The sequence below is a fragment of the Lentzea alba genome (assembly GCF_047445655.1).
GTDB classification, from domain to species: domain Bacteria; phylum Actinomycetota; class Actinomycetes; order Mycobacteriales; family Pseudonocardiaceae; genus Lentzea; species Lentzea alba_A.
Genome location: NZ_JAJAEG010000007.1, coordinates 99,772 through 155,255, shown reverse-complemented (window position 1 = coordinate 155,255; position 55,484 = coordinate 99,772). Strand labels below are relative to the sequence as shown.

General features: G+C 68.6%; 57 protein-coding genes and 3 tRNA genes (1 of these 60 running past the window's edge). 36 read left to right on the top strand and 24 right to left on the bottom strand.

Features of this window, described 5'->3' with window-relative positions:
* The 3 genes from LFM09_RS13495 to LFM09_RS13485 form a co-directional block, all read left to right on the top strand.
* On the top strand, positions 1 to 1,721 hold the 3' portion of the coding sequence (locus LFM09_RS13495; protein ID WP_414096742.1) for a flotillin family protein. 205 nt of this gene lie to the left of the window's left edge; only the last 1,721 of its 1,926 coding nucleotides appear in the window; its start codon lies beyond the left edge, outside the window; the stop codon is at positions 1,719 to 1,721.
* Positions 1,718 to 6,139: a DNA repair ATPase gene (locus LFM09_RS13490; protein WP_414096741.1), complete on the top strand. Its 4,422-nt coding sequence runs from the start codon at positions 1,718 to 1,720 to the stop codon at positions 6,137 to 6,139. Before LFM09_RS13495 ends, LFM09_RS13490 begins: the two co-directional genes overlap by 4 nt.
* A gap of 78 nt (positions 6,140 to 6,217) precedes the next feature.
* A complete protein-coding gene (locus tag LFM09_RS13485) occupies positions 6,218 to 6,565 on the top strand; it encodes a hypothetical protein (protein WP_414096740.1) in 348 nt (115 codons plus the stop codon).
* Here LFM09_RS13485 and LFM09_RS13480 read toward each other — a convergent pair.
* Both LFM09_RS13480 and LFM09_RS13475 read right to left on the bottom strand, forming a co-directional pair.
* The gene (locus tag LFM09_RS13480; RefSeq protein WP_414096739.1) at positions 6,562 to 7,032 is read right to left on the bottom strand and encodes a hypothetical protein; all 471 of its coding nucleotides are present in this window, start codon (positions 7,030 to 7,032) and stop codon (positions 6,562 to 6,564) included. The two genes, LFM09_RS13485 and LFM09_RS13480, sit on opposite strands and share 4 nt — an antisense overlap.
* A gap of 75 nt (positions 7,033 to 7,107) precedes the next feature.
* Complete coding sequence (locus LFM09_RS13475; RefSeq protein ID WP_414096738.1) at positions 7,108 to 7,554, bottom strand: PPOX class F420-dependent oxidoreductase; 447 nt, start codon at positions 7,552 to 7,554, stop codon at positions 7,108 to 7,110.
* On the opposite strand from LFM09_RS13475, the gene LFM09_RS13470 reads away from it, so the two are divergent.
* Together LFM09_RS13470 and LFM09_RS13465 are read left to right on the top strand one after the other, a co-directional pair.
* Positions 7,553 to 8,374, top strand: a complete 822-nt coding sequence (locus LFM09_RS13470; protein WP_414096737.1) for an oxygenase MpaB family protein — start codon at positions 7,553 to 7,555, stop codon at positions 8,372 to 8,374. The genes LFM09_RS13475 and LFM09_RS13470 overlap by 2 nt on opposite strands.
* An 84-nt stretch (positions 8,375 to 8,458) precedes the next feature.
* Positions 8,459 to 9,274 (top strand): glutamate ABC transporter substrate-binding protein, encoded by an 816-nt coding sequence (locus LFM09_RS13465; protein ID WP_414096934.1) that lies wholly within the window; start codon positions 8,459 to 8,461, stop codon positions 9,272 to 9,274.
* On the opposite strand, the gene LFM09_RS13460 is transcribed toward LFM09_RS13465, so the two are convergent.
* The gene (locus LFM09_RS13460; RefSeq protein WP_414096736.1) at positions 9,271 to 10,383 is read right to left on the bottom strand and encodes a L,D-transpeptidase; all 1,113 of its coding nucleotides are present in this window, start codon (positions 10,381 to 10,383) and stop codon (positions 9,271 to 9,273) included. The genes LFM09_RS13465 and LFM09_RS13460 overlap by 4 nt on opposite strands.
* A 359-nt stretch (positions 10,384 to 10,742) precedes the next feature.
* Here LFM09_RS13460 and LFM09_RS13455 point away from each other — a divergent pair, with 359 nt between their 5' ends.
* Positions 10,743 to 10,946 carry a cold-shock protein gene (locus LFM09_RS13455; protein ID WP_030477903.1) on the top strand — a complete coding sequence of 68 codons (204 nt, stop codon included), beginning with the start codon at positions 10,743 to 10,745 and terminating at the stop codon, positions 10,944 to 10,946.
* A gap of 78 nt (positions 10,947 to 11,024) precedes the next feature.
* Here the strand turns inward: LFM09_RS13455 and LFM09_RS13450 are convergent, their stop codons facing one another.
* From LFM09_RS13450 to LFM09_RS13435, 4 genes are all read right to left on the bottom strand, one after another.
* The gene (locus tag LFM09_RS13450) at positions 11,025 to 11,324 is read right to left on the bottom strand and encodes a hypothetical protein (protein WP_189253511.1); all 300 of its coding nucleotides are present in this window, start codon (positions 11,322 to 11,324) and stop codon (positions 11,025 to 11,027) included.
* Positions 11,325 to 11,556: 232 nt separating this feature from the next.
* Positions 11,557 to 13,734, bottom strand: coding sequence for a heavy metal translocating P-type ATPase (locus tag LFM09_RS13445; protein ID WP_414096735.1), 2,178 nt, complete (start codon positions 13,732 to 13,734; stop codon positions 11,557 to 11,559).
* Positions 13,734 to 13,940 carry a heavy-metal-associated domain-containing protein gene (locus LFM09_RS13440; RefSeq protein ID WP_414096734.1) on the bottom strand — a complete coding sequence of 69 codons (207 nt, stop codon included), beginning with the start codon at positions 13,938 to 13,940 and terminating at the stop codon, positions 13,734 to 13,736. The genes LFM09_RS13445 and LFM09_RS13440 overlap by 1 nt, the downstream gene beginning before the upstream one ends.
* A gap of 54 nt (positions 13,941 to 13,994) precedes the next feature.
* Positions 13,995 to 14,300, bottom strand: a complete 306-nt coding sequence (locus tag LFM09_RS13435) for a hypothetical protein (RefSeq protein WP_414096733.1) — start codon at positions 14,298 to 14,300, stop codon at positions 13,995 to 13,997.
* 154 nt (positions 14,301 to 14,454) lie between these two features.
* Here LFM09_RS13435 and LFM09_RS13430 point away from each other — a divergent pair, with 154 nt between their 5' ends.
* The 5 genes from LFM09_RS13430 (at position 14,455) to LFM09_RS13410 (ending at position 15,866) form a co-directional block, all read left to right on the top strand.
* The gene (locus tag LFM09_RS13430; RefSeq protein ID WP_414096732.1) at positions 14,455 to 14,700 is read left to right on the top strand and encodes a hypothetical protein; all 246 of its coding nucleotides are present in this window, start codon (positions 14,455 to 14,457) and stop codon (positions 14,698 to 14,700) included.
* Between the two features lie 124 nt (positions 14,701 to 14,824).
* Positions 14,825 to 15,463, top strand: a complete 639-nt coding sequence (locus tag LFM09_RS13425) for a ScbR family autoregulator-binding transcription factor (RefSeq protein ID WP_414096731.1) — start codon at positions 14,825 to 14,827, stop codon at positions 15,461 to 15,463.
* A 130-nt stretch (positions 15,464 to 15,593) separates the two neighbouring features.
* Positions 15,594 to 15,666 (top strand) — tRNA-Glu (locus tag LFM09_RS13420).
* Positions 15,667 to 15,703: 37 nt separating this feature from the next.
* A tRNA-Asp gene (locus LFM09_RS13415) sits at positions 15,704 to 15,777 on the top strand.
* Positions 15,778 to 15,792: 15 nt separating this feature from the next.
* Positions 15,793 to 15,866 (top strand) — tRNA-Phe (locus tag LFM09_RS13410).
* Positions 15,867 to 15,911: 45 nt separating this feature from the next.
* Here LFM09_RS13410 and LFM09_RS13405 read toward each other — a convergent pair.
* The gene (locus tag LFM09_RS13405; protein WP_414096730.1) at positions 15,912 to 16,616 is read right to left on the bottom strand and encodes a protein phosphatase 2C domain-containing protein; all 705 of its coding nucleotides are present in this window, start codon (positions 16,614 to 16,616) and stop codon (positions 15,912 to 15,914) included.
* 61 nt (positions 16,617 to 16,677) lie between these two features.
* Here LFM09_RS13405 and LFM09_RS13400 point away from each other — a divergent pair, with 61 nt between their 5' ends.
* Positions 16,678 to 16,887 carry a helix-turn-helix domain-containing protein gene (locus tag LFM09_RS13400; RefSeq protein WP_086665473.1) on the top strand — a complete coding sequence of 70 codons (210 nt, stop codon included), beginning with the start codon at positions 16,678 to 16,680 and terminating at the stop codon, positions 16,885 to 16,887.
* Complete coding sequence (locus LFM09_RS13395; RefSeq protein ID WP_414096729.1) at positions 16,884 to 17,411, top strand: Clp protease N-terminal domain-containing protein; 528 nt, start codon at positions 16,884 to 16,886, stop codon at positions 17,409 to 17,411. The genes LFM09_RS13400 and LFM09_RS13395 overlap by 4 nt, the downstream gene beginning before the upstream one ends.
* Here the strand turns inward: LFM09_RS13395 and LFM09_RS13390 are convergent.
* A complete protein-coding gene (locus LFM09_RS13390) occupies positions 17,377 to 18,015 on the bottom strand; it encodes a YczE/YyaS/YitT family protein (protein WP_414096728.1) in 639 nt (212 codons plus the stop codon). The two genes, LFM09_RS13395 and LFM09_RS13390, sit on opposite strands and share 35 nt — an antisense overlap.
* 61 nt (positions 18,016 to 18,076) lie before the next feature.
* Between LFM09_RS13390 and LFM09_RS13385 the strand changes: the two genes are divergently transcribed.
* A complete protein-coding gene (locus LFM09_RS13385) occupies positions 18,077 to 19,513 on the top strand; it encodes a PLP-dependent aminotransferase family protein (RefSeq protein WP_414096727.1) in 1,437 nt (478 codons plus the stop codon).
* 295 nt (positions 19,514 to 19,808) lie between these two features.
* On the opposite strand, the gene LFM09_RS13380 is transcribed toward LFM09_RS13385, so the two are convergent.
* From LFM09_RS13380 to LFM09_RS13360, 5 genes are all read right to left on the bottom strand, one after another.
* On the bottom strand, positions 19,809 to 20,606 hold the full coding sequence (locus LFM09_RS13380; protein WP_414096726.1) for a hypothetical protein: 798 nt from the start codon (positions 20,604 to 20,606) through the stop codon (positions 19,809 to 19,811).
* Positions 20,607 to 21,414: 808 nt separating this feature from the next.
* A complete protein-coding gene (locus tag LFM09_RS13375; RefSeq protein WP_414096725.1) occupies positions 21,415 to 23,658 on the bottom strand; it encodes a CHAT domain-containing protein in 2,244 nt (747 codons plus the stop codon).
* Complete coding sequence (locus LFM09_RS13370) at positions 23,655 to 24,104, bottom strand: hypothetical protein (protein WP_414096724.1); 450 nt, start codon at positions 24,102 to 24,104, stop codon at positions 23,655 to 23,657. Before LFM09_RS13370 ends, LFM09_RS13375 begins: the two co-directional genes overlap by 4 nt.
* A complete protein-coding gene (locus LFM09_RS13365; protein WP_414096723.1) occupies positions 24,101 to 24,631 on the bottom strand; it encodes an RNA polymerase sigma factor in 531 nt (176 codons plus the stop codon). Before LFM09_RS13365 ends, LFM09_RS13370 begins: the two co-directional genes overlap by 4 nt.
* A gap of 96 nt (positions 24,632 to 24,727) precedes the next feature.
* Positions 24,728 to 25,891 (bottom strand): pyridoxal phosphate-dependent aminotransferase, encoded by a 1,164-nt coding sequence (locus LFM09_RS13360; protein WP_414096722.1) that lies wholly within the window; start codon positions 25,889 to 25,891, stop codon positions 24,728 to 24,730.
* Positions 25,892 to 25,971: 80 nt separating this feature from the next.
* Between LFM09_RS13360 and LFM09_RS13355 the strand changes: the two genes are divergently transcribed.
* Positions 25,972 to 27,168, top strand: coding sequence for a DUF445 domain-containing protein (locus tag LFM09_RS13355; protein WP_414096933.1), 1,197 nt, complete (start codon positions 25,972 to 25,974; stop codon positions 27,166 to 27,168).
* Here the strand turns inward: LFM09_RS13355 and LFM09_RS13350 are convergent.
* Positions 27,141 to 27,626: a CGNR zinc finger domain-containing protein gene (locus tag LFM09_RS13350; RefSeq protein WP_414096721.1), complete on the bottom strand. Its 486-nt coding sequence runs from the start codon at positions 27,624 to 27,626 to the stop codon at positions 27,141 to 27,143. The two genes, LFM09_RS13355 and LFM09_RS13350, sit on opposite strands and share 28 nt — an antisense overlap.
* Before the next feature lie 86 nt (positions 27,627 to 27,712).
* Here LFM09_RS13350 and LFM09_RS13345 point away from each other — a divergent pair, with 86 nt between their 5' ends.
* Genes LFM09_RS13345 through LFM09_RS13335 form a run of 3 tightly spaced genes read left to right on the top strand, consistent with a single transcriptional unit; the run spans position 27,713 to position 31,169 of the window.
* The gene (locus tag LFM09_RS13345) at positions 27,713 to 28,237 is read left to right on the top strand and encodes a PadR family transcriptional regulator (RefSeq protein ID WP_414096720.1); all 525 of its coding nucleotides are present in this window, start codon (positions 27,713 to 27,715) and stop codon (positions 28,235 to 28,237) included.
* Positions 28,234 to 28,908, top strand: a complete 675-nt coding sequence (locus LFM09_RS13340) for an ABC transporter ATP-binding protein (protein ID WP_414096719.1) — start codon at positions 28,234 to 28,236, stop codon at positions 28,906 to 28,908. Before LFM09_RS13345 ends, LFM09_RS13340 begins: the two co-directional genes overlap by 4 nt.
* A gap of 5 nt (positions 28,909 to 28,913) precedes the next feature.
* Positions 28,914 to 31,169 carry an FtsX-like permease family protein gene (locus LFM09_RS13335; protein WP_414096932.1) on the top strand — a complete coding sequence of 752 codons (2,256 nt, stop codon included), beginning with the start codon at positions 28,914 to 28,916 and terminating at the stop codon, positions 31,167 to 31,169.
* Here LFM09_RS13335 and LFM09_RS13330 read toward each other — a convergent pair.
* Positions 31,105 to 33,123 carry an NACHT domain-containing protein gene (locus tag LFM09_RS13330; protein WP_414096718.1) on the bottom strand — a complete coding sequence of 673 codons (2,019 nt, stop codon included), beginning with the start codon at positions 33,121 to 33,123 and terminating at the stop codon, positions 31,105 to 31,107. The two genes, LFM09_RS13335 and LFM09_RS13330, sit on opposite strands and share 65 nt — an antisense overlap.
* A gap of 70 nt (positions 33,124 to 33,193) precedes the next feature.
* Positions 33,194 to 34,261: a methyltransferase domain-containing protein gene (locus LFM09_RS13325; RefSeq protein WP_414096717.1), complete on the bottom strand. Its 1,068-nt coding sequence runs from the start codon at positions 34,259 to 34,261 to the stop codon at positions 33,194 to 33,196.
* 118 nt (positions 34,262 to 34,379) lie between these two features.
* Here LFM09_RS13325 and LFM09_RS13320 point away from each other — a divergent pair, with 118 nt between their 5' ends.
* From LFM09_RS13320 to LFM09_RS13300, 5 genes are all read left to right on the top strand, one after another.
* Positions 34,380 to 34,757, top strand: coding sequence for a helix-turn-helix domain-containing protein (locus tag LFM09_RS13320; RefSeq protein WP_414096716.1), 378 nt, complete (start codon positions 34,380 to 34,382; stop codon positions 34,755 to 34,757).
* A 5-nt stretch (positions 34,758 to 34,762) separates the two neighbouring features.
* A complete protein-coding gene (locus LFM09_RS13315; RefSeq protein WP_414096715.1) occupies positions 34,763 to 35,431 on the top strand; it encodes a hypothetical protein in 669 nt (222 codons plus the stop codon).
* Between the two features lie 130 nt (positions 35,432 to 35,561).
* On the top strand, positions 35,562 to 35,837 hold the full coding sequence (locus tag LFM09_RS13310) for a DUF2516 family protein (protein WP_414096931.1): 276 nt from the start codon (positions 35,562 to 35,564) through the stop codon (positions 35,835 to 35,837).
* Between the two features lie 29 nt (positions 35,838 to 35,866).
* Positions 35,867 to 36,490, top strand: coding sequence for an alpha/beta fold hydrolase (locus LFM09_RS13305; RefSeq protein ID WP_414096714.1), 624 nt, complete (start codon positions 35,867 to 35,869; stop codon positions 36,488 to 36,490).
* An 8-nt stretch (positions 36,491 to 36,498) separates the two neighbouring features.
* Positions 36,499 to 37,047 (top strand): type 1 glutamine amidotransferase domain-containing protein, encoded by a 549-nt coding sequence (locus LFM09_RS13300; protein WP_414096930.1) that lies wholly within the window; start codon positions 36,499 to 36,501, stop codon positions 37,045 to 37,047.
* Positions 37,048 to 37,074: 27 nt separating this feature from the next.
* Here LFM09_RS13300 and LFM09_RS13295 read toward each other — a convergent pair whose 3' ends face one another.
* Positions 37,075 to 37,833: a MerR family transcriptional regulator gene (locus tag LFM09_RS13295; protein ID WP_414096713.1), complete on the bottom strand. Its 759-nt coding sequence runs from the start codon at positions 37,831 to 37,833 to the stop codon at positions 37,075 to 37,077.
* Positions 37,834 to 37,971: 138 nt separating this feature from the next.
* On the opposite strand from LFM09_RS13295, the gene LFM09_RS13290 reads away from it, so the two are divergent.
* Positions 37,972 to 38,520 (top strand): YbaK/EbsC family protein, encoded by a 549-nt coding sequence (locus LFM09_RS13290; protein ID WP_414096712.1) that lies wholly within the window; start codon positions 37,972 to 37,974, stop codon positions 38,518 to 38,520.
* Here the strand turns inward: LFM09_RS13290 and LFM09_RS13285 are convergent.
* Positions 38,498 to 41,953 (bottom strand): hypothetical protein, encoded by a 3,456-nt coding sequence (locus LFM09_RS13285; RefSeq protein ID WP_414096711.1) that lies wholly within the window; start codon positions 41,951 to 41,953, stop codon positions 38,498 to 38,500. The two genes, LFM09_RS13290 and LFM09_RS13285, sit on opposite strands and share 23 nt — an antisense overlap.
* Positions 41,954 to 42,065: 112 nt before the next feature.
* Between LFM09_RS13285 and LFM09_RS13280 the strand changes: the two genes are divergently transcribed.
* Together LFM09_RS13280 and LFM09_RS13275 are read left to right on the top strand one after the other, a co-directional pair.
* Positions 42,066 to 43,334 (top strand): hypothetical protein, encoded by a 1,269-nt coding sequence (locus tag LFM09_RS13280; RefSeq protein ID WP_414096710.1) that lies wholly within the window; start codon positions 42,066 to 42,068, stop codon positions 43,332 to 43,334.
* Between the two features lie 58 nt (positions 43,335 to 43,392).
* Positions 43,393 to 43,818 (top strand): hypothetical protein, encoded by a 426-nt coding sequence (locus LFM09_RS13275; protein ID WP_414096709.1) that lies wholly within the window; start codon positions 43,393 to 43,395, stop codon positions 43,816 to 43,818.
* 1 nt (position 43,819) lies between these two features.
* Here the strand turns inward: LFM09_RS13275 and LFM09_RS13270 are convergent, their stop codons facing one another.
* Positions 43,820 to 44,887 (bottom strand): LOG family protein, encoded by a 1,068-nt coding sequence (locus tag LFM09_RS13270; RefSeq protein ID WP_414096708.1) that lies wholly within the window; start codon positions 44,885 to 44,887, stop codon positions 43,820 to 43,822.
* 127 nt (positions 44,888 to 45,014) lie between these two features.
* Between LFM09_RS13270 and LFM09_RS13265 the strand changes: the two genes are divergently transcribed.
* The 8 genes from LFM09_RS13265 (at position 45,015) to LFM09_RS13230 (ending at position 50,467) form a co-directional block, all read left to right on the top strand.
* Complete coding sequence (locus LFM09_RS13265) at positions 45,015 to 45,989, top strand: aminotransferase class III-fold pyridoxal phosphate-dependent enzyme (RefSeq protein WP_414096707.1); 975 nt, start codon at positions 45,015 to 45,017, stop codon at positions 45,987 to 45,989.
* Between the two features lie 57 nt (positions 45,990 to 46,046).
* Positions 46,047 to 46,475: a hypothetical protein gene (locus LFM09_RS13260; RefSeq protein ID WP_414096706.1), complete on the top strand. Its 429-nt coding sequence runs from the start codon at positions 46,047 to 46,049 to the stop codon at positions 46,473 to 46,475.
* Complete coding sequence (locus LFM09_RS13255; protein WP_414096705.1) at positions 46,472 to 46,876, top strand: hypothetical protein; 405 nt, start codon at positions 46,472 to 46,474, stop codon at positions 46,874 to 46,876. Before LFM09_RS13260 ends, LFM09_RS13255 begins: the two co-directional genes overlap by 4 nt.
* 83 nt (positions 46,877 to 46,959) lie before the next feature.
* Complete coding sequence (locus tag LFM09_RS13250; RefSeq protein WP_414096704.1) at positions 46,960 to 47,478, top strand: WXG100 family type VII secretion target; 519 nt, start codon at positions 46,960 to 46,962, stop codon at positions 47,476 to 47,478.
* Positions 47,475 to 48,275 (top strand): ESX secretion-associated protein EspG, encoded by an 801-nt coding sequence (locus tag LFM09_RS13245; RefSeq protein ID WP_414096703.1) that lies wholly within the window; start codon positions 47,475 to 47,477, stop codon positions 48,273 to 48,275. The genes LFM09_RS13250 and LFM09_RS13245 overlap by 4 nt, the downstream gene beginning before the upstream one ends.
* Positions 48,272 to 49,630, top strand: coding sequence for a lipase family protein (locus LFM09_RS13240; RefSeq protein WP_414096702.1), 1,359 nt, complete (start codon positions 48,272 to 48,274; stop codon positions 49,628 to 49,630). The genes LFM09_RS13245 and LFM09_RS13240 overlap by 4 nt, the downstream gene beginning before the upstream one ends.
* Positions 49,617 to 50,054: a hypothetical protein gene (locus LFM09_RS13235; RefSeq protein WP_414096701.1), complete on the top strand. Its 438-nt coding sequence runs from the start codon at positions 49,617 to 49,619 to the stop codon at positions 50,052 to 50,054. Before LFM09_RS13240 ends, LFM09_RS13235 begins: the two co-directional genes overlap by 14 nt.
* Positions 50,055 to 50,062: 8 nt before the next feature.
* Entirely contained in the window at positions 50,063 to 50,467 is a 405-nt protein-coding gene (locus tag LFM09_RS13230; RefSeq protein WP_414096700.1) for a YbaB/EbfC family nucleoid-associated protein, read from the top strand.
* 1 nt (position 50,468) lies between these two features.
* Here LFM09_RS13230 and purU read toward each other — a convergent pair whose 3' ends face one another.
* From purU to LFM09_RS13210, 4 genes are read right to left on the bottom strand one after another with little or no spacing between them, the layout of a single operon-like run.
* On the bottom strand, positions 50,469 to 51,344 hold the full coding sequence (purU, locus tag LFM09_RS13225) for a formyltetrahydrofolate deformylase (RefSeq protein ID WP_414096699.1): 876 nt from the start codon (positions 51,342 to 51,344) through the stop codon (positions 50,469 to 50,471).
* Between the two features lie 25 nt (positions 51,345 to 51,369).
* Positions 51,370 to 52,095, bottom strand: coding sequence for a maleylpyruvate isomerase N-terminal domain-containing protein (locus LFM09_RS13220; RefSeq protein WP_414096698.1), 726 nt, complete (start codon positions 52,093 to 52,095; stop codon positions 51,370 to 51,372).
* Between the two features lie 9 nt (positions 52,096 to 52,104).
* Positions 52,105 to 52,911 carry a class I SAM-dependent methyltransferase gene (locus LFM09_RS13215; protein WP_414096697.1) on the bottom strand — a complete coding sequence of 269 codons (807 nt, stop codon included), beginning with the start codon at positions 52,909 to 52,911 and terminating at the stop codon, positions 52,105 to 52,107.
* Positions 52,890 to 53,378: a DUF2505 domain-containing protein gene (locus LFM09_RS13210; RefSeq protein WP_414096696.1), complete on the bottom strand. Its 489-nt coding sequence runs from the start codon at positions 53,376 to 53,378 to the stop codon at positions 52,890 to 52,892. Before LFM09_RS13210 ends, LFM09_RS13215 begins: the two co-directional genes overlap by 22 nt.
* Between LFM09_RS13210 and LFM09_RS13205 the strand changes: the two genes are divergently transcribed.
* Both LFM09_RS13205 and LFM09_RS13200 read left to right on the top strand, forming a co-directional pair.
* Positions 53,377 to 54,477: a UDP-N-acetylmuramate dehydrogenase gene (locus tag LFM09_RS13205; RefSeq protein ID WP_414096695.1), complete on the top strand. Its 1,101-nt coding sequence runs from the start codon at positions 53,377 to 53,379 to the stop codon at positions 54,475 to 54,477. The two genes, LFM09_RS13210 and LFM09_RS13205, sit on opposite strands and share 2 nt — an antisense overlap.
* A 76-nt stretch (positions 54,478 to 54,553) precedes the next feature.
* Positions 54,554 to 55,484 (top strand): hypothetical protein (locus tag LFM09_RS13200; RefSeq protein ID WP_414096694.1); only part of this gene is annotated, 931 nt, incomplete at its 3' end.

Below are 55,484 nucleotides of genomic sequence, written 5' to 3'. Positions count from 1 at the left end.
CGGTGAAGACCATCGAGATCCGCCGGGCCGGCAACGAAGGCCTGATCTGCAAGGACAACATCCGCGCGGACATCCGCATCACGTTCTTCGTGCGGGTCAACAAGACCGTCGAGGACGTCATCAAGGTGGCGCAGGCGATCGGCACCGAGCGCGCGAGCCACGAGGCCACGCTGCAGGAGCTGTTCAACGCCAAGTTCTCCGAGGCGCTCAAGACCGTCGGCAAGCAGCTCGACTTCGTGGACCTCTACACCCACCGCGACGAGTTCCGCGACCGGATCGTGCAGGTCATCGGCACCGACCTCAACGGCTACAGCCTCGAGGACGCGGCCATCGACTACCTGGAGCAGACGCCGCTCAAGCAGCTCGACCCGGCGAACATCCTGGACGCGCAGGGCATCCGCAAGATCACCGAGCTGACCGCGATCGAGCACGTCAAGACGAACGAGTTCACCCGCAACGAGGAGAAGGAGATCACGCGCCAGAACGTCAGCGCGCGTGAGGCGATCCTCGAGCTCGAACGGCGCCAGGCGGACGCGGAGATCAGGCAGAAGCGCGAGATCGAGACCGCCCGCGCGCAGCAGGAGGCGGAGACGCAGAAGGTCCAGGCCGAGGAACGGCTCAAGGCCAACACCGCGTTCATCCGCACCGAGGAGCAGCTCGGCATCCAGACCGAGAACAAGGCCCGTGAGATCGCCGTGGCCGAGAAGAACCGCGAGCGCGTGATCGCGGTCGAGACCGAGCGCATCGAGAAGGACCGCCTGCTGGAGGTCATCGCGCGCGAACGGGAGACGTCGCTGCGCATGATCGAGAAGGACAAGGAGCTCGAGCACGAGCGCCGCGCCATCGCGGACCTGGTGCGCGAGCGGGTCGCGGTCGAGAAGACCGTGGCCGAGCAGGAGGAGAACATCAAGCGCCTGCGTGCGGTCGAGGAGGCCGAGCGCGAGCGCCAGCAGATCGTGATCATGGCCGAGGCCGAGGCGCAGCAGTCGCTGGTCAAGGACATCAAGGCCGCCGAGGCCGCGGAACAGGCCGCGCAGCACAAGGCTCGCGAGGAGGTCGTGCTCGCCGAGGCGCGCAACCAGGCCGCCGAGCTGGACACCCGCGCCAAGATCCGCCTCGCGGAGGGCACGCAGGCAGAGGCCGCCGCGAAGGGGTTGGCGGACGCGCAGGTCAAGGAACGCGACGCTGCCGCGTCCGAGGCGCTCGGTCGCGCCGAGGCCGTCGTGGACCGCGAGAAGGCGCTCGCCGACGCCGAGGGCATCAAGGAACGCCTCAAGGGCGAGGCGGAAGGCTTGTCGCACAAGGCTGAAGCGATGGCCGCGCTCGACTCCGCGACCCGCGAACACGAGGAGTACCGGCTGCGCCTGGAGGCGGAGAAGGAGATCCGGCTCAAGGGCATCGACGTGCAGCGCCAGGTCGCCGAGGCCCAGGCCATGGTCCTCGCGGCCGGGCTGGAGAAGGCCGACATCGACATCATCGGTGGCGACACGATGTTCTTCGACAAGATCGCGAACGCCATCACCGCGGGCAAGCAGGTCGACGGCTTCGTCGGCAGCTCCGACGTGGTGCAGGCGTTGGGCGCCAAGTGGATGGACGGGACAGCGAACTTCCCCGAGGACCTGACCAAGATCCTCAGCTCGTTCACCACCGGTGACGCGCAGAACCTGGCCGCCGCGCTGGCCCTGACCCAGATGGCGAAGAACAACGGCCAGAACGCATGACGCAACTCGACGCCGGCACTTATGAGGTGCTGAGAGCCCGGCTGGCCGAACAGGCCGCCGGGCTCGCCCGGAGCACCGAGGCGCTGAACGCCCAGCGCGTCGAGACGTTCGGCAGCACCGCGCTCGAACTCGTCGCCACCGAACGGATCCGCACCGAGAACAACTGCGTGCCGCGTGACATCGTGCCGCTCGGCGACCTGATGTTGTTCGGCTACAACGTGTTCATGGGCCTCAAGCCCGAGACGACCGTCAACGACGTCTTCGCGGTGCACTCCAGGGACTTCAGCACGGTCGAGGCGCCGTTCCTGCAGGACCCGAGGTTCCGCAACGACTTCGCCGAGCTCTACCGGTACTACCGGGAGACCCGGCTGCTGCAGCTGCGGATCGTCGAGTCACGCCTGCTCGCGGTGTTCCAGACGGGTGCGCGGATCGAGGACATCCGCGTCCTGCGCTGGGACATCGCGGTCGACGGCACGGTCACCTACGTCGACAACCGCGGCGACCGCGACCACGTGTTCCCGCCCTCGCACGACGTCACGTGGGTCGAGACGACCCGTGAGCAGCACGTGCTGGGCCGGCACCCGCACATCGCGATCGAGAACGAGGTCTTCGTCGAGACGGTCGGCGGCACGCTGACGGTCAAGGTGGAGAACAACACCGAGGTCGGCCAGGGCATCTACGAGGAGCCCGTCGACGAGCCGTTGCAGAGCCTCGCGGACGCCGACGTGCACTACGCCCGCGTCGGCCCGTTGATCCTGCTCAGGATCCGCCCGTACAACGAGACGGCGTGGCGGCACCTGGTGTTCAACACCCGCACCAAGGCCGTGGCCAGGCTCGACGGCATCGGCCAGGCCTGCCAGCGACTCCCGGAGGATCAAGGGATCATCTTCCCCGGCGGGTACTACCTGGTCACGGGTGCGGACAAGACCTTCGACGTCGACACCGACGACCTGGAGTTCGAACGGGTCATCCGGTCGGCGAACGGCGAGGACGTGCTGTTCGTCTACCACGCCCGCCGCGAGGGCCGCAGCTTGCTGCTGCCCTACAACGTGATCCGCAAGGAGGTCGCGACACCGATCACCTGCCACGGCTACTCGCTCTTCGCCGACGGCACCCTGGTGATCTTCCGCGAGACCGGCAGCGAACCCGTGCGCGTGCACCCGATGCAGGTCTGGCGCACGCCGTTCCTGGCAGACGAGGAGCTCCCGGAGGAGACCGGTCCGCTGGCCAGGATCGGCAACGCCGAGCTGGTTCGCGGCATCTCCGACTGTCTCTCCGTCACGCGCATGGCCGCCGAGATGACCCCGAGCGCCCCGGTGTTCGAGGGCCTGATCGCGCTGTGCACCAGGGTGATCGACAGCGTCCACTGGCTCGCCGAGTTGGGCCTGCGCAACGACGTCCTCGCGGTCCGCGCCACCGCTGAGCAGGTGCTGGACGAGTTCGAGGCCGTCCGCACGCTCACGGAACACGCCGCCCAGCAGCTCGCCGGCGCCGCCGAAAAGCTCGCCTCACTGATCCGGCTCGCCCGATCGGCCGCGCCACGCAGTGCCGACGAGTGGGTGCGACTCCTGGCGGATCTGCGGTCGGCTCAGGGCCGCCTGATCACCCTCAAAGACCTGAAGTACGTCGACCTGGCAGAGGTCGACCGGCGCGAGGCCGAACTCGTCGAGGAACTGGGCGCGTCAGCAAGAAGAGCCGTCGAATTCCTCAACGGTGAGGGCGCGTTCGCCCAGTACCACGAGGAGATCGACCGGATCGCGGCCACGGAACTGAAGACCGCCGCCGAGGCCAAGCCGCTGCACGAACGGCTGGCGCAACAGCAGACCGGCCTGGAGGTGCTGACCGAGGTCGTCAGCACCCTCGACGCCGCCGACACGACCACCCGCACGGCGATCCTGGCCAGCATCGGTGAGGTCCTGGCCGCGGTCAACCGCGCACGGGCCACTGTGGAGGGTCGCCGGACGCAGCTCGCGAACTCCGAGGGCCGCGCCGAGTTCGCCGCGGAGTTCGCGCTGCTCGGCCAGGCCATCACCGGCGCGCTGGCGGTCGCCGAAACCCCGCAGAGCTGCGACGACCAGCTCGGCAGGCTCCTGCTGCAGCTGGAGAACCTGGAGTCGCGGTTCGGCGAGTTCGACGACTTCCTGGCCCAGATCGGTGCCAAGCGCACGGACGTGTACGAGGCGTTCTCCGCGCGCAAGCAGACGTTGCTCGACGAACGTGCGCGGAAAGCCGACCGGCTCGTCCAGTCCGCGGAACGGGTGCTCGGTACGATCCGCCGTCGCCTCGGGAAGCTCACCTCGACCGACGAGATCAACACGTACTTCGCCGGCGACCCGATGGTCGCCAAGGTTCGCACTGTGGCCGAGGAGCTCAGAGACCTCGGCGACGTGCGGGCGGACGAGCTCGACGCGAGTCTGCGCGATGCCCGGCAAGAGGGAGGCCGGGCACTGCGCGACCGGGCCGATCTGTACGACGGCGCGTCGATCGTGCTCGGTCGTCACCGCTTCCCGGTGACGACCGAGCCGATGAACCTCACCCTGGTGCCGCGCGACGGCCGGCTGTTCTACGCCGTCACCGGCACCGACTACCGCAGCGAGGTCACCGACCCGGAGTTCGCGACGACGCAACGGTTCTGGGACCAGCTGCTGGTCTCGGAGACGCCGGACGTCTACCGCTCCGAGCACCTCGCCGCGTGCCTGCTGAACGAAGGCCGCACGGACGTCGCCAACGCCGCCGCGGAACGCTATGACGAGGGCTACGAGAAGGGCGTCCACGACCACGACGCCGCCAAGATCCTCGCTGTCCTGCAACGACTGCACGCCGGCGCCGGTCTGCTGAGGTACCCGCCGGACGCTCGCGCGCGAGCTCAGATCTTCTGGTCCGAACAGCCCGAAGATCAGCGAAATGTGTGGCAGCGCAAGGCGGAGTCACTGGCCCGTGCCCGCACGATCTTCGGCGGCACGCACGGAATCCCGGAGCTCACCAAGCAGTTCGGCCTCGACGACCTGGCCGCCGAGTACCTGTTCGAGGAACTGGCTTGCGAGCCGAGGGGGTTCGTCACCAGCAAGGCCGCCCGCGCGGTGATCGACAGGTTCCGCGCGGTGGTGACCGAGGAGCTCCACGACCGCGACCTCATCGAGGCGTGGCTGCAGGGGTTCCTCAAGAACGAGGACTGCCCGGAGTTCCCCGAGGTGGTCGCGGTGCTCCTCACCGACCTGCCGCGCTACGACTCCAGTGCTGCGCTGACCGAGACCGTCACCGGCCTGCTCGGCACGCACCCGCGCCTGACCAACCAGTCGATGGACCTGCGTCTGGACGAATCCCTGACCAGGCTCAGGAAGTTCCACGCGGAGCAGGTGCCGGCCTTCCGCGCCTACCAGCGGCAACGGGACGAGCTGCTCAGCGAGGAACGCAGCAGGCTCAAGCTCGACGACTACCGCCCCGCGGTGCTGAACACGTTCGTGCGCAACAGGTTGCTGAACGAGGTCTACCTGCCGTTGATCGGCGACAACCTCTCCAAGCAGCTCAACGACGGCACGGGTCTGCTGATGCTGATCTCCCCGCCCGGCTACGGCAAGACGACGTTGATGGAGTACGTCGCGAACCGGCTTGGCATGGTGTTCGTCAAGGTCAACGGCCCGGCGCTGGGCAGCGGCGTCACCTCACTCGACCCGGAGGACGCACCGAATGCCACGGCACGGCAAGAGGTCGAGCGGATCAACTTCGCGTTCGCCCTGGGCAGCAACGTTCTGCTGCACCTCGACGACATCCAGCACACATCACCTGAGCTGCTGCAGAAGTTCATCTCGCTGTGCGACGCACAACGACGCGTTGACGGCGTCTGGAACGGCGAGGCACGCACGTTCGACCTGCGCGGCAAGCGGTTCGCGGTGTCGATGGCAGGAAACCCGTACACCGAAACAGGTCGTGCGTTCCGCGTCCCGGACATGCTCGCGAACCGCGCGGACGTGTGGAACCTCGGTGACGTGCTCTCCGGTCGCGACGCCCTCTTTGCGTTGAGCTACCTGGAAAACGCGAGTGCCTCGAACCCGACGCTCAACGGCGTCGACGTGGAACCGCTGGTACGCCTGGCGAACGGCGAGAACGTCCGGCACGACCACGACACCGTCGAGCTGGACCGGATGCTCTCGGTGGTCCGCAAGCTGCAACGGATCCAGGAGGTCGTGCTCGCGGTCAACCGGGAGTACATCGCCTCGGCCGCGAGCGGTGGCGACTTCCTGTTGCAGGGCAGCTACCGCAACATGAACCGGATGGCGGCCAGGATCGTGCCGGCGATGAACGACGACGAGGTCGAGGCGTTGATCGACGATCACTACCGCGGTGAGGCGCAGCTGCTCGGTGCTCGTGCTGAGACGAACATGAGCAAGTTGACAGCGCTGCGGACAGTCGGGCGATAGGGGTTTCTCAGACGTTTCACACGTTGTTCGCCCACGGTTGATCCAGCCGCCGCGATCACCCGATCAAGGGAGCCATCCATGAAACGCCTGGGAATCGCCGTGCTCGCCGCCGCGGCCGCGATGGCGGTCGTCACGCCCGCACAGGCCGCACCCACCGCGACGCTGGAGCTGTGGGCCAACTGGCAGGCCGCGAACTTCCTCGTCAACGGCAAGACCGTGGTGGTCAACGACGGCTACAACTCCACGCCCGTGCAGGTGCCGCAGGGCAGCGTGAAGCTGGTCGCACCGGCCAAGGTCGACATCGGGGCCAGCCGCTGCGGCAACTTCGACTCGTGGGCGGACGGCTCGCGGACACGCAGCCGCACGGTCGAGGTCGGCGCCGGTGGGGCGAGCTTCATCGCCTACTACGGCAGCGGTCCCTGCTAGTCGCAGTCGAAGTCAAGTTCGTCGTCGAGTGCGCGGCCGTCCGGGCCGCGCACCTCGATCAACGGGTGATCCTTCACGTACTGGCACAGCTCTTTCGGCGTGAGCGGCCACGGCAGGCACCGCTCGAGGTGCTTGTCGAAGTACTTGTAGTCGCAGCGCAGGAAGTCGAAGAAGTCACGCGGCTTCGAGGACGAGGCGGACGTCGGTGCGGGCTTCTGCCGCGGCAGGGGCTTGGCGGCCACGGGCGGTGGAGGCGGTGGCGGAACGGTGGTCAACGCCACAGGGCCGACGGCGGAGACGGTGGTGGTGGCGGTCGCGGTGATGGTCTCTGGCGGATGAGGTGGCGGTGCCACCAGACGGATGTCCACGGGTCTGTCCGGAGGGGCCGCGAACAACGCCGCGACCAGCGCAGCGCCCATCACCGCCACCGCGGCTGCGAAGTAGCCGCGGCGTCTGACACCAGTCATCGCACTTGCTCCCCAGGTTCCGCCTGCCCGGTAGCCGCCGTCCCCGTGGAATCGTTGCGCCCGCTAACGGTGTTACTAGCCCGTCTTGTCGGGCCCCGCGGACGTGAGCGAGATGCGCAGAATGACGCGTTGCTCCCGTTCCATGGCGGCCCGGTAGTCGTTCCAGTCGGGGTGCTCGCCGGAGATCGTGCGGTAGTACTTGACCAGCAGGTCCATCGCCTCGGGCAACGGCACGACCGTCGCGGTGCCGTTGATCTGGATCCACCGCCCGAAGAAGCTGTCCGGCAGCACGCAGAGCGACACCTGCGGGTCGCGTTGGACCTGCTTCGTCTTGTACGCCGTCGCTCGCGTGGAAACGAGCACATCGCCGTTGTCGTCCAACGCGACGAGCACCGGCGACATCGCCGGCGTGCCGTCCGTCTTCACCGCGCAGAACACCGCTCGGTGCTGGCTGCGGAGCACTTCCCGTGCCTGGTCCAGGTCCATGGCCATCATCTTCGCGAGACGGGACGATGTCCGCATGCTCGAACCGAACGATCCGAACTCCGTGAGCTGGCAGATGTACGCCGACCCGACGATGTGGATCGCGGGCATCTCCAGCCTCTACCTGCAGTCCCTGCACCCCAAGGCGGTCGCGGGCGTCGTGCAGAACTCCAACTTCAAGACCGACCCGTTCGGCAGGCTGCGGCGCACCGCGGACTTCGTCGGGCTCGGCGTCTACGGCACCGACGAGGCGATCTCAGCTGCTGCGGCACGCGTCCGCGCCACACATCGCGAGCTTCGAGGCGTCGTGGACGGCAGGACGTTCCGCGTCGACGAACCCGAGCTGCTGCTCTGGGTGCATTGCTCGGAGGTCTACAGCTTCGAGACGGTGCTGAGCCGCGCCGGTTATGGGTTAACAGACCGGCAGAAGGACCGGTACTACGCAGAGCAACGCTTCGCGGCGACGTTGGTCGGCCTGCACGCCGACGAGGTGCCGGGCTCTCGGCGCGAGATGGAGGAGTACTTCGAGGCGGTTCGGCCATCGCTGCGGAGAACCCCGGACTCCGAGTTGATCTACGAGTTCCTCCACGGACCGGCGACTCAGGGTGTTCTGCGCCACGGCATGCCCGTCTACAAAGTACTGGTGGGGCACGTCGCCTATTCCGTGCTGCCCGATTGGGCAATAGATCTGCACGGTCACGCCCCGTACCGGAACGCGACCCTTTGGCTGCGGTTGCTGCGCCGAACAGCCCTGCTCGTGCCGCCTGGACTGCGCCGGATGGTCCCACCCGGCCACATCCGCCGGGCGATCGCGCGTGAGGGTCGTCATGTGACACCGAGTAAGGCCCGACTGCCGTAGTTGTCACACATCACAGTTGATCATCGCCGCAGATCCGTAGCATTGCGCACGAATCTCGTACAACCCTCCGGAAGGCCTGTCGTGATCCGTCGTGCTGCGCTCATCACTGCTGTAGCGGTGCTCGCCACCGCCTGTGGGAGCGGTGACACGAGCACAGTCATCGGACGTGCCGACTCCGGAAAGCTGACCATCGGCATCCGCTACGACCAGCCGGGCCTGAGCCAGAAGCGTCTCGACGGTCGCTACGTCGGTTTCGACGTGGACGTCGCGAAGTACGTGGCGAGCGAGCTGGGCGTCGAGGAAAAGGGCATCACCTTCAAGGAAGCCCGCGGCGCCGCCCGCGAGTCGATGCTGGAGAACGGCGAGGCAGACCTGATCATCGCCTCCTACTCCATCACCGACGCCCGCAAGGAGAAGGTGGCCTTCGCCGGCCCCTACTTCGAGACCGGGCAGGGCATGCTGGTCCGCTTCACCGAGCAGGCCATCCAGGGTCCGGAGACCCTGAACGGCCGCAAGCTGTGCTCGGTCAAGGGATCCACCTCCGCGCAGAAGGTGAAGAGCGACTACGCCCAGGGCGTGCAGCTGATCGAGTACGGCCAGTACTCGGACTGCGTGATCGCGCTGATGGCCGGCAACGTCGACGCGGTGACGACCGACGAGGTCATCCTCGCCGGGTTCGCCGCCGAGAACCCCGAGCTGCTGAAGCTGGTCGGCAAGCCGTTCTCCAAGGAGCGCTACGGCATCGGCGTGCCGAAGGGTGACGCGAAGTCGCGTGACGCCGTCAACGAGGCCATCGAGAAGATGATTTCGAGCGGTGAGTGGAAGCGGGCCCTCGAACGCAACGTCGGTCCGTCGGGTTACGAGATCCCGCAGCCACCCCAGATCACCGAGAAGAGCTAGGGCGTCACGGCCGACTTCGACGTCCAGGCCGCCCAGTCGAGCGCCCAGTCGTAGTAGTCGAACTGCTTCTCCTCGCTGAGGTGCACCGAGGAGTTCAGGACCTCGACCGGGTCACCGATCATCGTCAGGTTGAAGAACGTCTTCGCGTCGGCGGGCGAGAGGTTCGCGCACCCGTGCGAGACGTTCTGCTTGCCCTGTGCCCACATCGAGTCCGCGTACTCGTGCACGAATTCGCCGTTGTTGGAGATCAGCACGGCCCACGTGACCGGGACGTCGCAGTAGTTGTACGCCTTGTTGCACATGGTGCGCTTGGCTTCCTTCTGCATCACCACGTGCGTGCCCGACCGGGTGACCCGCCCGCGGTCGGTCTCCAGCCCGTAGGACGCCGGGAAGTCGTGCAGCAGCACGCCATCGCGCCAGATCTCGAACCGGTGCGTCTGGGTGTTGGCCTTGGCCACCAGCGCACGATCCGCGATCTTGAACTGCACGTGCAGGTCGTCCGCACCGTAGGCGCCGCCCCCGAACGGCACCCCGTACACGTTGACGTCAACGGAAACCTCGGTGTTCGGCTTCCAGTAGTCGCGCGGACGCCAGTGCGCCTCGGTGTCGGACAGCCACGCCCAAGAGCCTTCGGTGGGCACGGAAGTCGTGACGGTCATGGCTTTCTGCACGGAGGCCTTGTCCTGCACCGGCGCGCTGAACGTCATCTTGATCGGCATCGCGATGCCGTAGGTCTGGTGGTCACCGACGTTCGACTCGACGCTGATGAGCCGCTGCGGCTTGAGCGTGCGGAACGAACCGGTGACCGGCACCTCCGCGCCGTCAGCACCCTTCGCCGAACCGGACCACGTGTAGACCTTGTCGTAGCCCAGATCCTCGGTGGCGACCCACTTGTCGGCGGTCAGCTCCCCCTTGACCACCCGCCCGCCCTCACCGGTGAGCGCGACGGCGGTCAGAGAACCCCCGGTCACCCCGACCTGGAACGGCCCAGCCGGGCTGATCCCCTCGCCCGACGCCGGCGTCACGGTCAGCGCGGCCTTCGCCTTCTCCTCCACAACCGGGGCAGTCGGCGACGACGGTGCGTCCGGCGCGGCGCTGCAAGCGGTCAACCCCAGTAGTACAGCCAAAATCAGTGGCCTGAACACGTGCTCTCCCCAAGATCCCCTCAGCATGTGCTCAGAAGACGCATGGGGTGCGATCACGTTGCTTGCGAGAACGCGATCACCCACCCGGACCAGCGGGTTTCCTCCTATTGAGGCAGCCAACTGGCCAGTAATGACCTGTAGTGCTATGACGCATCACACGTTAGGCTGACCCGCGCAGGCCGTGGTTTCTGTGTTCGTGCTTCACACGCTCGCGGAACGACACGCGGGCGTGCTGTGCGCTCTCACCGAGCGAGCTGAACGCCCCCGGGACGGCCGGGGTTGCACGGTGCAGCCCCAAGCTTTCCTGCGATGGAGGCAGGTACATGGCACAGGGCACTGTCAAGTGGTTCAACTCCGAGAAGGGCTTCGGCTTCATCGCCCAGGACAACGGCGGCGCAGACGTCTTCGTCCACTACTCGGAGATCCAGGGTCAGGGTTTCCGCACCCTGGAGGAGAACCAGCGCGTGGAGTTCGAGGTCGGACAGGGCACCAAGGGCCCGCAGGCGCAGAACGTCCGCGCCGTCTGATTCGCCGCAAATCAAGTCGCACGTGAGAAGGACCCTCGGCCGGGCTCGGCCGAGGGTCCTTTTTCGTCCTGGGTACTGCTACTGGCCGCGCTGACGCGCTTCCCACTCCAGTCGCTGCATGACCCACTCCGTGGCGAGCGCCTGCGGGGAGGTCTGGCGCTCCGCGGCGAGCTCCTTGAGCTGTTCGTTGGCCATCAGCTGCAGCCGCAGCTGGTAGACCTGCGCGTTGCCGAAGCCCGAGGCGGTGGTCTCGTTGTCCGAGTCCGGGGCGAGCGCTGCGAGGTAAGAGGTCAGCTCCTCGTCGGGCAGCGTCTCCTGCGGTTCGTCTGCAGGGCGATGGCGGCCGGACTTGGAGCGTCCAAGCGATCCGATAGGCACCGGCACACGATAACGGTTCGGCTACGGAAGCCAAACCCCTGTGACCTGAGTCACCCCAACGTGTAGGTCGCTGCGGCGGCGGTCTACTGCCAGTGGACATGGAGAGGCCCCCGCGCCAGGGGGAGGAACGCGGGGGCCGGAGGGGATCTCCACAGGCGCTGACCGGGGGTGTGTCAGCAAACGGATTGTTGCACGCGCACAAGGCTTATGGGGAGAGTTCCCAGGGAGATTCTTAAGTTGCCGATGTACGGAAACCCCGTAGTCGCAAGCTATTGGTAACAACGAACACGCTGCTGAAGGCCATCGCGGCCCCCGCGATCATGGGGTTGAGCAGTCCCAGCGCCGCGAGTGGAAGTCCAGCGACGTTGTAGGCGAACGCCCAGAAAAGATTCCCCTTGATCGTGCCCAATGTCTTGCGCGACAACCGAATCGCGTCCGCCACCACGCGCAGGTCGCCGCGCACGAGCGTCAGGTCGCTCGCCTCGATGGCGACGTCGGTACCGGTTCCCATGGCCAGCCCCAGATCCGCGGCCGCGAGCGCCGGCGCGTCGTTCACGCCGTCGCCGACCATCGCCACAACTCGGCCCTGTGCCTGGAGATTCCGCACCGCGTCGACTTTCTCACCAGGCAGGACGTCGGCGATGACGTCGTCGATGCCGACCTCCGCGGCGACCTCGGCAGCCACCGCGGCGTTGTCACCGGTCAGCAACACAGGGTGCAGGCCGAGCGAACGCAACGAGCGAATCGCTTGTGCCGACGTGGGTTTCACCACGTCCGACACGACGACAAGTCCGACAACCTTGTCATCAAAGGAAACCGCGACAACTGTGCGAGTCGCGTGTGCAACCAGGGCCTCAGTCAATTCCTGCGGCAGCGAAACGTTGCGTACCCGGCCGACGACAACGCGTCGACCGTCGACGACACCGCTGACGCCGATCCCGTCCGTGGAAACGAAGTCCGACACCGGCAAAAGATCGGGGACCTCGCGCACGATCGCCGCGGCGATGGGATGTTCGGACGCGTTTTCGACAGCGGCCGCATGAGCAAGCACCTCGTCGCGTGACACGCCGTCTGCAGGGATCACGTCGACCAGCGACAGCCGGCCGGTGGTGACCGTGCCGGTCTTGTCCAGCACGACGGTGTCCACGCGCCGCGTCGACTCCAGCACCTCGGGGCCCTTCACGAGGATCCCGAGCTGGGCGCCGCGTCCGGTGCCCACGAGCAACGCCGTCGGCGTCGCCAGCCCGAGCGCGCACGGGCACGCGATCACGAGCACCGCCACCGCGGTCGTCACGGCGAACTCCAGCGGCCGGCCGGCGAGCAGCCATGCGCCGAAGGCCGCCAGCGCGATCACCACGACGACCGGGACGAAAACTGCGGACACGCGGTCCGCGAGCCGTTGGACCTCCGCCTTGCCCGCCTGAGCCTGTTCGACGAGCCGGGCCATCCGGGCCAGCTGGGTGTCCGCGCCGACCGAGGTGGCCTCGACGATCAAACGACCGCCCGCGTTGACCGTGCCGCCGACGACCGAATCGCCCGCGCCGACCTCGACCGGTACCGATTCTCCGGTGACCATCGAACGGTCCACAGCCGAGCTGCCCTCGACCACTAGGCCGTCCGTGGCGATCCGCTCACCCGGACGGACCACGAACCGTTCGCCGACCCGGAGCTGGCCGATCGGCACGAGGACTTCCGTGCCGTCACGCAGCACCGCCACGTCCTTGGCGCCGAGCGCGAGCAGCGATCGCAGGGCGGCACCCGCGCTGCGCTTCGAACGGGCCTCCAGCCAGCGTCCGAGCAGCAGGAACACGGTCACGCCGACCGCGACCTCCAGGTAGATGTCACCGGAGGTGGTGGGTCGCGGCAGCAGGCTGAACTCGTGCGTCATGCCGATCGTCCCGGCCGTGCCGAACACCAGCGCGTAGAGCGACCACAGGTACGAGACCGTGACGCCCATCGACACCAGGGTGTCCATCGTGCTGGCGCCGTGCCGTGCGTTGACCGCGGCGGCACGGTGGAACGGCCAGCCGCAGACCCACACGACGACGCTGGCGAGCGCCAGCGAGACCCACTGCCAGGTGGGGAACTGCCAGGCCGGGACCATCGAGAACGCGATCACCGGCACGCCGAGGAATGCTGCGAGGCCGAACCTCAGCCCCAGGTCACCCGAGTCCTCGGGGGTCTCGGGTGTGGGCTCCTCCGCGTCGTAGCCCGCCGCGCGCACGGTCGACACGAGGTCGTCGACCCCGACGCCGTCCGGGAACTGAACGCTGGCCTTCTCGGTCGCGTAGTTCACGGTGGCGGAGACGCCGTCGAGCTTGTTCAGCTTGCGTTCGATGCGCCGCGCACAGGAGGCGCACGTCATGCCGCTGATGCTCAGCTCGACGTGGCGAGGTTCGGTCGTGGTCATCAGGCGACCTGGTACCCGGCCTCGGTGACGGCGGCGACGACGTCTGCGCGGTCGAGCTCGTGGTCGCTGGTCACGGTGACCGCACCGGTCTCCAGGACGACGTCGACACCCGTGACGCCGGCGACCTCGCCCAGTTCCTCCTTGACGGAGCTGACGCAGTGGCCGCAGGTCATGCCGGTGACGGTGTAGGTGGTGCTGACGGACATCGGGGTCCCTTTCTCTCCGCGGGACACCGATCATACCCCCCAGGGGTAACGGGTCTACTGAGGACCGTCGGGTTTCGGCTGGTCCAGGTTCTGGATGTCCTGCTCGATCTTGTCGACCAGCTCGTCGAGGCCCTCGAGCATCTTGTCGAGCTCCGCCATCCTGGCGCCGAACGCGCCCTCGATGTCGGCGTCGATGCTCGCCAGGTTGATGCCGCTGATCGCCTTCAGGATCTCCTCCGGGTCGACCGCGTCGGGGATGTTCCCCAGGCCAGGCTGCTGTTCTCCGGCGGGGGCGGGCGGTATCTGTGGGGCGTTTCGGCCCTCTGCATCGGGGGAAGGCTCCGGCGTGGGATCAGTCATCGGTCCATCTTCCCTTGGCGAGATCCCCACTGGGCAGGCACCACACCTGTACGGAAAGTAACGCTGGGTGGCGGTGGAATCACTCTGCGGGGGGCTGCGGCCGTTGTCCCAGGTCGCTTAGCCTCGCGCCAACCTCAAGTCGGGGAGGGCACTCATGAGCGGGTCACTGGAAGTACGGAAGTTCCTGTTCACGCAAGACGACGGCATGTCGCGACCGGGCGGGCCGAACGTGCCGGCCCAGCGCAGTGGAGAACCCTCGCGGATCTCCGATGATCAGGTTCACCGAGCAAGGCTGGCCGTCGCGCGGAGTGCCCTGGGCACCGAGGACTGCAGGATGCTGCTCGACATGCTGGGCCTGTCACCGGGCGAGGACGGCGGTGCTCCTCCGGTCCAGCGGTGAAGTGATGCGAACGCGGAGGCGGCCCTGACCGAGACGCGCACCCCCCGGAAGCGCGTCTCAGAACAGGGTCGCATCCCGAAACATACCCACCGGTCTCTTTAGCGGCAACGGCTAACCTTTACCCATGCCCCAGCAGGATCGGGCGTATGCGACACGCGAGGCGATCCTCCACGCCGCGGCGGAGGAGTTCGACCGGCTCGGCTACGAGCGGACGTCGCTGACCGCCGTGCTCGCTCGCGCCGGGCTCACCAAGGGCGCGTTCTACTTCCACTTCCCCTCCAAGGAAGCGGTCGCGAGCGCGTTGATCGAGCGCCAGAGCGAGCTGTGGGCTCAGATGCGGGAGTCGTGGCAGGCGCGCGACGTCGACCCGTTGAGCGCTCTGTGCGGCATGTTCGCCGAGTCGGCGGACAGGATGGCCGCCGACGTCGTGCTGCGCGCCGGCGTCCGGCTCAACGCCGATCGCGAGGTCGGCTATCCGGGTGTGCCGTCCACACATGTCATGTGGGAGAAGCTGATCGCCGGGTACGTGGCGGAGGCCGGTGAGCGCGGCGACCTGCGTGCCGGTGTCGATCCCGATGCCGTGGCGCGGACGTTGTGCGGTGCCGCGCTCGGTGCCCGGTTGATCTCCTCGGCGACGACGGCGTGCGCCGACTTCCCGTCCCGGATCCGCGAGGTGCTCGGGCACGTGCTGCCCTGCGTCGCATCATCCGAGTGGAAGTTGTCTGGATCACAAAACACGTGCGACGGGGCCGATGTGCCGTGAGCAGGCATTTGTTGATCTGGGCGATCTCTGCGGGGAGTTGGTTCGCCCAGGTCAGGGCATAAGTGGGACCCCCGTTTTGGAGGTGCGCGGACCTATGCCATATGCTTACGATGCTTCCAGAGACCAGCTAGTCCCCATCATCTAGCGGCCTAGGATCCCGCCCTTTCAAGGCGGTCGCGCGGGTTCGAATCCCGTTGGGGGCACGCAGTAAAGTAAGGTACGGTAAGACAGCAAGAGCAAGGCCCAGTGGCGCAGTTGGTTAGCGCGTCGCCCTGTCACGGCGAAGGTCGCGGGTTCGAGTCCCGTCTGGGTCGCTTTACTTTTCTCATGGCCAGGTAGCTCAGTTGGTACGAGCGACCGCCTGAAAAGCGGTAGGTCGGCGGTTCGACCCCGCCCCTGGCCATCCTTCTTCGAAGAAGCCCCGCAGTCCGCTGCGGGGCTTCTTTCGTTATGCGGTCAGTCGTGCGATGGCTTGGTCGTCGTGGGTTTTGTAGCGAGGCCAACGCTTGTGCTCCGAATCACCGCGTTCCGCTTCGCGGATTCGGTCGAGCACTTCGCCCAGTGGCAATTCTGCGAGGTCCTCCCAGGAGAAGAGTCCGTACTCGGACACTCCACATGAGACACCGTCGGTGAGAGCGATCACTTTCCGGATCTCTTCACGCGGCCAGCTCGCCGTCCGTGCCTGAAGTCCCGCAACGGGTTCGGCCTCGGCGACCCACCAACCGCCCGGCTTGTTCTTCCACGCCAGGATGTCCGGCTGCGAGCGCAGGTCTTCGAGCCGGGTGTCCTCGAGCACGTGGGTCGTCTGTCCGAACGCGACGATCGGGGTGTCGCACAGGACGAGCGCGTCGATCCGGTGCTCGTTCCAGCGCACGATCGACGCGGTGGCCGACGGGGAGTCTCCCGGCACGAGATCGTGTTCTCGCACGAGGTTCGTGATGGCTGCGGCGAGCAGGTCGGTGAGCGGATCTTCGTCGTTGATCAGCCGGGCGAGCTCGTCGGCGAGCTGGGTGGCGTACCAACCGCCGTTGCGGTCCGGTGGCCTGGTTCGCGAGGTGACGCCGTCGAGCACCACGACGGCGTTCGGCAGCACTCGGATCCGATCCTCGGTGACTCGGCCCGGAGCCCCCTGCTCAGCGGTCTCGATCTTCACGGTCCCACCGTACGTGTCAACTTCGGTTGACAGTCCTCGGTTGTCAACGTACGTTGACAACATGACTGAAGCGACGGATCTCGCCACGGCGGCTGGGGACCGCGACCCGAAGGTGGGGTTGCGGGCCGTCACCGCCCTGAGGCGACTTTTGGAACATCTGGAGGCCGCCCAGGTCCGCAGTGCGCGGGCGCAGGGCTGGTCGTGGCAGGACATCGCGGCGGAGCTCGGGGTGTCCCGCCAAGCGGTGCACAAGAAGCACGGGGGTCGATGATGATCGCGGAACGGTTCACCAAGGAAGCCCGTGAGGCGGTCAAGGCCGCGGTGCGGGACGCGGAACGGGTGCACGCCGCCGAAGTCGGCGTGGAGTTCTTGTTGCTGGCGATGCTCGACGCGCCGGTGCTGGCCGGGTTCGACCTGCCGCGTGACGAGCTGGAGACGGCGTTCCGGGACTACCGGCGCAAGGGCGGGCTGACCAAGGCGGACGCGGAAGCGTTGCGGGGCTTGGGGATCGACGTCGACGCGGTGATCGACTCGGTCGAGCAGTCGCTCGGGTCCGGTGTGCTGCGGCCTGGTCCGCGCCGGCGGTGGTTCGGGATGCCGCTGGAGCCCGCGTTCAAGAAGGCGCTGGAGAACTCGCTGAGGGAGGCCCGCGACCTCGGCCACAACTACCTCGGCACCGAGCACATCGTGCTGGCGTTGTTGCAGGGCAAGGGAATCGTGGCCGAGGTGCTGACCGAGCGCGGCGTCACCTACGAGGAGATCAGGAAGCGGGCTGCGAGCGCTCGCGCCAGGTGAGGGCGGGCAGGAACAGCTGCGACAGCGGTCCGATGCCGAGCGCGTAGAGGATCGTGCCGATGCCGACCGTGCCGCCCAGCAGCCAGCCGGTGCCGAGCACGAGCAGCTCGATGACGGTGCGGGTGACGCGCAGGGAGAGCCCCGTGCGGCGGCAGAATCCGGTGACCATGCCGTCGCGCGGGCCCGGCCCGAGTCGTGAGCCGACGTACGCGGCGAACGCCACCGCGTTCAGCACGATGCCCAGGGTGAGCAGCACGATCCTGGGCAGAAGTCCTTGTGGCGCCGGGATGATCGCGAGCGTCACGTCCACTGAGACGGCGATGAGCACGACGTTGGCGATGGTGCCGACACCGGGCTTCTGCTTCAACGGGATCCACGCGAGCAGCACCAGCACGCCGGTGATGGCGGTGATCAGGCCGAAGCTCAGGCCGGTGCGTCTGGCCAGGCCCTCGTGGAGCACGTCCCACGGGTTCAGGCCGAGGGTCGCGCGGATCTGCATCGCCATGCTCGCGCCGTACAGCCACAGACCGGCGAAGAGTTGGGGGAGGCGACGGGTGGGCGAGATCCGGACGGGGACCTGGTGGAGTGCGGTCATGGTGGCCATGTGGCCATACTGAGCGCCGATTGGACTGGTAATCCATAGCCAATTCGGGATAATTGGCCTCATGCTCCCACCAGGTGGACGTATATCCGGTGCCCGGCTCGCGCGGCTGCTCGGGTCGTGGCAGCGGCGTGGTGCCCGGCAGGGCTCCGCGGATCTGGCCGCGGCCCTGAAACTGCTGGTCGCGGACGGTCAGCTGCCCGCCGGGACCCGGTTGCCGTCCGAGCGCGAGCTCACCGACTCGTTGCCCGTGAGCCGCACCACCATCACCGCCGCGCTCGACCAGTTGCGGGCCGAGGGGGTCGTGGAGTCACGGCGCGGGGCGGGTTCGTGGATCAACGGACCGGTCGGTGCGGGTGGTGGCATCACGGGTTCGGACGACACGTTGATCGACCTGTCTCGCGCCGCGCCGCGGGCGTTGCCGTCGGTGCGGATGGCGATGGACGTCGCGATGGGTCAGATGCCGGAACACCTGGCGTCGCACGGGTACGACGAGCGAGGGCTCCTCGTGCTGCGGCAGCGCATCGCGGATCGGTACTCGTCCCGGGGGCTGCCGACCTCACCTGACCAGATCGTGGTGACGTCCGGGGCGCAGCACGCGTGGGCGTTGGTGCTGCGGCTCTTCGTCGGGCCGGGTGACCGCGTCCTGGTGGAGCAACCGTGCTACCCCAACACGTTGGAGGGGGTGCGGGCCTCGTTCGGCATCCCGGTACCGGTGCCGATGCTGAACGGCGGCTGGGACGTGGACGGTTTTGACGCCGCCTTGCGTCAGGCCGGCCCCCGTTTGGCCTATCTGATCCCGGACTTCCAGAACCCGACTGGGTTGCTGATGACGTCCGAGCAGAGGGAAGCGCTTTCCGCCGTGCTGCGCAAGGCTCGTACGCCGGTGGTCGTCGACGAGACCTTGGCGGAGCTGGCGCTGGACGGTGCTCCTGTGCCGTTGCCGATGGCGGCCTTCGGCGGAGATTCGGTGGTGACGCTGGGATCCGCGAGCAAGTCGCACTGGGGCGGACTGCGGATCGGATGGATCAGGGCGTCCGCGGAGATCGTGCACCGGTTGCTGTCGACGCGGGCGGCGATCGACCTGGGCACGCCGGTGTTCGAGCAGCTGGTGCTGGCCGCGTTGCTGGAGTCGCCGGAAACCGTTCTACGGCAACGACGTGAGGAAGCGCGGGAACAGCGGGATGTCGCCGTCGCGGCGTTGCGCGAGCATTGTCCACAGTGGAGCTTCGTGGTTCCGGGCGGCGGGCTCGGGCTGTGGTGCACGCTCGACGCCCCGGTGAGCACGCGGATCGCTGTGGTGGCGCAGAATCACGGACTTCGTTTGGTTCCGGGCCCGCGGTTCGCCGTGCACGGCGGGTGTGAGCAGATGCTCCGAGTGCCGTACACGCAGACGTCCGAAGTGCTGCGCGAAGCCATCGGCCGTTTGGGTGTGATAGCTGCATCTGTTGCAGGAACAGGGTTTCCGGCGGATGCCGAGCTTTCTCTGCCGGTCGCGTGAGACACGTCGGCCCGGTCTCCCACAGCGGTGAAGACCGGGCCGACGAACTTGCCACCGGGTGGCCTGCGGCGGGGAACGTCCCAGGGATTGACGTCCCCCGTCCGCAGGTTTCCCGTGCGGTCCGAGACTGCGGGGGCAGCGCGGCACTCGGACCAGACCCGACCTGCCAGGGCGCGGTTGGCAGGTCAGGAAGACTGGGTTCCTTGCGTACAACGGGAAATACGGGGATGAGTTATGCGCGTGACGGAACGAGACGGTCACAAATCGCGCAGAGGGCAGAGATGTCCCGTCTGACTCAGTCGGGTGACGTGCTCGGCAGACCGGGAAGGCTGCCTGGCGCAGCGCCGTCGCGCCGCTCCTCGACCGACCACGTGGTGGGCGGGAAGAGCGAGTTGTGCGACGTCAGAACGGCGAGCACGCCGCGCGTGCCGCCGGAGTTGTCCGTGTGACCCGACGACGCGGAGGCCGTCGCGACGACCGGCGCGTGCTGCGGCGTGGGCAGCGGCGCGTCCTGGCCGGGCATGGTCCAGTTGAGGTCGCTCGTTGCCGCCGACTCGGTCGTGTCGACGTTCAGGACGGGCATCGTGAGCAGTGGCGTGATCTTTTTGGCCGGAACGACGGCCGGCGCGGGCGGTGGCGGAGGAGCCGGTGCCTCGGCGGCGGCCTTGGCGGCCAGCCTGGCGGCGCGGGCCTCGGCCTTCGCCTTGACGACCTCGGGTGGCGCCTGGTTGGACACCGAGCCCGAGCGGGTGTTGCTGTGCGAGCCGCCGGTGAAGTCCAGGACCGGGCCCTCGTCCTGCTGGGCCTCTTCTTCCTCGGGCTCCGGCGTTTTGACGACCGGCGGCGGCGTGAGCTTGGCCGGCTGATGGCGATCGAGCAGCGACGCCGTGAGCTCCTTGGCCCAGGCCGCGGGGTCGTCGCGCAGCACCGGCTCGGCTTCGAGCAGCTGGGGGATCTCGACCGCGATCTCGATCGACGGCGGTTCCTCGGGGGCGGCGGAGGCCTGCTGGCCGCTCAGCAACCAGGCGGCGGCGGTCAACCCGCCGAGGGCAGCGGCCCGTAGCAGCAGTGCACCAGCTCCACCACTCGCCACAGGATCACCACCGTCCACCATTCAGGTCACCGCCAACGCACAGCGCCGTCGGAGGTCGACGTTGAGCTATGTCTAGCACTGGTGAGTGACTTTGCGAACCAACTCCGCACAAAACACTCGGAAGGGCGTTCTCGTGCGGCTGTCCGGGTTGCCCTGATCAGGCATGAACACCGTCTGTGTCGTCATCGGATCGAGTGACATTGCGCCTCGCTCCCCTGTGGACCGTGTCGCGGCGGGGGATGGTGTCCGATGTGGACGCGCCAAAGCAGGTCAACAGCCTCTCTGAGCTGGTCGATCACGCCGCTGTGGCCCTGGGGCCGGTGCACGTGCACGATCCAGAAGGTCCAAACGAGTGCTTGGTCCGTTCGGGCGAACTGATCGTCCTGCCGGCGGACGCACCCACTGTGCGCAAACGCTTGCGAGGCGTCTACTCGCACGAGGAGATCGCCGCGGGCGTCATTCGCATGTACACGAAGGCCCCCGATCGCTCCCGCGTCGTCGAGATCGCTGCCTCCGTCGGCGCCACCCCGAACCACGTCCACCTCGCCTGCCCGATCATGATCGGCACCTCGCGCCCCGTCGTGGGCGGACGCCTCCCGGAACTCCTGGGCGAAGGCACAGTCGCGTTGTTGGACACCCCTCTCGACGCCCCGCACGGCGCGTTGGTCGCCGGTGTCCTGCGCCACCACGGCGCCTCGGTGCGCCCGTTCCCGGTCCTGTCGGCCTCCGGCTTCGGCGACGACCTGACCCTCGCGGCAGCCCTGCGCGCCACCCGCTCGCTGCCCGTGGTCCTGGTCGCCTCGGGCACCTATTCGTTCAACGACGAATGCCCGCCGGTCCTGACTTCTTGCGGCCGCAACGTAGTCGCGGCCGCGGGTAATGGCGGCTCCTCCCGTCCGTGGTGGCCGGCCGCCCTGCCCTCGGTGATCGCGGTGGGTGCGTCGGCGCCGTTTTCGGGACACGGCCCGTGGGTCGACGTGGTCACCTCGGGCGTCGACGTGCCGTCCACGCTGGGCTCCAGCCAGTCGCTGTGCACCGGAACCTCCTTCGCCGCAGCACTACACGCCGCCACCCTGGTCCCGGTGCCGTAACAGCTGAAGCCGAGGTGCGCGACTTTCCTGGCTGCTTCGGCGGGGTGGTCGATGAGCCGGTGGACCTCCGCCATGGCGTCGCTGACCTGGGCGTCCGGTACCGGGAGCACGCTGGCGATCACCGCTCGCGTGCCGGCGTCGAGGAACGCCAGGGCAAGGCCTGACTCGCACGCCGACAGGACCACGATCTCGGGCGGGTGCTCGATTCTCGCGATGTCGTAGCCGTAGAGCGGCCCGTCCTCCAGCTCCAGATAGGAGAACAGCGGGTTCGGATGGACGTGTCCATGCGCCGCGATGTGCGCGATCCCAGCGCCTTCGAGCGCTCGCAGGGTCTCCTCCACAGTGGACTTGACGGTTCCGCCGTGGTTCGACTGGAGGGCGGTGACCTCCTCGTGGTGCAACCGGGGACCCGCTACCCAGACCCGATGGCCGCCGCGGCCTGCGGGACGCCAGTGCCGCAGCGAAGGGACGACGTGAATCCGACGGCCGTGTGCTGCCCACGGCATCGCGTGGAGCACACCATCTGGGATCACAACGACCTCGTCTGCCTCCGGCAGGAGGTCTGTTGTGACCGCGCGTCCGGCGCGTAGGGCGAGCTTCGCCGTGCGGACGAGCTCAGCCGGTTCGGGTATCACTCGCATGTGGGCACGGCCGTTTGTCAGCGTCACCGCGGTCATCTGTCCTTCGTGAACGATGAAACTGACCAGTGGCAGCTCTGGCGAACCGGCGGTGCTCTGCTTCGCACGATGCGCGTTGGCGAGTGTCAGCCTGCGGACATCCCGCTCCAGGGCTTCCAGCGGGAGCCCGAACGCTCGCGCCCTTCTCAGCCTCGTGAGTGCCCGCGCGAGCTCGGGTTCGTTGGACGGCAACGGCATCGACACACGGTGCTGCTCTGACCAATGCAACACCTCCCGCGCGGTACGGGCGAGCCCGAGCGCGTGGCCGGTCAGTTCGCGGCGTGGCCAGTCACCGTGGTGCTCGTCGAGCAGCTTCAACCCCGCCCGGCAGGCCGCGAGCGCGCCGCGCCGGTCCGACCGCCTGGCCTGCGCGAGCCACCCGAGCGCCCGAGTCTGCACCGGCCCGCGAAACCGATGTGCCGCAACAGCGTCCAGCTTCCCAGCGGCGAGCATGAACTCGACGTCTGAGCCTCCGAGCCGAATCGCTGGTCCTGGATCTCCGTCACGCAACGCACATCGGGCGCTGAGAACGGCCAGCTCCGGCACGTGCCGGTTGCATCGACGCAAGAGTTCGAGCGCGGGTGTCAGCAGCCGCCTTGCTTCGGCGTTCAGTCCGGCCGCGAGCAGCGCTTCAGCTCGGTCGACCAACGCTTCCGGCCGGCTGGTCGAGTCGAGCCCGGCCTTCGCTGCATCCTCGTACCGGCGGAGTGCGAGCGGCAGGTCGCCGGCGAGCATCGCGACGAATCCCCTGTTGTGCAAGCACATCGCTGCACGGCCGGGTTCGCCGATGGCCTGTAGCAACGTCTGCGCGGCGGTGAAGTCGGCTTCAGCCTCGGCCAGTTTTGTGGCGTTGCACCGGGCGATGCCCCGTCCGATCAACGCGTTGGCGAGCCACCGCTCGTCGCCGTACCTCCGCAACTCCCGGATGACAGCCGTCAGCTCGGCGATCGCCAGCCGGGGTTCGGCTGAGTGGCAGAGGTGGAGTCCGCGCAGACAACGAGCGCGAGTCAGTTCGCGGCCGCGCAGATGTGGGGTCGCCAGGTCGAGGTGCCGCAGGCTTTGTTTGCGACGGCCTCGATCCAGGTCGATCCACGCGAGCGTCAGGTGGAACCGAGGCTCGCCGGTCAGCCGCAGCCCGCGCTGGGCGAACCGGGCGGCGACATCAAGGTGGCCCAGTTCGACGTGGGCGATGCTGAGGTCGTGCAGGGCGTCGGCACGTTCGGCCCGAGTACCGCGGACCTCGGTCGTGGCGAGGGTGGCCTGTGGATCGGCGCTGGCGCTCATGCGACGAACCACCCCGTCGTCAGCCCCAGCTCGGGGACGGTCACGCACAACGGGCCGGGCTTCACGTCCGTGCGGAACCAACCCTCGGCATCGGGGTGGAGTGTCTGGGCGGAACCGGGTGATCGGACTTCGACCAGGACGCTCCCGTCGTCGAGCACTCCAGTCAGACGCAGATCGGTCGAATGCGCCTTGCTGGCCGAGGCCGAGTCGAGCGGCGCCTGATCGGCCACGGCCCGGTCGAGCGGCACATGACTGGCCGGGGTCGGGTCGAGCTGCAGGTACATCCGCCCCGCGCCCACGTGGAACACCAGCTGCCGGGACGGCCCGCGCACAGGTTCATCCACAGCCTCCATCGGCGCGAGCCCGGTCGGGCACGGCGTCAGGACAGGCGGTGGCGCGTCCGCGGCGAACAGGGCGGCGATCTCGTCGAGCAGTGAGTCCCTCATCGCCACGCCTCCAGCTTCCGCCGCAGCTCAGCGAGGCACCGCGACCGAGTGGAGCCAACGCTCCCCACCTTCATCCCCAGGGCGTCGGCAACCTGTGCATAACTCAGCTCAGGGCTGTGGGCAGCGATCCTCAACATCCGCTGACACCGCTCGTTCAAGGTCGACAACGCCGACCACAGCCGACGCTGCCGATCGTTGGTCAGAGCGACCTCGTCAGGCGCCGGCAACGACGACTCCGGCTCCCACCGGTCGATCGACACCTCACGCCCACGTGCCCGCACCACCGCGATGCTCTGCCGAGTAGCGGTACGGACCAGCCACGTGCCCAGATACTCGGGTTGGCGGATGCGTGTCAGGTGTTCAGCAAGGCAGAGCCACGTGCACTGATACACGTCAGCCGCGTCGGCGTGGCTCAGGCGGAACGATCTGGGCACCGACCAGACCAGGCGGGAATAGCGTTCGACGAGCGCGTCCCAGCCGGAGAGACCGGAACGCCATCCCAAGAGAACCTCAGTGTTCGAGTCCATGCCATTTGGAGTCGAACTCGCGCGTCAAGGCTCCACGCCTCACCCGAAAGTGGGTTGTCCACAGTTGTGGAGGAACTCATCCACACCTGTGGACAACTACAGCTTGTGGAGGCGCTCCACCGCTTCGTCGATCACCGCGTCCTGCTTGCAGAACGCGAACCGGATCAGGTGCTGCCAGTCCGCCGGGCGGTCGGTGAACACCTGGACCGGCACGGCTGCGACGCCGATTCGGGCCGGCAGGTCGCGGCACAGGGCCAGGCCGTCCGTGTAGCCGAGCGGCCGGACGTCGGCGCAGATGAAGTACGTGCCCTCGGAGGAACGCACCTCGAAACCGGCCGCGCGCAGACCTTCGGCGAGCCGGGCGCGCTTGGAGGCCAGCGAGTCGCGCAATCCCGAAACCCAGTCCAGCTCGGCGGTCAAAGCATGCGCGACGGCGGGTTGGAACGGCGCCCCGCCCACGAAGGTCATGAACTGCTTGGCCGCGCGCACGGCCGAAACCAGCTCAGCAGGCCCGCAGACCCAGCCGATCTTCCAGCCGGTGCAGTTGAACGTCTTGCCGGCGCCGGAGATCGACAACGTGCGAGGGGCCATCCCGGGCAGCGAGGCCAGCGGGATGTGGGTCAGGCCGTCGAACACCAGGTGCTCGTAGACCTCGTCGGTGATCGCCAGCAGATCGTGCTCGACGCACAGGGCCGCGATCGCCTGCAGCTCCTCCAACCGGAACACGGTCCCGGTCGGGTTGTGCGGCGAGTTGACCAGGATGGCCCGCGTCCGAGGCGTCACCGCGGCCCGCAGAGCGTCGACATCCAGAGCGAGCCGGCCCGAGGCGTCCTCACGCAGGCCAACGGTCACCCGCGTGGCTCCGGCGAGAGCAACCGAGGCGGCGTACGAGTCGTAGTACGGCTCGATCAGGATCACCTCGTCGCCGGCCTCGACCAGAGCCAGCAACGAAGCGGCGATGGCCTCGGTCGCGCCGACCGTCACCAGGATCTCGCTGTCCGGGTCGTACGAAAGCCCGTAGCGCGAGCGGTGCGCGGCCACCGCGTTGCGCAGCACCGGCATGCCCGGTCCGGGCGGGTACTGGTTGACCCCCGACGCGATCGCGGACTGGGCGGCCGCGAGCATCGACGCCGGGCCATCGGTGTCGGGGAAACCCTGACCGAGGTTGACGGCGTCGTGCTGCACGGCCAGCGCCGTCATCTCCGCGAAGATGGTCGACGTGAACGGCTGCAACCGGGGAACTAGCGCTGGTACCCGCACAACGCAGGATCTTCACGGACAATGGCGTTGTGGAGCAACTGACCGTCGCTGACCAGCAGAAGCGCAAAGACCTGCGCAAGATGAAGCTCGTCGCGACGAGCTTCCTCGTCGGCGCGACGGTCATCTTCTTCGCCACCCACGCGTTCGAGGGCGCCTGGGTCGGCTACGTGAGAGCAGCCGCGGAAGCCGGCATGGTGGGCGCGCTCGCCGACTGGTTCGCGGTCACGGCGCTGTTCAAGCGGCCACTGGGCTTACCGATCCCGCACACCGCGATCATCCCCACCCGCAAGAACATGTTCGGCAAGACGCTCGGCGACTTCGTGGGCGTCAACTTCCTGAGCCCCGAGGTGGTCCAGGACAAGCTGAAACGAGCGGGCATCGCGGAACGCGCGGGTGCGTGGATCAAGGAGCCGGAGAACGCCGAGCGCATCACCAACGAGATGGCGAACGTCATCAAGGGTGCGATCACGGTGCTCAAGGACGAAGAGGTCCAGGCCGTCCTGGAGCACGCGATCGTCAAGCGGGTGACCGAGAAGCCCTGGGGTCCGCCGCTGGGCAAGCTGCTCAACCAGGTGCTGACCGACGGCGCGCACCACAAGCTCGTCGACCTCATGTGCGACCGCGCGTACGAGTGGGTGCGGGACAACTACGACAAGGTCAGCCTGATCGTCACCGACCGCGCGCCCACGTGGTCGCCGAAGTTCGTCGACGCGCTGCTCGGCGACAAGGTCTACACCGAGCTGGTCAACTTCGCGTGGGCGGTCAAGACCGACGTCACTCACCCGATGCGGCTCGCGATCGACCAGTTCATGATCGAGTTCTCGGAGGACATGCAGACCGACCCGGCCACCATGCAGAAGGCCGAGCAGGTCAAGCAGCAGGTGATCAACCACCCGGACGTCCAGAAGTTGATCAGCAGTGCGTGGGGGACGGCGAAGAAGATGCTGATCGACGCCGCCGAGGACCCGTCCAGCGAACTCCGCAAACGCGTCACCCAGGGCCTGATCACGCTCGGCACGAACCTGACGAGCGACGCGGACCTGCGCGCCAAGGTCGACGGCTGGCTGGAGCAGGCCGCCGGTTACGTCGTGCAGAACTACCGCGCGGAGATCACCACGCTGATCACGGACACGGTCGAGCGCTGGGACGCCGAGGAGACCTCGCGCAAGATCGAGCTGCAGGTCGGCAGGGACCTGCAGTTCATCCGGATCAACGGCACGGTGGTCGGCGCGCTCGCCGGCCTCGTGATCTACACGGTGGCCAACGCGCTGTTCTGAGCTCTCGTTCGCTTCCGGAACGTGCGGGCCTTCTCCCGGTTGCCGCAGACCTGCATCGAGCACCACGTGCGCGAGCGGTTGCGGGAACGGTCGAAGAACGCGCTCAGGCAGTCGTCGGCCGGGCAGATTTTGAGGCGTTCCCACGAGCCCAGCACCGCGAGGCGTGCGGACGCCGCGAGCACGGCACCAAGGGCATCAGAACTGGACAACACCGGGACGCCGTCGGTCAGCTCGATGTGGACGACGCCCGCCGCGGTCTGAGGCCCTGACGACCCCTCGATCGACGACCGCAACGCTGCCCGCGCCGCGCGCGCCTGTGCGATTTCTCCGCTCCGCCCGAGGCCGCGCTCGGTCACCCACGTGCGCCAGGAGGCTTCACTGTCCAGTACGTGTCGGGTGTTCAGGAAGTCGAGCAGCAGCTCGACGTCGTGATCCCAGCCGACAGTCAGACCAGTCACCCCTCCACTGTAGGCGCCGCGGCGGTCACCCGTCAGGCCATCTGGCGAATACACCCGGTGTATACATGGTGTGTATAGTCCTCCTCATGTCGATCGGACACGCACTGTTGGGGCTGCTAGAGGGCGGTCCACGGCACGGGTACGACCTGAAGCGGGCTTATGACGAACGCTTCGGGCAGGACCGTCCGCTGCACTACGGGCAGGTGTACTCGACCCTGTCGCGGCTGCTGAAGAACGGCTTCGTGACCGAGGCGGGCGTGGAGGCGGGCGAGGGGCCCGAGCGCAAGCGCTACGCGATCACGGACGCCGGGGTCACTGATGTAGAACGCTGGCTCAGCACTCCGGAGAAGCCGGAGCCGTACCTGCAGAACACCCTGTACGCGAAGGTGGTGCTGGCCCTCCTGTCCGGCCGCAGCGCCACGGAGGTGCTCGACGCCCAACGTGCGGCGCACCTCAACACGATGCGCGAGCTGACCAAGCGCAAGACCGACGGCGACCTCGCCGACCAGCTCATCTGCGACTTCGCCCTGTTCCACCTCGAAGCCGACCTGCGGTGGCTCGAACTGACCGCCGCCCGGCTCGACCAGCTGGCCGTGGAGGTCAAGCGATGACCCTGCTGAAGGCAGAAGGGCTCTACAAGAGCTTCGGCAAGACCCACGCGCTCGAAGGCGCCGGCCTCGCCGTCCGCGAGGGCGAGATCGTGGCGGTCATGGGGCCGTCCGGTTCCGGCAAGTCCACCCTGCTGCACTGCATCGCGGGCATCCTGCCGCCGGACAAGGGCAGGGTCAGCTACCAGGACAAGGACCTGACCCGCATGTCCGACAGCGACCGCAGCGAGCTGCGGCGCACCGAGTTCGGGTTCGTCTTCCAGTTCGGCCAGCTCGTGCCGGAGCTGACCTGCCTGGAGAACGTCGCCCTGCCGTTGCGGCTGAGCGGCATGAAGCGCAAGGACGCCGAACGCGCCGCCAAGGACTGGATGGCCCGCCTGGAGGTCGACACTGTCGCCGACCAGCGGCCCGGCGAGACCTCGGGTGGCCAGGGCCAACGCGTCGCGGTCGCCCGCGCGCTGGTCACCGGACCGAAGGTGATCTTCGCCGACGAACCGACCGGCGCACTCGACTCGCTCAACGGCGAGCGCGTGATGCATCTGCTGACCACGGCCGCACGGGAGACCGGCGCCGCGGTCGTGCTGGTCACGCACGAGGCCCGCGTCGCCGCCTACTCCGACCGCGAGGTCGTGGTGCGCGACGGCCGTTCCCGTGACGTGGAGTTCGCCAGGTGAAGCAGATGATCAACGACCTCACCCTGGGGGTCCGGCTGACCGTCGGGGGCAGCCGGAAGTCCTGGGTGAGGCTCGCGCTCCAAGGCATCGGCATCGGCCTGTGCGTGGCGGTGTTGCTGCTCGCGGCCTCCCTGCCCACCGCGATCGGCGAGCGCAACTCGCGCGGTGACGCGAGCGAGCCGGTGAGCGACGGCACCGGTCCGCCACCACTGCTGGTGGAGGCCGCGCACCCGCAGTTCGGCGCGGACACGTTGCGCGGCAGGTATGTCCGCGTGCTCGCGCCCGACGCTCCCGTGCCTCCCGGCATCGACCGGTTGCCCGGCGACGGCGAGATCTTCCTGTCTCCGGCTCTCGCCGAGCTGCTGGCGAGCCCGGAAGGCGAGCTGCTGCGGCCGAGGTTCCCGCAGAAGGTGGTCGGGACCATCGGGCAGGAAGGCCTGCAGGGGCCGATCGACCTGCTGTTCTTCGCGGGTGACAAGACGATCGAGCCCAGCGAGGGCGGCGGCGGCAACGCGACCTACAGGTTCGGCATGAACTACGGCGGCGGTGGCGTCGCGCCGATCCTGTGGCTGCTCAGCGTTGTCGGCGTCATCGTGCTGCTGTTCCCGGTCCTGGTGTTCGTCGGCGTCTCCGCGAGGCTCGCCGCCGCCCAGCGAGATCGCCGGCTCGCGGCGTTGCGGCTGGTAGGTGCGGGTGCGAACCGGGTGCGGCTGATCGCGTCCGGTGAGGCGCTGGCGGGCGCGTTCGTCGGCCTCGCCGCCGGGTTCGGGCTCTTCTACCTGATCAGGCCGCTCGCCGCGGAGATCAGCATCGAGCAGCTGGCCGTGTTCCCGAGCGATCTCACGCCGTCGCTGGGGCTGACCCTCGCCGTCGTGATCATCGTGCCGGTGCTCGCCGTCTGCACGTCGCTGTTCGCGATGCGCCGCACGATCATCGAACCGCTCGGCGTGGTGCGCGAGCAGAAGCCGGTGCGCCGCAGGGTGTGGTGGCGGCTGGTGCCCACGATCGCCGGTGCGGCGCTGCTGGGCAGTCAAATGGGCAAGCTGAACGAGACGGACCGGCCGGACCAGTGGCCGGTCGTGCTCGGCGTGGTGTTCCTGATGTTCGGCATCCCGGTGTTGCTGCCGTGGCTGGTCGAACGGGTCGTGTTCCGGATCAAGGGCGGCTCGCCCGCGTTGCAGCTCGCCGTGCGCAGGCTGCAGCTCGACAGCGGTACGGCCGCGCGCGTCGTCGGCGGTGTGGCCGTGGTGCTCGCCGGCACCGTCACGCTCCAGATGATCCTCGCCGGGGTCGAGAACGAGGTCGTCGTCGAGCAGACCCGCAAGGTCGACAACCACGTCCTGGCCGTGACGGTGAGCAACTCCGCCGAGGGACTGCGGGAGGCGCTGGCGAAGGGCCGCGGCGTGCGGGAGGTGCACGAGCTGGTCCGGACGCACGGGAACACCGCCGGCGAACGGCCGAACCAGAGCTGGGTCGCCATCGCCATCGGGACGTGCGCGGCGCTGCAGAGCCAGATCACCGCCACGAACTGCACGGACGGCAAGGCCTACATCGCGCCGGGAGTCGACGGCGGGGCCGACGTGACGGGAGGAACCGAACTGACCTTCGGCTCGCCCGGCCCGGAGCAGACCCGATGGCGGTTGCCCGCCGTGCTGGAGCAGACGAACGCCAGCCGCGGCGGTGTCTACCTCACCCCGGCCGCGGCCGCGGGGCTCGACCACGGCGACGACTTCCGCGAGTACCAGGCGGTGCTCGACCCGGCGGTGCCCAGCGCCGCCGAACACGCGCGCAACGCCATCGCGCCCTACTCGTGGCGCACGTCCAGCTACTACCTGGGCCAGAGCCAGCTGCCGGAGGTCGAGCGGGTGTTCGGCCTGATCCGCCAGGGCCTCTACGCGGGCACGGCGATCACCCTGCTGCTCGCGGGGGCGTCGATGCTGCTCGTGGCACTGGAACAGGTCAGGGAACGCCGTCGCCCGCTCGCCGTCATGGCGGCCTCCGGGGTGCCGCGCGGCACGCTCGCCAGGTCGTTGCTGTGGCAGAACGGCCTGCCGCTGGTGCTCTCCACCGTGGTGTCCGTGGGCACCGGCATCGGGCTGGGGGCGTTGGCGATCAAGGTCTCCAACGCCGAGGTCGCCTTCGACTGGCCGGGGATCGCGCTCATCACCGGCGCCTCGATGGCGCTGGTCCTCGCGGTCACTGCTCTGACGTTGCCCTCGCTGAGAAGGGCGACCGGAGCACTTGGGTTGCGGACCGAGTAGTCACCTCGTGCTCTGCCAGGCGGTCCTGCACCAGTCCGTGCCGGAACTGGTAGCAGGCCCCCGCCCGGCAGAGCACGCCGAGCTTGCGTGAATCCTCGAGGAAGACCATCAGCTCCCAGGGCAGTTTTCCGCGCAACGCCAACCAGATCCGCGCGACGGTGAACCACCACCACCGCAGGTGCAGCACGGCCAGCGCGAACCCGAGCATCAGCCCGGACGCGAGGCCCAGCCCGACCATGCCGGTCTGGCCGGGTCCGAACACCAGCGCCGCCGCCGAGCCGAACACCACGGCCAGCACCAGAGATCCGGTCCACACCGCGATCCGGTCGCGTGACATCGTCCACTGAGGACTGGAAGCCTGCGAGAGCTCGGCCGCGCTCGACAACGCGAACCGCAGCGCGACCGCCACCGCGAGCCCGAGGCCGACCACCAGACCGGCGGAAAGTCCGTAGAGCGCCCCGAAGACCAGTCCGGCGGCCAGCCCGAGCACACCCGGCACGAGCAGCAGACTCCGCCAGATGCCCAGACGTGGCTTGGCTTTGCGTTCCTGTGACGCGGTCAGCGCGGCCGCACCGACGGCGATGCCCGCGACCAGACCGGTGATCGGGGCGAGCGACGGCGTGATCGAGTACGCCATCAGCCAGCCGACGCCGAACCCGCCGATCGCGCCCAGCACCAGTGCGCCGAGCAGCGCGAGCCACGTGTTGCCGACCGAGCGCCGCAGCTCCCACCAGGCCAGCTCGCGGATGCCGCGGTCGCGCATCTCGTGCGCGAGGAACTCCAGCCACCGGCGAGCCCGGTCACGTGGCCAGACCTGCGTGGCTCTCGCGTGGTGAGCGGCCGCGCGGTTGCCGAACGCGCGCGACACCAGCTCGTCGCAGAGGTGGTCGGAGATGGCCCGCGCGTCCGGAAAACGGCCGCGGTCCAGCAGTTCGGTCGGCTCGGCCTCGGAGTCCGCGTAGACCATGCTGGCCAGCCACATCGTCAACGGCGTGCACAGCGCGTCCGCGAGCCTGCCGTCCGGTTCCTCGCGCAGGTGGATGAACACCGGCTCCCACCGCGCCGCTCCCACGGTGTCCGCGCTGGCCCGCAGGTAGGCGGCGACCTCCTCCAGGTCCAGCGGTGTCAGCTCGACGACGTCCGCGCCCGGCACCGGGCCGGCCAGGTGCACGGCCTGCTCGAACTCGGCCGTGCGGCAGGTCAGCACCAGCGGCCGGCTCGCCGGGAAGGCCTTCGTGATGCGGGCCAACGCGTCCGCGCGCTGGTGGCCGGGGATGTCTTCGAGGCCGTCCAGCACCGGGAGGATCTTCTGCTGTTCGACCAGCAGATCACCCGCGTAGCTGCCGTACAGCTCGGTGTTGCGCAACGCTGGATGGTCCTCGTACAGCCTGCGCGTCAACCACGTGCGGATGTCCTCGACCGCCGGGTTCCACGTCGACAACGGCAGCAGCACCGGAACCATGCCGCCGTCGTAGCGGTCCAGCAGCCCGCACGTCAGCAGCATCGCGACGGTCGTCTTGCCGGTACCGGCCTCGCCGAGGAACACCATCCTGCGGTTGAGCTGCCGTTCGAACGCACCCACCACCGCGTCACTGCGTCCCGGCGGCGCGTCCGGCTCGTCGCTCAGGTCCAGCTCGGGCGCGGTCCAGTGCAGGTCCAGCACGTCCGGATCGGTGAGGCCGCGCGAGCGCACCTCCTCGTTCCACTGGGACTGCAGACCGATCGCCAACGCCCGGCACGCGGCGTCGAGGTGCTCGTCCGTGCTCAGCTCGGCGTTGTGCCTGCGGCGGACCCACGGGTCGAGTAAAGCCAGAAAGCCCAGGAACGCCAGCGCGAGGACGATCAGCCACACGTGCGGGTTGATGCCGTGGTCGGTCACGAACAACCCGGCCGCGGTGAGCAACGCGGTCAGCACGCAGCCGGCCAGCAGCGCCTGCTGACGGAATCTGGACATGCGCGCATCATGACGCACAGCATCCGCCCGGGGTCGATTCAGTGACCCGTGTCGTGACGTTCGTTGATGATCACAGATGCCACCTGAGGTCGTTGAGGGTGAGGAACTGGCCGTCGGGCCCGACCTCGATCCCGAAGTGGTGCCGGCGGGGTTTGCCCAGCTCGTGCCACTCGACGAGGGCCCGCTCGGCGTCGTCCCACAGCCGGCGCGGGCCGCCCTGGTCGACGTGCGAGCCGTGGTGGTGCACCCAGGAACCGTCCGGATGGGCCAACCAGTCGTGGCCCGCGGCGACGTCGGTGAGCGCGATGCCCGCGAAGAACTCGAAGGGACTGGCCGGATCGACGACGGTGTCCAGCGGCAACGTCGTGGCGCGGCGTTCGTAGATGCCCTCACCGGCGAGCGTCGGAGGGCGGGCGTGCGCGCGTAACGGCATGAAGCGGCCGTCCTCGATGAGCACCTGGCCCTCGCCGGTGCCGTCGCCGTTGGACACGATCCGGACGAGCCCGGCGCCGATGGGGCGGTGCAACGTGGTGACCACCAGACCGCCCGGCCGGACCTGCTCCAGCCAGGCGGGTGGGATGGTCGCGACGGAGCAGGTGGCGAGCAAGCGGTCGTACGGTGCGCGCTCCGGATGGCCGAGTGCGCCGTCGCCGGCGACGCACGTCGGGGTGAACCCGTTGCGGAGCAAGCGTTCCCGCGCGCGTTGCGAGATGTTCGGGTCGACGTCGATCGTGGTCACGTTCTCCGCACCCACGGCATGGCACAAGAGAGCTGCGTTGTAGCCGGTGCCGGTACCGACCTCGAGGACTGACTGTCCGTTGTGGACGTCCAGGGCCTCCAGCATGATCGCCATGATCGTGGGCATGCTCGACGAACAGGTCGGTGTGCCGCCGGTCACCGTGTCGTCGCCGTCGAACTGGGTAACCCACACCCGGTCGGCGTAGACGAGTCTCAGCCAGTCCGGGTGCTTCGCGGTGACCCGTTCCCAGTCACCGCTGTGCAGCTGGCGGTAGAAGCGCGGCAGGAACTCGTGCCTCGGGACCGCCCGGAAAGCCTTGAGCCACTTGGAATCGTGCAGCACGCCATCGCCGAGCAGGTGGTCGGCCAGCTCGGTGCGCAGGGCCCCGGCGTCGTCCATGTCACCCACAACGGTATCCCTGTGGCGGAGCACACGCAGCGATTGCTAGCAGGGTGCTTGCAAGAGCTAGCACTCATGGCTAACGTAGTTGGTGGCACGAGGAACGGGAGCGGGAACAGTGGACAAGTCCATCGACAAAGCAGTCGCGGACCTCGGCCGCAACATCGGTGAGTACATCCGCGAACAACGCAACAGCGCCAAGATCTCCTTGCGGGAACTGGCGAAGCAGGCGGGTGTCTCCAACCCATACCTCAGCCAGATCGAGCGAGGACTGCGCAAGCCGTCCGCGGAGATCCTTCAACAGATCGCCAAGGGGCTGCGCATCTCGGCCGAGGTGCTCTACGTCGAGGCCGGGATCCTCCAGCAACGCGAAGGCGGTGCGTTGGCGGACGCCATCGTCGCCGCGACCGATCTGAGCGAGCGGCAGAAGCAGGTGCTGCTCGACATCTACGAATCTTTCAGGCGGGAGAACGCCGCCAAGAACAAGGAGGAGTGATCTCCATGCCGAAGCTCACGCAGGACGACGTCCGCAAGGCCGCCGAGCAGGGTGCGCAGGCCGCGCGTCAGGCCCTTCTCGCCGCCCTCGGTGCCGGTGACCTGGCCGCCAAGGCCGTGGTCGAGGCTCTGAACAAGGCCAAGGAGCGCGCCGAGGAGGCCCGCACCCAGGCCCAGGACCTGCCCACCGAGCTCAAGGACCTGCGCGACAAGCTGCAGCCGGCCGAGCTCAAGAAGCTGGTCGACGCGTACACCACCTCCGCGGTGAACCTGTACACCTACCTCGCCGAGCAGGGCGAGCAGACGCTGGAGCAGATCAAGGCCCAGCCGCAGGTCAAGCAGGCCGTCGAGCAGGTCGAGCACGCCGTCGAGGCCGCGCAGAAGCGCGCCGAGTCCGCCGCCGCCGACGCCCGCGAGCTCGCGGACGACGTGCTCGGCAAGGTGACCCGTCGCACCCGTTCGGTCGGCGAGAAGGTCGCCGTCGCGGTCGACAAGGGCAGCGAGAAGCTGGCCGAGGAGATCGCCGAGGCCGGTGACGAGGTGGCCCACGAGGTCCGCAGCACCGCCCGCAAGACCGCGAACCGCACCGCGCCGCGCAAGCCGGCGACGACGACCCGCAGCACCGGCACCACCGCTGCGGCCAAGAAGACGACCACGACGAACACCACCAAGTGAGTCGCTGAAAGTCCTCTGAGAGGGGAGTGCGCCGACCGGCGTGCTCCCCTCTTCGCGTGCGTGCACGTAGTCTGGGTGCGTGTTGTTCTTCAGCCTGCCGAACGCGTGGAGCTTCTGGTACCTCGACCAGATCGCGTACCTGTTCGCCGACCTGGTGTTCACGGTCGTCGCACTGTTCGCGTTCTTCCACGCGCTGAGTCAGCGCGTGGACGCGTACACCGCGGCTGAGCGCATGACCAAGCCCGCGTGGCTCGGCATCACGGGCGGCGGGTTGGCCGCGATGCTCCTGTTCGACCCCGGCACCTTCGGCTCGATCTTCTGGCTCGCCGGCCTCGTCGCGGTGCTCGTGTACATGGTCGACGTGCGACCGAAACTGATCGAGGTGCAGCGCGGCCCCCGCTGGTGATCACGCACGCCTACGGTTCCGGCTCGCCGGTGACCCTGGTCGCCCACGGGCTCGGCGCCACGCCCGGTGAGGCGCGGATTCCCGCCTCCGGGCTGCCCGGTACGCGCGTGGTGGTGACGCTGCCGTCGCACGGCGAGGCTCCAGATGCCCCGCCCGGTTACTGGGACTACGGCCGGATCGCGGCCGATCTCGCGACCGTTTCCGCAGATCACGCCATTGGTGTCTCGTTGGGCGCCGGAGCGCTGGTCCGGTTGCTCTCGCTCGAACCTGATCGTTTTCAACGCGTGGCGCTGCTGCTCCCGGCGGTTCTCGACCAGCCGCGGCCGGCGTTCACGTTGCAGCAGCTCTCCGACCTGACCGTCGGTCCGCCCGCCTACGTCGCGGAACGACGTGCCGCGCTCACCCGGCTGGCAGGTGCCGCCGAGCAGTTGCCGGGTCAGGTCGCCGTGACCGACGCCTCGGTGCTGGCCTCCGCCTCGATCCCGGTGCTGGTCATCGGGGCTGTGGGCGATCCGCTGCACCCCGAGGACGTGGCCAAGGCGACCGCTGCGGCGTTCCCCCAGAGCGACCTGTGGCTGATCGACTCACCGTCGCCGATGATCACCCACCGCGCCGAGGTCCGGCACAGATTGGTCGACTTCTTCGCCGGGTAGCCGAAGGGCTGGCCGAACAGAAGAAGATCGCATTCCTGGTCGACACGGAGGGCATCGAGCAGGTCGAGCTCACCGACCCGTGGACGCACGTCGAGAAGGCCGGCGGGGTGCCGCGCCTGCTCGCGCCGAAGCTCGGTGAGGTGCGCGGGTTCCACCACCTGACGCCTGCCGACGCGTTCCCCGTCGACACCTCCTACGCCGACGCGAACGCGGACGACTACGACGGCGCGATCATTCCCGGCGGTGTGGCCAACGCGGACTTCCTGCGGATGGACTCCGACGCGGTTCAGCTGGTGAAAGCCCTGGTGGCGGCCGGCAAGCCGATCGCGGCGATCTGCCACGGGCCGTGGCTGCTGATCGAGGCGAACGTGGTGCGCGGCAAGATGCTGACCTCGTTCCCGAGCCTGCAGACAGACATCCGCAACGCCGGCGGTGACTGGGCCGACCAAGAGGTCCGGGTCTGCGACATGAACGGCTGGACGCTCGTGACGTCCCGCAACCCCGACGACCTGCCCGCGTTCAACCGCGAGGCGCTGAAGGCGTTCGGGCTCGACTGAGCGGGGTCTGCAGCCCCCGTTCAGCTCTTACAGGCGCGTCTGGGCGTAGTGGGCCATCGCGTCACGCACCCACTCAGCCATGTTGTCGCCGTTGACCTCGAAGTTCGCCCGGAACTCGTCCGAGTCGACGTAGAGGTCGCCGAGCCCCGTGTAGGACTCCCGGTTGGGCGTCCAGCTGAGGCAGATCCAGCGGTGGTGGCGGTCGATCAGCTCCTGCGTCTCGGGAGCGTCGATCGCCGTGCCCGCGGTGAACAGGGCACCGAGCTCACGCGCGATCTCCTGCCACTCGTTCATGAACTGGTCCGCATCGGCGCGGGTCCAGCTCTTGAGCTTCTGCCTGCTCTCGGCGAGGTGTTCCTTGACCCCGTCGCCGTAGCGCTCGACCAGCTCGGCCTCGTAGCGCTCCTGCTTCGACGCGTCGAAGCCGTCGAACAGCTCTTCCAGTTTCACTTCGTCCCCTCCTTCCAGTTCGGCAATCGTGCGCGCGACGGTCCCGGCGAGCCGGTCCAGCCTGCTTCGCTCGTTCTGCAGCCACCGGTGGTGGTTGCGCAGGACGGTCAGCTGGTCGTGCTTGCCGTTGAGCAGCTCCGCGACCGTGTCGAGGCCCAGGCCCATGTCGCGCAGCAGCAGGATCTGCTGCAGGCGGTGCACCTGTTCCTTCTCGTAGTAGCGGTAGCCGTTGTCACCGACCCAGGCCGGTGGCAGCAGCCCGATCGAGTCGTAGTGCCGCAGCGTCCTGGACGTCACCTTCGACATCCGGGCCACCTGGGCGATCGACCAGGCCATTTCAGTTCCCCCTTCGCGCTCTGATTCGAAGGTAAGGGTTGACGTAACGTCAAGGTCAAACCGAGTTCGGCAGGATGGTTGCGAATTCGCGCCGACCGACTACCAGGCGAATTCGCCGGAGTCTGCGGAGCAGCGACAATGAACGCCGTGTGGACCATCGCCGGATCGTTGGAACCCGTCCCTGTGCTGTCCAGGCTCGACCTCGTGCCGGAGCCTGTCGCGGCGGCGCTGAAGAACCTGGATGGCGCTGACCGTGTCGCGGTCTCGCCGATCGACCCGACTTTGGCGGACACCGCCGAGTTCTGTGCGCACTACGGCTCACCCCTCGAAGCCTCGGCGAACTGCGTGGTCGTCGCAGGCAAGCGCGGCGGCGAGATCCGTTATGCGGCCTGCATGGTGCTGGCGACCATGCGCGCGGACGTGAACGGTGTCATCCGCCGGCGGCTCGACGCGCGCAAGGCGTCGTTCGCGCCGATGGACGAGGCCGTCGCGTTGACCGGCATGGAGTACGGCGGCATCACGCCCATCGGCGTGCCCGCGGACTGGCCGATCCTGGTGTCGCCCGAGGTGGCCGCGCTGCCCGAGATGGTGGTGGGCAGCGGCATCCGCGGCAGCAAGATCCTCATCCCCGGTGACGTGCTGATGAAGCTGCCGGGCGCCGAGATCATCGAGGACCTGGCGCGCTGAGCCTCCCGATCACCTGGTCCGGGTCGAGGTCCCACCTGATCACCCGCGGGTCCGGGCCGGACGAGGTGAGGTCGCCGTCCGCGTCGAACAGCACGGCGTTGACCGGGCCGGTGTGTCCGGTCAGCGTCGCGACCTGAGTGCCACTGACCTGCCACAACGTGATCAGGCTGTCGTTCGCGGCGGCCGCCACGGTGGTGCCGTCCCGGCTGACCGCGACCGCTCCGACCGCGCCTCGGCCGGTGACGAGTGTGCGCGCCTTGCCGTTGGTGCCCCACAGCGCGACCTCGCCGCCTGCGTCGCCCACGGCCAGCAGATCCGAGCCGGGTACGGCGGCGATCGACTTCACCGCCGGCCCGGATTCACGGAGAACGACGACCTGGTCACCGGACCAGCGCAGAACCCGGCCGTCGGCGCCGCCTGACACGACGCCGACCGTGTTGCTGCCATCGGCGCCGCGGCCGCCCGAGTCGGCGCCGTCGTCGAAGAACGCCACGGTGTTCACCGGACCCGAGTGCCCGGCGGGCAGCGCGCGGCCCGGTGCGTCCGAGCCCAGGTCCCACACCACGACCGTGCCGTCCTCGCCGCCGGTCACCGCGCGGTCGTCGGCCACCACGAGACTCTTGATCGGGCCGCGGTGCACCTGCCACGTGCGGACGGCCTGGCCGTCGGTCTTCCACAGCGTCAGCACACCGCGCATGTCCGCGGCCACGACCGAATCCTGCGAGCGGAACGCCAGCGCGGTGACGTGGGCCGGGGTGTCGATGCGCCCGATCTGCCGGCCGGAACGGTCCCACAGCAGGATCATCTTGTCGCGGCCGCCGGTCGCCAGCACCGAGCCGTCCGGGGAGAGCGCGATGCCCTCCGGTGGGCTGGTGTGGCCGGTCAGCGGGGGCAGCGGCAGGTTCCAGAGGCTCACGCTCTCGTCGCCGCCCGCCGCGAACCAGCCTCCGTGCGGGCTGAGTGCCGCCGCGTAGAACGGGTGCGTGCGGGTGATCAACCCGGTCAGCCAGCCGCCGTCGGGCACGGTCCACCAGCGGACACTGCCGTCGTCGCTGGTCGACACGAGTTTCGTGCCGGCAGCGTCGAACTGCACCGAACGCACGGAGCCGACGTGTCGGCGTAGGCCGGAAGTTTGGCCGCTCGCGAGCACGCGCAACACGACCTGATGGTCATCTCCGCCAGAAGCAAGCACACGGCCGTCAGGGCTCAACGCGACCGTGCGCACCGCAGCGTCGTGATCGGTGAACGCGCGCGTGACGCCGTTCTCCACCACCAGCGTGCCGTTCTTGCCGCCTGCCGCGAGCACGGATCCGCTCAACGCGAGCGCGTTCACCTCGCCGAGCTCGTGTGCGACGGTGCTGGTCCGCGTCCAATCATCGGTGCGCCACAACGAGATCACGCCGTCGGCAGTCGCGATCGCCGCAGTCGTGCCGTCGGCGTTGAACACCAACGCCCGCACACCCGCGTCCACCATCACGGTTCGCAACGGCAGGTGCGTTCGCGTGTCCCACAAGACAATCCGACGGTCGTCGCCCGCAGACACGAGCACAGCGCCGCCGGGTTGGAACGCGAGCGTGCGCACGGAACCGTTGTGCTGCGACAAAACAACGGGTGAGCTCACGGACGTCGTCGACCGCAGCAGCACGGAATGGTCATCACCAGCGGTGGCGAGCAACGAGCTGTCGGCGTTGAACGCGACCGCCCGCACCGGCCCACGATGGTCCTTCAACACGATCCGCGCGGGCTTGTAGGCAGCGGTGCTGAGCAGAGCGCCGCGTGCCTCGGCCGTTGCCGATGTGCGATAGGCCTCGACGGCGAGCTTTCCTGCGGCGTCCGGCCACGACGCGCTGAGGTCCTGCGCCTGCACGGCGATCTGCCGCGACTCGGCGACCTGCTGTTCGCGGACGGCGGTCCGGCCTTGCACCACGGCCACCGACGTCACGACCACGCACACCACTGCCAGAGCGGCCAACGCCTTCACCAGTGTGCGCAGCCTCCGAGCCTGCCGGTGCACCGCTTCCCGGGTCGTGCGTTCCTCGATGACAGCTGTCTGCAGGAACTCCCGCTCCAGCTCGTTGGACGACACCAGCCAGTCGATCCGGCTGGACAGCTCGCGCATCGCGGCGAGCCGGGCACCCCGGTAGAGCAGGCCGGGATCGCGGCCGGACGCCTGCCAGCTCGCCGCGGCCGTGGTGAAGTCGCGCAGCAGCCGCAACGACTCCCGATCGTCGTCGATCCACCGCCGCAGTCGCGGCCACGCGCGGACGATCGCCTCGTGCGCGAGTTCGACCACGCCGTCCGCGACGACGACCAACCGTGCGTTCGCGAGCACGTTCACGACGTGTGCGGTGTCGGTCTGGCGTCCCGCCGCCAGCACCTCGTCGAGCGGTGCACGCCTGCGCAGGTCGTTGACATCGTCGTGCGTCTGCACGAGCCGCAGCAGCACAGCGCGTGCGACGGCTTGGGCGCGTGGGGACAGTTCGGCGTACGTCTTCTCCGCGGTCGCGGAGACGGCACCGGTGACACCGCCGCTGGCCCGATAGCCGGAGAGAGTCAACCGCCCGCGTTCTCGTCTTCGCCATGTCTCCAGCAGCGCGTGCGACAGCAACGGCAGCGCACCGGACTGGCCGCGCACGTCCGCCAGCACGGCCGAGAGCATGTCCGGCGCGACCTTCAGCCCTGCCCGTTCCGCCGGTTGCTCGACGGCAGCCCGCAGCTCGTCGTCGGTCATCGGCCCGACCAGCACCTGGGCGTCCCGCAACGCCTCCACCAGCGCGGGCAACGCGGCGCAGTGGCCGAAGAAGTCCGCCCGCACGGTCAAAAGCACCCGATGTTCACCGCCGAGCAGCCGGGCGACGAACTCCTCGCGTTCGTAGACCGACTCGACGTGCGTGAACAGCTCCTCGAACTGGTCTATCACCACGAGATCGGCCGTGGTGCCGCGCCACGTCGTCGGCGTCGCGGTGACGATCTTCCAGTCGCGCAGCGCCGGCAGCACCCCGGCGTGGATCAACGACGACTTGCCCGACCCCGAGGGCCCGAACACGCCGACGACCCGCTGCTTGCGGATCCGGTCGACGACGTCCGCGGCGAGATCGTCCCGGCCGAAGAACCGTTCCGCGTCGCCGACCCCGAACGCCGTCAGCCCGAGGTACGGCGGAGCGTCGTCCTCGCCCCTGGCCGCGTCCCGCCAGCGCTGCTCCCATTGGGTCACATCGCCTTCGCACGCCTGGACGTACGCGAGTGCGACCGGCAGCGACGGCAGTTGTTCACCGGCGGCGGCCTGCGACAGCGCCGTTGCGGAGTAGTGCGCGCGTTGAGCGAGCGTCCGGTAGTTCGGTGAGCCCGCCTTCTCCCGCAGCTGCCGCAGCTCCCACGCGAACCGCTGAACAGGCCCTTCGTCGGGATCGATCGGCCGCTCTCGTCTGCCCACCCAGGACTCCCGGTTGATCTGAGTTGATTGATAAGCGCCCGCGCCACTGCCTGATCAACTCAACTCGCCCTAAACCTGACACCGCAACGACTTTCAGGGGTGATCAGGAGCGATGAAGACCACACGGTGGCGCACAGCGCTGTTAGTGGCGTTGACGGGTGCGTTGAGCACCACGTTGCCCGTGCAGGCCCAAGAGGCTGCGGACGACCTAATCCACAGCCGCCCAACGGGTGCCTTTTCATTGGCGCCCGATTGGAGTCTGGAGCCCTACGCCGAGAAGCTGCAGACCGCCGTCGGCACCACCACGTCGGTCGCCGCGCTGCTGCGTGACGCGAACCGGGACATCGCGTCGTGCAACGGCGCGCAGCAGCAGGCGTTGCCGGAGAGCTACGACCGAACGGACTACCCACTGACGTCCGGGCAGATCCTGCACAGCAACGAGAAGTTCTGCTGGGACCCCGGCGACAGCAAGGTCGACTACTGGATTCCGCAGGGCGTCACCGGGTCTTCCGACGCGGACGACGACGGGCTGTGGGGCGAGAACCGCGTGCTGCTCGTGTCGTGGCACTACGACCAGTCCGCGCCGGACAAGGGCGTGCGCGTGTCGTTCGTCGACATGAAGAACCGCAAGTACCGGCACGTGCTGCTGGTCGAGCCGACGAAGACCACGACGGCGAACTACAAGGCCGTGCCGATCCACGCCGGCGGGCTCGCCTGGCTGGGGCACTACCTCTACGTGGCCGACACCAACGGCGGCCTCCGGGTGTTCGACATCGAGCGTCTGCTCGAGGTTTCCGACGCACAGGACAGCATCGGCAAGAGCGGCAGCAACTACTACGCCTACAACTACAAGTACGTGTTGCCGCAGGTCGGCTGGTACCAGCAGGCCGTGCGAACCGACTGCACGCCAAGCGCTTCGCAGCTGTGCTTCTCGTCGTTGTCACTGGACCGCAGCACGACGCCGGACACGTTGGTCGTCGGCGAGTACCGCAACGGCCGCAGCACCGACGCCGCCGTCGACGGCGGGCGGGTGGCCCGCTACCGCGTCGACGCCTCGTCCCGGCTGCCCGTGCTGACCAGCGGCAAGGCCGTGCCGCAGGACGTGGTCACGGTGCCGCGCAGCAACATCCAGGGCGTCCAGACGTGGAACGGCCGCTACTACCTCGGCCGCAGCTCGAACCGGAACCACAGCTGGATGCACTTCGGTTCGACCGGTGGCGCGACCGGGACGAACAGCTGGGCCATCGGCGGCGAGGACCTCTACTACGAGCACGGCGCGGACAAGCTCTGGACCGTCTCCGAACACGCCTGGACCGAGGACGGCAGCACGTTCATCGACCGGCGCGCGATCTTCTCCGTCCCGCTCAGCTCGATCGGCTGAGCACCACCTTCTTCCGCCGCTGAGGCGGAAAACCGTTACGAACGAGGGGAAATCTCTGATGCGCAAGGCGATTGTCGCTCTGTCGATGGCGTCCGCGGCCGCCATCAGCGTGATGATGCCCGGCACCGCGCTGGCCATCGAGCACGAGCTCAACTACGGCACCAAGGGCGGCACGCCGCCCGGCGCCGCGGTCTGCACCGACGCCAAGGAAGACGTCCGCGTCTGTTACGAGCGCGGCGGCGACAAGTGGTGGGTGCAGGACCGCAAGGCGGACGGCAAGTCGGCCATCGTCGAGTGGGCCAACTACCGCAACGGCTCGCTCTACCGCTACGGCCGTTGCGTCAACAGCCACGAAGCCGGTTCTTGGGCGTCGTGCAACAAGAACTACTACGAGGACAGCACCCTGTACGGCTACCAGGGTGTCTGGAACCGCAGCGCCGGGTCGACGACCGAGCTCTACACGACGGAGTGGAAGTTCCAGTGAGCTAGCTCTGGTACTTCGCCAGTAGCTCGACCGCCTCGTCGATCTCGTCCGTGACGAGGATCCACTGTTCCGCCTCCCGGCCCGCCGCGAGCTTCTGCACCAGCGGCGCGGCCGGGACCTCGTCGGTCCAGAACGCCCTGCCGAGGAACACCATCGGGGCGGCTGGGCCGACGCTGCCGTAGTAGTTCTGCGTGAAGTCCTGGAAGACCTCCTGGACGGTGCCCGCCTTGCCCGGCGTGTAGACGATCCCGCCGGTCGCGACCGTCAGCAGGCCTTCCTCCCGAACCGAGTTCGCGAAGTACTTGGCGTGCAGCTCGCAGGCCGGATTCGGCGGCTCGTGGCCGTAGAACCAGGTCGGGATGCCGATCGTGCGCGGCTTCTCGAAGCTCCTGATCTCCGGGAACGCGGCCAGCCACCGGCCGATCGACTCGTCGTCGTGACCGAACGACGGGGCTGCCGCGATGGCGTTCAGCACGTCGTTGTCGGCCTCGCCGAGCCGGACGCCCAGCGGCACGGCCTCCATCGCGCCAGGTCCGCCGCCGGTCAGCACCGTGAAGCCGGCGTTGCCCAGCGCGGCACCGAGCTCGACGGCGTTGCGGTAGCCGTCGCTGCCGCGGGCCAGCGCGTGGCCGCCCATGACCGCGACCGGCTGCCCGGTCAGCGCCTCGTCGAGGGCCTCGGTGATCGAGTGGTCGTGCAGGCGTTCGGCCAGCGCGTGCAGCGGGTCGGGGTGGTGCCCCTGCTGCTTGCTGTGCCGGTAGATCACCGCGTCCGGCGTGTCCGCGTACGACTTCGGGCTGGCCGGGTCGAAGCCCGCGAACAGCTCGTCCGGCGTGTAGAGGGTCGATCGGTAGACCTCGTAGGGCAGGTCGGGGATGACCGGGAAGATCAACGCTCCCGCGGCGTCCGCCCGGCGCTGCATGGTCTCGCTGAGGCTGCAGCCGAGCAGCAGCGCTCCGTCCAACGGCACCCGCACGTCCTCGCGGGTCAGGTCCAGCCCGATGATGACGGCTTTGCGCAGGTCGGGCTGCGCGCGCAGCTGGTCGAGGTCGGTGATTTCGGTCCGCACGAAAGAAAGCCTAAGCCTGGTGCGAACCAACGTGCCCTGGAATCCGAATGACTGTTAGGGAACCCGGTCCGCCTCGACGTCCAGCCGAGAGCGGCCACTGGCCGCTGTCCAGGAAAGGTTCCCCGCAATGGCTACCGAACAACTGACCGGCTGCGCCGCCCGAGGCGCCCGAGTGGTAGACCCCCACCGCGTCGAGTACCTGGACTGCGGTGGCTACGGAGTCCCGCTGCTGGGCCACGCCCACCCGGCCGTGGTGCAGGCCGTCGTGGGCCAGGTGCGCCGCCCGTCGCTGCTGGACCGCCTGATGCTCGACCTGGTCACCCCGAACGGCCTCGACCACATCCACACGTTTCCGTCGGCCTCCGAAGCAGCCCAGTTCGCCGTGGCCCTGGCCTCCGCGAACGGCCGCCCGCGCGTCCTCACCACCGGAGATGTCCCGTACGGCGGCATCGACTCGTTGCGTTCTGTGCTGGCTTCCGGCCCACCGGCGTGCGTGCTCGTCGAACCGGTCCGCGGCATCTCGGTCCCGCCGCGCGGCTACCTGCGCGCGATCGCCGAGGTGTGCCGCGAACACGACGCGTTGCTGATCGTCGACGAGACCCGCACCGGCCTGGGCCGCCTCGGCGTGTGGTGGGGCGCCGACCTGGACGGCGTGACCCCGGACATCCTGCTGGTCGGCGAGGGTCTCTCCGGCGGCGTCCTCCCGATCGCCGCCGTCGTCGCCACCGCCGCCGTGGAGGTGCCGCTGTGGCGCGGCCTCGAATCGGTGTCGCCCCTCGCCTCCGCCGCCGTGAACGCCTGCCTGCGCGTCACGGCCTCCGAGGGCCTGGTGGAACGGGCCTCGCTGCTGGGCGACGAGTTGTTGCTGGGTCTGCGGGCCGTCGTCGCCGGTAAAGCCCATGCCTCTGGTCGCGGTCTGCTGCTCGGCGTCGAACTGCCGGACAAGCGCGCGGCCGACGTGTTCACCGGCGAGCTCCTTCGAGCGCGGGTGCTCGCCGACTTCCGCGGCCGGACGGTGAGCTTCACCCCGCCCGCCGTCATGTCGGCCGCGGACGCCGGGTGGCTGGTCGAAGCCGTGGGCAGGGCCGCGGCCAAGATCTGACGTTCGCCCGGCACGCGCCGCGCACCCCTGCCAAGATCCACGCGAAGGGGGTGCGCGGTGCGTCTTGTTCCAGTCCTGGCGGTGTTGTTGCTGACCGGGTGCAGCGTGTTCGAAAGCTTCAACCCGCTGCTCAACGAGATCGGCAAGCAGATCGTCGCCGACTGGAAGCAACGCCCGGACGTCGCCGCGGCCCAGTTCGAGTACACCCACGGCCTCGACGCCGGTGACAGCCTGCAGGTTCAGGTCATGTTGAAGGCCGAGGAGATCAACGACGCCGTGGTCGACGAGGTGGTCGAGATCGCCCGCCGGGACTGCTGGCGCGGCACCTGGGGCTCGTGCAGCGCGACCTACGTCGTCTACACGACCGCTGACCCGCCCTACGCCGACAAACCGGAGTCGGGCAAACCGGTGCGCCAGGGCGAGGTCGACCTGCCGCCCGAGCTGGAGGCCAGCTACGGCCCGCGACCGACGAGGCCGAGCAAGTGAGGCGCCTCGCGTTCGTCCTGCTCCCGCTGCTCCTGGCCGGCTGCGGGACCTCGGACGACACCGTCGAAGACCTGGCCGATCGCATCGAGAGTGACCTGAAGGCCGCGGACGGTGTCTCCGCAGTGGTGGTGGAGCACAAGTCGGACCTGGACTACCGGCAACGGCTCACCGTGACCGCGACCGCCCGCGACGAGGCCGCCGCCGACGAGGCTCTGGAGATCGTCAAGCGCGACTACTGGACCGGCACCGGTCGCCGGGTCGAGTTCACCGTCCGCTTTTCCGGCCCGTCCGGTACCGCGCTGCGCAAATCCGACGTGCAGTTCGAGCTCGGCGACGTCGTCGAGATGGAACGGAAGTACGGGCCGCGGTCGGAAGCCGGTGAGCTCGATCCCGGCCGCTGAGTAGTTCCGCGCATCTTTCCCGGTACCGGCTGCGAGCTGTCTGCCTGTCGTGATTTGCTCACCCCGAGTGAACGGGGGTACCGGTGTACGGCAATCCGGACGAGCTGGACCGCATCGCGGGCGAGATCGAGAAGCGCGCGGAGTCGGTCCGCACGCGCGGCACCGAGATGAACGACCGCGCGCGCACGATGCAGTGGCAGTCGGTCGCGGCAGAGCGGTGCCGCGAGACCGTCGAGGGCGACAAGCGCAAGCTGTTCCAGGCCGCGGAAGGGCTGGACGGTGCCGCCAAGGTGCTGCGGCAGCACGCCCAGGAGGTCCGCGAGATGATCGCCGCGATCAAGCGCATCGCGGAGGCTGTCACCGGCTGGTTCAAGAGCGCGATCGACACCTTCAACCGAGCTGTCGACGCGTTCAACAACGCCGTGAAGGACATCGCGAACGGCGTGGCCGATGCGCTCGGGTTCGGCGGCGGTCAGCCACCGCAGCCGCCTCAACCACCGTGGAACGGCTGGAAGTGGGGCCCGGACAACCTGCCGCCGCAGGGCGACAAGGCCTGGCTCGAGGTCGGCGACTACATGCGCGGCCAGGGAGTGCCCGCGTGACCCCGGCACCGCATCGCCTCGTGCTGTCCGCGCGGGAGTTCGCGTACCTGGTCGAGAAGACCGGCGTCGACCTGCCGCCGGACTGGATGCCCGCAGCCGACGTTCAGATCGGCCCCGCGGAGGCAGACCTCACCAAGAAGCGCGTCGTGACCGGCGTCGGCGACGAGGCCACCGTCCACCCGTCGGTGGAGCGCAACCTCCAGATCCTCGCTGGACCCGCGGTCATGCTCGACACCATCGCGTCCATCGGACCCAAGAGCTCGCACAGCGTCCACGCGGTCAACGGCCCGTTGGGCGCCTCGCTCTTCGCACTTGGCGAGGGCGCCGTCGAGCTGTCCATGTTCGCGTCCGTGGACCTGGGCAAGGAACTGATCCGCGCCGTGCCGCAGGCCGATCCCGCCGGGGCAAGCCTCGAATCGCGACTCGGCGGCGGCGATGACGCGGAACCGCTGAAGGGCCGGTTGCCGCTGGCAGCGCTGCAGGAGATGGGCGCGGCCAGGCTCTTCCGCGCCGCCGACCCGGACGCCCCGGCCGCCGTGCTCGCCGAGCTGAACCTCTCCGGCGAAGAAGCGGCGCTGGCCGAGAACGTCGCCACCCAGACCGATGGCGCCCTTCGTTGCCTGGTCCTCGGTGGGAACGGATCGTCCCAGGTCAACTGGGTGCACACGCCCGGCGGCTGGAGCGGCCTGGAGCCCGAACCCGACGGCTCGGGCCGCCGCATGGTGAAGATCGAACCGACCGAACGTGAGGACCTGGGCACCTGGGTGGCGCCCGCGGTGGCGGGAGCACTGGGATGACCATCTCGAACATCCAGGTCGAGGGCGGCGCGGGCGGCACCGAGGCCAAGTACGACGACCTGGCCTCCATGGGCGACCTCACCGGCGACGTCGCCGACGACACCCTCAAGACCGCAGCGGCCGGCCACAAGTTCCTGGTCCAGCCGGACGTGCTCGCCTCGTCACTGCTCAACCCCGGCGGCGTGGTCAAGTTCGAGGCCGCGATGGCCGTGGCGCTCGACGGACCCAACGGCCTCACCGCCACCTCGGCGGGAATCGGACTGCGCGGCGAGGCGCTGAAGGCCACCCGGATCGCCTACGAGATGGCCGACGAACTGGCCGCGAAGGGCCTGGACGCGGGCCGTTGGTTCGCTGGTCTGGCAGTCGCCTCCAACCCGCTGTCAGCCGCGGGTGCCGCAGCCGTCGCCGGTAGCGCTATCGCCGCGGACGTGTACATGAACTACGACGGCAACTGGGAGAAGTGGCTCGTCGACCACCCCGGCATGGTCGACACGTTGATCGGCATGTCGCCGGGCATGCTCAGCGCGCTCGGCATCCCGGTCGATCTGGCCACGACCCTGGACCTGCTCGCCGCCACCTACCCGGACGGCGAAGCCGTGGTCACGAACATCGGTGATCCGATGAAGGACAACCCGCCACGCGACCTCGAAGATCTTCTGAACGGGTTGAACGAGCGCAACGACCCGACGGTCAAGCCTGATCCGAGCAACATCGACGTGCGAATTATCAAGGACGCCAACGGAAACGTCACCGGCTACGTCGTGGACGTGCCCGGCACGAAGGACTGGCCGATGCCGGGCCAGGTGGCGAGCGCCAACGACCTCGGCGTCAACGTCGATGCGATGGCGGGCAACAACACCGTGCTGCAGAAGGGGATCCAGGAGGCGCTGGATCGCGCCGGAGCGGATGACACCGGTGCTCCGGTGATGTTGGTCGGGCACAGCCAGGGCGGGATCGTCGCGGCTCAGGCGACCACCGATCTGAAGGCCAACGGCTACAACGTGACGCACGTGGTCACCGCGGGCTCTCCGGTCGGCCGCATCGAGATTCCTGACGATGTGCAGGTGCTGTCGATCGAGAACCGCAACGACATCGTTCCGCACCTGGATGCCAGCGACAATCCGGGCAATCCCAACCACACGACTGTCACCTTCGACAACAACACGGGTAGCTCCAGCGGAAACCACGCGATCGGTGGCAACTACACCAATGCTGCTGGAGAACTCGACAAGAGCTCGGATCCGTCGGTGCAACGGTATCGGGACAGCATGGGAGCCTTCACCGGAGGCGATCCGGACCAGTCGCAGATGCAGCGGTACCACGTCGCGAGGAAGGGTGTGAATGAGCTTCCGTAAAGCCTTGGCCGCGGTTTCCCTGGCTTTTCTGCTGGCCGGGTGCAACATCACCGACCAGTACTACGAGGACGTCGAAGCGGTCGGCAAGCAGATCGTGGCCGACTGGAAGGAACTTCCCGAGGTTGTCGAGGCCAAGTACGAGTACAAGCACGGCCTGGACCAGGGGCAGGTGATCCACGCGACCGCCACCGTGCGAGACGAGTCCGCGGCGACGACTGTCGCGAAGCTGGAAGAAATCGCCCAGCGGGATTACTGGCGTGGGACGTGGCAGAACGTCTCGGTGAGTGTCAACGTCTTTTCGGATGCCAATCCGCAGACGGTGAGTCCGACTGGTTCCAGCAAGCCGTACAGCCAGAAGCGGATCGAGCTCGACGACCCAGCTGCGCTCGAAAAGAAGTACGGCCCCCGCCCCGCCAAGAAATGAGCACCACGATGACCCCCGACGAATGGCTTGCCGACTTCGAGGCCAAGACGGCCGAGCTCCAGCGCAACGCCGCAGCCTTCCGCCGCAACATCGAAAGCGCCGGCACGACCGTGACCACCGAGGACAAGTCGGTCACCGTCACGGTCGCCCCGAACGGCGCGCTGCTCGACCTGAAGATCGAGGGCAACACCGAGCTGTCCGCCAAGATCCTCGGCCTGATGAAGTCCGCCCGCGAGCAGGCCGCGACGAACGTGCTCGACGAGTTCCGCCAGGTCACCGGCAGCCACGCGAACGAGCTCGACACCGACGTCAGCGTCCCCGCACCGCCGTCACCCGAGCAGCCGAAGGCCCAGCCGCAGCGAGAGGAAGAGGACTTCAGCGAGACGGCCGTCTACCGCAAGGACGGCTGGTAACTCAGAAGATCACTGTCTGGTTGCCGTGCACCAGCACCCGGTCCTCCAGGTGCCACCGCAGCCCGCGCGCCAGCACGACCTTTTCGATGTCCCGCCCCTTGCGCACCATGTCGGCGACGGAATCCCCGTGGTGCACCCGCAGCACGTCCTGCTCGATGATCGGCCCCGCGTCCAGGTCGGCCGTCACGTAGTGGCACGTGGCGCCGACCAGCTTCACACCGCGCCGGTGCGCCTGGTGGTAGGGCCGGGCGCCGATGAACGACGGCAGGAAGCTGTGGTGGATGTTGATCGTGCGGCCGGACCACGCTGCGCAGAGTTCCGGCGGCAGGATCTGCATGAAGCGCGCCAGCACCACGGCGTGCGGGTCGTGCTTGTCGACCAGCTGACGCAGTTGGGCGAACGCGGCCTGCTTGCCCTCCGGATCGCCGGCGGGGAACGGCACGTGGTGGAACGGGATGCCGTGCGCGCGCGTGATGTCGCCGAGGTCCGGGTGGTTGGCGATGACGGCCGACACCTCGACGTCCAGCTCGCCGGTCGCGACGCGGGCCAACAGGTCGTAGAGGCAGTGGCCCTCGCGGGACGCCAGGATCACCACGCGCTTGCGCACGCCCGTGTCGGTCACCGTCCACGTCGACTGCGCGCCCAGCGAGGCGGCCACGTCGGCGAACTGGGCTCGTAGCTCGTCCACGCCGAACGGCAGGGAGTCCGCGCGGACCTCCTGGCGCGTGAAGAACCAGCCCGTGTCGGGGTCGGTGTGGTACGCGGCCTCGACGATCCAGCCGCCGTGCTCCGCGAGGAACGACGAGATCCTCGCGATGATGCCGGTGCGGTCCGGGCAGCCGAAGGTGATCACATAGCGACGCTCTGGCGATGACACCGGCCAAGGGTATGCGCTGCGGTGTTCACGGCCGGGGCAATCCCTCCAACAGCGTCCGATCGCCGGACACGATCGCGTGGCTCGGGCGCACGTACAGCGCGCGGTAGATCGCGTCGGCGGTGCCCGCGATGGTGGCGTCCTCGTCGAAGGCCGCGTCCTGGACACCGGTGACGACCAGCGGTTCGCCCGCGGTCAGGCCGACCTGCCAGGTGCGGCCGGCGTCGGCCGCGTGGACCAGCAGCCTGCCGGTCGCCGAGACGGGGAAACCCAGCTCGACGCGACGAGCAACCAGGACGGTGAGGTACTCGTCGATGCCGTCCGCGGCGAACTCCGGGTCGAACACCAGCGCCGGCAGCTCGTGGCCGATCGCGAGCTCGGCGTCCAGGCGGTGGATCGACGTCTCGTGCGCCTGCCTGCGCGACCAGAAGGCGGCGCGGGACGTCTTGTCGAACGTCCACGCGGGACGGTCGGCCGGCGTCGAGCGCAGGCGTTCGAGGAGCAGCGAGAGGCCGTTGTCCCACCAGGGGAACACCTCGTCGAAGTCCCGCGGCGACTTCGGCCACTCCGGGCGGCCGGCCTCCGGTGCGGTGACGACCGCCTGCGCCGCCCACGTGTGCACCTCGGCGATGTGCCGCACCAGCTTCAGCACTGTCCACTCGGGACACGAGGGAACCGGGGCGTCCGGGCCGGCCTTCAGCGCGGCCGTGCGGAGCAACGAAGCCTGGGTCTCGATCTGCGCGAGGTAGTCCACAACACGACCCTACGGCGCGACAGCGGCCCATTCGAGCGTGATTTCGCCGAGTCGCCAACGACGGCGGTCGTCGAGCACCGGCCAGCCGCGCTCAGCGAGCAACCGCGCCGACTCCACCCACCGCGCACGAGGCCCGAACGGCGCGAACGGCGCCGCGGTGGCCCAGCACGCGTCCAGCTCGGCCAGCAACGCGTGCACGCGCTCACCCGGCACGTTCTTGTGGATCAACGCCTTGGGCAGCCGCTCGGCCAGATCGGACGGCACCTCGATGCCGGAGGGCTTGCACGCCAGCGTGAACGTCTGAGGCCCGTCAGCGGAAAGCGTCACCCACGTGCAACGGCGGCCGATCTCGTCGCACGTGCCCTCGACGACCAGCCCGTCGGGAGCCATGCGACCGAGCATCGTGTCCCACGCCTCGAACGACTGCTCCTCGGTGTACTGCCGCAGCACGTTGAACGCGCGCAACAACACCGGCCGCGCACCCGCGAGCTCGAAGCCACCGCGCCGGAAGTCCAGCCAGGGCGGGTCGGCCACCGCCTTGCCCGCGTCGACGCGGTCCTGGTCGATCTCCAGCCCGAGCACGCGGACGTCGGGCCGCACGGAACGCAGCCGTGAAGCCATCTCGACGGTGGTGATCGGCGTGGACCCGTACCCGAGGTCGACCACGAGCGGATCGGCCGCGTCCAGGAGGAACGAGGACAGCGTGCCGGTCATCCACCGGTCGACCCGGCGCAGGCGGTTCGGGTTGGTCGTGCCGCGCGTCGGCAGGCCGAGCGCACGGGCCCGGCCGGCCGCTAGCCGCGGTTTGCGAGCCATTCCGACGTGAACTCGCTCTCCTTGTCCAGCAGCACGATGACCTGTTCCGCGATCACCTTCTCCAGCTTCCCGCCCATGAGCGGGATGCTGACCTTGACCTCCCCCATGAGGGTGGTCTTCGAGCTGGATCCGTTGTCCGTGATGGTGAACCCGCCGTCGAGCCGCCCCGGCACGCCGTTCAGCGTGACCTCGACCGTGCCGGCGCCGGCCGCCCAGTTCTCGACGCGCTTGATCACCAGGTCGCCACCGAGCAGCGACTTCGCCATCGACGGCAGGTGCTCGGCGGGAACACCCTGCTTGAGCTCGTAAGACGCCTTCCCGTCAGCCGACGAGAACGACACGAGCTCGGCGTTCGTGCCGCCGATCGCGGCCAGCCGGTCCCGCAGATAGGTCTCGTCGACCATCGCGCCGAAGACCTTCTCCGCCGAATGGGGTGACGTGGTGTGGTGCTCGATGCGGCGTGCCATGTCGCGGAGGCTACCGTTGACGTCTGTGACCACCACGCAGTCCGTACCTCTGGCCGAGCGCACCACGCTCCGACTCGGTGGCCCGGCCGCGCGGTTCGTCCACGCCACGACCGCCGCTGAGCTGGTCGAAGCCGTGCGAACAGCCGACGCCGCCGCCGACGAGAAAGTGCTCGTGCTCGGCGGCGGGTCGAACCTCGTGATCTCGGATGGCGGCTTCGACGGCACAGTCGTGCACGTCGCCACCAAGGGCTTCCGGCTCGACCCGCTGGGCGGCGGCATCGTCCAGTTCACCGTCGAAGCCGGCGAGGAGTGGGACGCGGTCGTCGCCGAGGCGGTCGCGCAGGGCCTCGGTGGCCTGGAGTGCCTGTCCGGCATCCCCGGCCTCAACGGCGCCACGCCCGTGCAGAACGTCGGCGCGTACGGCATCGAGATCGCCCAGGTGCTGCAGTCGGTGGATCTGCTGGACCGGCGCAGCGGCAAGGTGCACCAGGTGCCCGCCGCCAAGCTCGGCCTCGACTACCGGACCAGCGTGCTGAAGGGCACGGACCACGCGGTCGTGCTGCGCACCAGGTTCTCGCTGACCGCGGGCGGCATGTCCGCGCCGATCCGCTACGCCGAACTGGCGCGCGTTCTCGGTGTGGCGCAAGGTGATCGCGTGCCGGCCGACGAGGCCCGCAAGGCCGTCCTGGAGCTGCGCCGCGGCAAGGGCATGGTGCTCGACCCGGCCGACCACGACACGTGGAGCGCCGGCTCGTTCTTCACCAACCCGATCATCGACGACGCGACGTTCACCGGTGTGCTGATCCGCATCGCCGAACGCCTCGGCCACGACGTGAACGTGCCCACCTACCCCGCGGGCCCCGGCCAGAAGAAGCTCTCCGCCGCGTGGCTGATCGAACGCGCAGGCTTCCGCAAGGGCCACCAGGGCCCCGGCGGCCGGGTGTCGTTGTCCAGCAAGCACACGCTGGCCCTCACGAACCGCGGCGGCGCCTCCACCGAGGACCTGCTCGATCTTGCGCGCGAGGTTCGCGACGGAGTCCGGGGGGCCTTCGGCGTGGAACTTCACCCGGAACCCGTCTTCGTAGGCGTTCAGCTCTGAGTCCGTTCAGGTGACTCCATGTGACGAACCGCTACCGCGAGTGTTTCATTGAGATAGGGGCGGAACGGAGGTCGCCATGAGCTGCCTCGATGAGAACGCGCTGGCGGTCATCAGGCCGATCAAGCGCACGGTGGAGGACGAGTTCCTCGCCAGGCCCGGCGTGATCGGCGTCGACATCGGCGAGAAGTTCACCGGCGGTCGCCCGACGGGTCAGGCCGCGATCGTGGTCTACGTGTGCGCCAAGGGACCGCAGCACCCGCAGCAGATCCCGGCGGAGGTCGACGGGGTGCCCACGGACGTGGTCGCGGAGTCGATCGTGCTGCACCGCGCCCGGCTGTCGCAGGCTGAACCCGTTGTGGCGGAACGACATCCGGTGCTGCGCGGCGGTATCAGCATCGGCCCCGCGCGGTCGTTCCGGGTCGTGCCGCCAGAGGTCGAGAAAGCAGACGAGTACGTCATCGCGGGCACGCTCGGCGCGTTCGTGATCACCAAGGCCGAGCCCAGGAAGGTGTTGGGACTCACCACGTTCCACGTCGGCTGCGTCGACGACTCGTGGTCGGTGGGCGACGAGTTCGTACATCCGTCCAGAGTGGACGGTGGCCTCCCCGGTGCCGACCAGGTCGCGGTGCTCGACCGGGCAGCGCTGGCGGGAGCGGTCAGCGCGGCAGGGCTCAGGATGGGCCAACGGCCGTTCCGCGCGGAGGTGCTCGACATCGGCGCGATCACCGGCACCGCAAACGCGATCATCGGCTCGACCGTGCGCAAACGCGGCCGCACCACAGAACTCACCTACGGCGTGATCGCGTCGACGGACGCGACGTTGAGACTCGATTTCGGCCACGGCATCGGTATCCGGACGTTGCGCGACCAGATCCGCGTGCACTCGTCCGAACGCTTCGGCGACCACGGCGACTCAGGTGCCGTGCTGGTGGACGCCGACAACCGCGTGGTGGGCCTGTACGTCGCCGGATCGGGCTCGACGGGGTTCGCGAACCCCGTCGAGCCCG

Coding starts and splice junctions, on each gene's coding strand:
- LFM09_RS13435 (WP_414096733.1), bottom strand. CDS start 14,300: ATGACTGATCCCACGCCGGAGCCTTCCCCCGATGCAGAGGGCCGAAAC.
- LFM09_RS13295 (WP_414096713.1), bottom strand. CDS start 37,833: ATGGCCTGGTCGATCGCCCAGGTGGCCCGGATGTCGAAGGTGACGTCC.
- LFM09_RS13240 (WP_414096702.1), top strand. CDS start 48,272: ATGACCATCTCGAACATCCAGGTCGAGGGCGGCGCGGGCGGCACCGAG.
- LFM09_RS13395 (WP_414096729.1), top strand. CDS start 16,884: ATGATGATCGCGGAACGGTTCACCAAGGAAGCCCGTGAGGCGGTCAAG.
- LFM09_RS13275 (WP_414096709.1), top strand. CDS start 43,393: ATGCGCAAGGCGATTGTCGCTCTGTCGATGGCGTCCGCGGCCGCCATC.
- LFM09_RS13440 (WP_414096734.1), bottom strand. CDS start 13,940: ATGTCCGTCAGCACCACCTACACCGTCACCGGCATGACCTGCGGCCAC.
- LFM09_RS13355 (WP_414096933.1), top strand. CDS start 25,972: ATGAAGCTCGTCGCGACGAGCTTCCTCGTCGGCGCGACGGTCATCTTC.
- LFM09_RS13475 (WP_414096738.1), bottom strand. CDS start 7,554: ATGCGGACATCGTCCCGTCTCGCGAAGATGATGGCCATGGACCTGGAC.
- LFM09_RS13490 (WP_414096741.1), top strand. CDS start 1,718: ATGACGCAACTCGACGCCGGCACTTATGAGGTGCTGAGAGCCCGGCTG.
- LFM09_RS13345 (WP_414096720.1), top strand. CDS start 27,713: ATGTCGATCGGACACGCACTGTTGGGGCTGCTAGAGGGCGGTCCACGG.
- LFM09_RS13470 (WP_414096737.1), top strand. CDS start 7,553: ATGCTCGAACCGAACGATCCGAACTCCGTGAGCTGGCAGATGTACGCC.
- LFM09_RS13390 (WP_414096728.1), bottom strand. CDS start 18,015: ATGGCCACCATGACCGCACTCCACCAGGTCCCCGTCCGGATCTCGCCC.
- LFM09_RS13280 (WP_414096710.1), top strand. CDS start 42,066: ATGAAGACCACACGGTGGCGCACAGCGCTGTTAGTGGCGTTGACGGGT.
- LFM09_RS13265 (WP_414096707.1), top strand. CDS start 45,015: ATGGCTACCGAACAACTGACCGGCTGCGCCGCCCGAGGCGCCCGAGTG.
- LFM09_RS13370 (WP_414096724.1), bottom strand. CDS start 24,104: ATGAGGGACTCACTGCTCGACGAGATCGCCGCCCTGTTCGCCGCGGAC.
- LFM09_RS13215 (WP_414096697.1), bottom strand. CDS start 52,911: ATGGCTCGCAAACCGCGGCTAGCGGCCGGCCGGGCCCGTGCGCTCGGC.
- LFM09_RS13340 (WP_414096719.1), top strand. CDS start 28,234: ATGACCCTGCTGAAGGCAGAAGGGCTCTACAAGAGCTTCGGCAAGACC.
- LFM09_RS13480 (WP_414096739.1), bottom strand. CDS start 7,032: ATGACTGGTGTCAGACGCCGCGGCTACTTCGCAGCCGCGGTGGCGGTG.
- LFM09_RS13235 (WP_414096701.1), top strand. CDS start 49,617: ATGAGCTTCCGTAAAGCCTTGGCCGCGGTTTCCCTGGCTTTTCTGCTG.
- LFM09_RS13400 (WP_086665473.1), top strand. CDS start 16,678: ATGACTGAAGCGACGGATCTCGCCACGGCGGCTGGGGACCGCGACCCG.
- LFM09_RS13330 (WP_414096718.1), bottom strand. CDS start 33,123: ATGTCCAGATTCCGTCAGCAGGCGCTGCTGGCCGGCTGCGTGCTGACC.
- LFM09_RS13485 (WP_414096740.1), top strand. CDS start 6,218: ATGAAACGCCTGGGAATCGCCGTGCTCGCCGCCGCGGCCGCGATGGCG.
- LFM09_RS13375 (WP_414096725.1), bottom strand. CDS start 23,658: ATGAGCGCCAGCGCCGATCCACAGGCCACCCTCGCCACGACCGAGGTC.
- LFM09_RS13210 (WP_414096696.1), bottom strand. CDS start 53,378: ATGGCACGCCGCATCGAGCACCACACCACGTCACCCCATTCGGCGGAG.
- LFM09_RS13430 (WP_414096732.1), top strand. CDS start 14,455: ATGAGCGGGTCACTGGAAGTACGGAAGTTCCTGTTCACGCAAGACGAC.
- LFM09_RS13455 (WP_030477903.1), top strand. CDS start 10,743: ATGGCACAGGGCACTGTCAAGTGGTTCAACTCCGAGAAGGGCTTCGGC.
- LFM09_RS13425 (WP_414096731.1), top strand. CDS start 14,825: ATGCCCCAGCAGGATCGGGCGTATGCGACACGCGAGGCGATCCTCCAC.
- LFM09_RS13335 (WP_414096932.1), top strand. CDS start 28,914: ATGATCAACGACCTCACCCTGGGGGTCCGGCTGACCGTCGGGGGCAGC.
- LFM09_RS13325 (WP_414096717.1), bottom strand. CDS start 34,261: ATGGACGACGCCGGGGCCCTGCGCACCGAGCTGGCCGACCACCTGCTC.
- LFM09_RS13445 (WP_414096735.1), bottom strand. CDS start 13,734: ATGACCACGACCGAACCTCGCCACGTCGAGCTGAGCATCAGCGGCATG.
- LFM09_RS13315 (WP_414096715.1), top strand. CDS start 34,763: ATGCCGAAGCTCACGCAGGACGACGTCCGCAAGGCCGCCGAGCAGGGT.
- LFM09_RS13385 (WP_414096727.1), top strand. CDS start 18,077: ATGCTCCCACCAGGTGGACGTATATCCGGTGCCCGGCTCGCGCGGCTG.
- LFM09_RS13230 (WP_414096700.1), top strand. CDS start 50,063: ATGACCCCCGACGAATGGCTTGCCGACTTCGAGGCCAAGACGGCCGAG.
- LFM09_RS13365 (WP_414096723.1), bottom strand. CDS start 24,631: ATGGACTCGAACACTGAGGTTCTCTTGGGATGGCGTTCCGGTCTCTCC.
- LFM09_RS13205 (WP_414096695.1), top strand. CDS start 53,377: ATGTCGCGGAGGCTACCGTTGACGTCTGTGACCACCACGCAGTCCGTA.
- LFM09_RS13290 (WP_414096712.1), top strand. CDS start 37,972: ATGAACGCCGTGTGGACCATCGCCGGATCGTTGGAACCCGTCCCTGTG.